The organism is Mongoliitalea lutea, assembly GCF_014652135.1.
Taxonomy (GTDB): Bacteria; Bacteroidota; Bacteroidia; order Cytophagales; family Cyclobacteriaceae; genus Mongoliitalea; species Mongoliitalea lutea.
This window is the reverse complement of the sequence record NZ_BMYF01000009.1, coordinates 115,343-173,013: the sequence shown is the minus strand read 5'-3', so window position 1 is coordinate 173,013 and position 57,671 is coordinate 115,343. Positions and strand designations below refer to the sequence as shown.

Here is a 57,671-nt window from a genome sequence, read left to right as displayed (position 1 = left end):
ATTCTACTTTAGTTGTGAAGTACATGACCGAACAATTGGGAACAGGAATTAAGACCTATACAATTGGATTTAAAGACTCAAGCGTCAATGAAACAAATTATGCACAACAAGTCGCTAATAAATTTAAAACTGACCATACCTGCATCACTTTAGAAGGAGATGCCTTAGAAGTGTTACCCTTATTGGTTAAACATTATGGAGAGCCTTTTGGAGATTTTTCAGCCATACCTACATTTTATGTAAGCGAACTAGCTTCTAAGGATGTTAAAATGGTTTTATCTGGGGATGGCGCTGATGAGGCCTTTGCTGGATACGGTCATTATCCTATATGGCTTCAAAAAATATCAAGTCATCAATCCAATGCAGTGTTTAAAAATAAAACTGTAGCTGCTTTGTATCCTTTAGCGAATAAAATATATCCCAAAAGGTATCCCAAGCTAAGCTTGCCTTTTGATGACTTAGCATATTACTTGCGTTATAGAGAAAGGATGGATAGTACTTTTCGTGAACAACTTTGGAAAAATTCTTTTAAATTTTTAATTGATTTGCCTAATGAAATAGAAAATCTATATGGTGATAGATTTAGAGATCAGAATAAATTTAACAGATCTCAATTTTTTGATATAAAAGTTTTTATGCCTGATGATATTTTAACCAAAGTTGATGTGGCAAGTATGATCAATAGTTTAGAGGTTAGAACACCAATAACAGACAAAGCAGTCTTTGAATTAGCAGCTACTATCCCGTCAGAACTTTTACTAACTCAAAAAGATGGAAATTGGCAGGGAAAAAGCCTTTTAAAAAAATTATTATCTAAAGATTTTGATTTAGATTTTATAGAGCGAAAAAAGCAAGGTTTTGAGATCCCTTTAGATAAGTGGTTGTTTGATGGATCTAATTTAGAAAAAATACAAAAAAGGTTTTATGATCCTGATGGCCTTTTAAATCGGTTGTTTGATTTGAAGATGCTTGAGAAAATATTAATTGAGAAAAAAGGGTATTATGTTTGGTTGTTACTAGTGCTAGATGAATGGTTTAGACAGAATGAGGGCTGATTCAAAAATAAATTCATTTGATTCACTTAAAGACAAACGGTTTTTATTTGTTGTTAACACGTTAAGGGGATTTGGTGGAGCAGAGCGTCAATCATTAATCTTAGCAACATATATAAAAAAAAATATCTCCTCAAATGTTTTCTTTTTAGCCTTCGAAGATGGTGGGGAGTTTCGATTACTACTTGAGGAAGCTAGAATTGAAGTGCATTGTTTTACATTTAAGCACCAAGCGTCAAAGTTTAAAAAGGCTTTTCAATATTTTAGATTAATCCAATTTGTAAAACCATTAAAGCCTGATTTTTTGATACCTTATGTGGCTGAATCCAATAAAATTGTGGCACAAATTTGGAAATATACTGGGGCAATGTTTGCTTTTTGGAATCAGCGGGAAGAAGGGAGGAAACTATTTGGAACTTCTCATGAAAAAAAAATAATCAGTAAGGTTCCTGCTATAATTTCTAATTCATTTGAGGGAAGAGATGCATTAGTTCGGGTTTATAACCTAAATCCTGATGAAATAACTGTTATAAATAATGGGATAATTCCTTACACGGATGAAATAGAAGACTACGATTGGCATTCTCACTTTAAAATTGAAAGGCATAGACCTCTAGTAAGTATGGTTGCCAATATTACCAGTCGTAAAGATCATTTCACACTATTTAAAGCATGGCAATTAGTAATTTTTCAATGTAGAACAAAACAGATGCCCTTACCATTTTTAGTTTTGGCTGGACGACTAGATGACACATATGATGATTTAAGATTGCTTGGATTTGATTTAAACTTGAGTGATTCTGTTGGTTTTACAGGCTCTATAAATCCTGTACAGTCTTTGATTAAGAATAGTTTATTTTGTGTATTTAGTTCAAATTTGGAAGGTTGTCCCAATGGTGTATTAGAGTGCATGGAACAAGGAAAGGCAGTTATTGCTACCAATATTAGTGGTGTGATGCAAGCCCTAGGTACTACTTATGCAGATATTTGTTTATCTCAACCAAATAATCATTGCGATTTGGCTGATAAAATAATGAATTTGTATCAACAACCATATTTAATAAAGGAAATTGGTATCTATAATTCCAATCGAATTACTAAGGAGTTTTCTGTTGAACAAATGGTAACTAAACATCTTCAAATAATTGAAGATAAGTTAAAAAGATTTCCTAAAGTGTGATCAGGTAATGATTCTACTTCGAAAGATTAAATCAGCTTTTTTTCATTTTAATAATTTTAGGAATAAAATATATCATAGGTATGCTTCTTTCAAGGAGAAAAAAAATGTGCATGCTTGGTTTAAAATACTTATCAAAAACAACCCAAAGGTTTTTATTGGCTCAAACATAAACAAGCCTAATGGAGTTGATTTTCACATTAGGGCTATCCATAAATATGTTCAACACGAAAGTGTACTAATGCCTGAAGATAAAATACTTCAAAAAATCACTATGGATCGATTTTTAGATATGTATCTTAAAGATTTCGAACTTAGTCAACCAGCCGTTTTACATTCCCATGTTTATCCCAAATATATAAATTGGTGTTTGACTCAAAGAAATAAAAACAAATCGATTAAATGGGTTCATACATTTCACGCTCATTATTTCGAAGATTATGCTCCTGATAGAGTTCTACTTGATTGGCAGAAAGAATTTAATCGTGTATTTGTTGATGTGGCGTCTCAAGCGGACATAAGGATTTCCGTTTCAAAATGGCAGCAATTATTTTATAAGGAAAATTTTAATATAGATACAATATATATTCCAAATGGTGTTGATGTTCAGCAGTGTGAACGAGCAAATCCAAATTATTTCAAAAATACCTACGGATTAGAAAACTTTATATTAAATGTAAGCAGACATGATCCCGTTAAAAATCCGAGGGAATTTGTGGCATTGGCGCAGGAATTACCTGACTACACTTTTGTAATTATAGGAAGTGAGTTTTCCGAAAAGCTTTTTCAAGAACACTATCAAATCAAGCCGCCTAAAAATTTAAGAATATTTGATAAGATGACACAGATGGAGGTTCAACACGCTATTGCCGCATCACGTTGCCTTGTAAGCACATCTAAAAAGGAAGGCTTGCCTACTCTGGTATTAGAAGCTATGGCTCAAGCGAAACCAGTAGTAGTATCCAATGAACCGGGTAGTATGGAAGCAATTGACAATGGTAAATATGGATATTTTTATACCTTAGGAAATATTGAAGAATTGAAAAACACTACATTAGAAGCAATAGCTGACAAGGAAATAGGAGCTAAAGCAAGGCAACGAATTCTGAAAGAGTACGATTGGCGGGTAGTAGCGGAGAAACTTGATGCTATTTATTCGTCTGCTTTGAACTTATGAAAATAACTTTTTGTGCTTATGATAAGCCAGGAAGCATTGGCGGGCCTGTAACTTGGTTACAAAATTTACTGCCTGCTTTAAAAAAGAAAGGCTTTGAAGTTTGTTGCCTTATCCTTTTCCATGAAAATGAAACAGGACCCTTATTTGAGCATTTAATTCAGCATCATATAACTTGCGAAGCAACCAAATTCAATTATTATACCGAAGATAACGTCAGGTGGATTTTGGAATGCCTAAAGAATAATCCACCACACATATTTGTACCAAACTTAGTTGTTCCTGCTTACTTTGCAGCTAAGTGGGCTAGAAAAGCAGGGGTTTTTACAGTAGGAGTATCACATTCTGATGATCCTTTTTATCATGCTATTCAAAAAGAGTTTATTGATGGAAGAAAGGACTTCAGATTAGATGGTATGGTATGCGTATCTAATGAGCTTGAAAAACAGCTAAATGCTAGTAAATTTTCTACTAATGTATTTATTAAACGAATACCCTATGGGGTTCAGATTCCTGAGAATAAATCCAATCGAACAAATAATGAGTTAAAGGTAGTTTATGTAGGGCGCTTAGCAGAAGAACAAAAGAGAATTTCTGAGGTTGCACGAGCATTTTGTAAGATGACATCACTTCTTTCTAATGTAACTGCTGAAATTTATGGGGATGGTCCAGACCGTGCCAATGTTGAAGCTGTATTAGCAGAAGAGGGTAGTGGATTACCAATTTTTTTAAAGGGAAGTGTACCTTCGGATAGCGTTCAAAAAGAATTATTAACGGCACATGTTATTGTTTTATTATCAGATTTTGAGGGCTTGCCTATAGCAATCCTTGAAGCTATGGCTTGTGGTGTTGTTCCAGTTTGCTTACGTATGAAAAGTGGCATTTCTGAACAAATACATCATGGTGAAACTGGTTTAGTTGTCAATGACAGAGAAAATGATTTTATATTGGGAATAAAAATGTTAGCGGATGATTTGCTTCTTTGGGAAAAAATGTCTTTCAATGCCAAACAGTATACTCGGGAATTTTTCACCATAGAAAAGTGTCACCAATCTTGGGAAGATTATTTTAATAGTATTAAAGTAGTTAATCCAAAGCCACTAGTTATTCCCCGAAAAATCAACTTACCAAAAGTCAATACTTATCTAGCAAGAGCAGATAGACGTAAATCTTTTCAATTGAAGGATATTTATTATAAATTAAGAATTAAACTAGGGAAATACAAAAGAATTTTATTTAAACAGTAAATTTAGTTTTTTCTTGGAGGCAGTCAAAATTTGTATTATTCAGTCAGGAACCAGTAATTTTAGTGGTTCTTTCATTAAGGCTCATGCGGAATTAATGAAAGGAGATAAAGTATTACTGCATGGTCCCTCTTATGATTGGCACTTCAAAAATAGAGCAATAAGGTTTTTTTATAGCAAGAATCCATTACTTCAAAAAATAAAAAAGGCTCTTCCACATTGGTTGTATCATAAGAGAGTTAATCTTTGGCAAAACACTTTTGAAGGAAAACTAGACGCTTTGGCTGGCTTTTTTAAAACGCATAAGGTTGATGTAGTGTTGGCCGAATTTGGATTTCAAGGTGCTGTGATTGCCCCTTATTTGGAAAAATTGGGGATACCTTTGGTAGTTCATTTTCATGGTCATGATGCACATAGAGATACCTTGTTAAACGAAAGTATAGTAAATGATTATCAATTTATGTTTAACTATGCACATAAAATAGTAAGTGTATCTCATTTTATGACAGATAAACTGCTGAGGCTTGGCGCTCCTCATGATAAAATTGTTTACAACCCTTATGGTCCGCAAGATTTTTTTTATGATATTAAACCAGCATATGGTAATATCATCCTAAATGTGGGGCGATTTACAGATATTAAAGCCCCTCAACTTACCTTATTAGCATTTAAAAATGCACTACCCCAATGCAAAGGAGCCCATCTAATAATGGTAGGTACTGGAGAGCTTTTAGAAGCTTGTATATCACTATCAAAAGCATGGCGAATCGAAGATCATGTTACTTTTACAGGAGGTATTAATCATGATCAATTAATTCCCTATTTTAAAGAGGCTTGTATGTTTGTACAGCATTCAGTTCAGCCTAGTTATGGTGATGCAGAAGGTACTCCAAATGCTATTTTAGAAGCAAGTGCGGCAAGTCTTCCAGTAGTATCCACAAAACATGCCGGAATTTCTCAGGCTGTATTGAATGAAAAAACAGGGTTTCTAGTAGATGAATATGATGTAGCAAGTATGACAAAGGCAATTGTTCGCTTGTATAATGATAAATCCTTATGTCATCAAATGGGTGACGCTGGTAAATTGCATATTCAATTAAACTATAATATCAGTCGACATATTTCAATATTGGATGAATTAATGATTTCGGCAATTAAATCAAAGAAATAGATAATAATAATGAAAACACATTTGGTATCAGGTGGCTGCGGTTTTGTCGGTCGGAACATGGTGAAGAGATTATATAACAATACACAAGATCGAATCTTGTTCATAGATAACCTTTCAGTCGGAAAACATCCTCAAGAATGGCTAAATCAACCATTAAAAAGAAAAGATGGTACATTAGAAGTTTATGGAGAAGATGAACGATTATTGTTTATTGAAGAGGATTTCAGAATTACTCTTGAAAAATTATTAAATAAGCCAGATTTTTTAAAGAAAGAGTTAGGTTTAGATGAAATCGCTTTTTCAGATGTTTATCATTTTGCTGCTATTGTAGGAGGACGTGCCATGATAGATGGTGATCCTATCCAAGTTGCACTAGATCTTTCAATTGATGCCGAGTTCTTTTATTGGGTGAGTCGGCATAAACCAGAACGTGTCCTATATCCAAGTAGTAGTGCTGCCTATCCCATCAATCTTCAGACCGAAGGTAATGCTATTCAATTAAAAGAATCTGATATAGATTTTCATCAAATGGGACAACCAGATATGACTTACGGTTGGACTAAGTTAACCGGCGAATTTTTAGCACAAATTACTGCCAAACATTATGGCGTTAGCATTACCTGTATTCGCCCTTTTTCTGGTTATGGCGAGGATCAGGATTATTCATATCCAACACCAGCCATTGCGAGGAGGGCTGTTTACAAGGAAGCACCCTTTGAAGTATGGGGAACTGGATATCAAGGACGTGATTTTGTTCATATTGATGATGTTTTGGATTGTATAGAAGTAGCCATGAATAAGATTCACGATGGTACGGCAATAAATATTGGTCAGGGTATATTAACTTCATTTCGTGATTTGATTGAGATTTTCTGCGAATTGGCTGGATATCAACCTGAAATTAAACCTTTATTAGACAAGCCTGTAGGTGTTCATAGCAGGTATTGCGACATGTCTTGGGTCAAGGAAAATCTCGGATGGGAACCAAAGATTTCTATTCGGGAAGGAATGAAAAGGGTCTATGAGGCAGTAAAGTTGCGTGAGATTGAATTAGGAAATCTTAAGCCTAGTTGATGTATGAAAATCTTATTTGCAAATTTCATTTTAAAAGGAAATCTATTTATGGAGGACCTTAAACAAGGACTTGAACAACATGCAGAAGTTATATGGGATTTTGAGGAATTTTGGAAATGCGAAAACCATTACGATATCATCCATTTACATTGGCCTGAATTTTTATCTTATGATGTTCAAAAATATGTTTGGACAACGGATCCATTCCCGAAGGAATTATATGATAAAATTGAGTCTTGTTTAAAGCATTGGAAGAAGAGTTCAACAATAGTATATACTAGACATGTTCAATATCCACATTTAAGGCATGATGATGATTACCTGAATTTATATCGTATGGTAACATCCTATTGCGATACTGTTGTTCATTTTGCTAATTTTAGTATTGAACAATTCAAATCTTGGTATCCAGAACATAAAGGTATTACCCATGTCGTAATACCACATCATAATTATGCTTCAATACCTAATAACTCAACAAGAGAAACAGCAAGAAAACATCTTAAAATCAAATCAGATGCAACAGTAATGATTGTGTTTGGTCTGATAAAAGAACATGAAAAGGAATTAATTAATAAGGCATTTTCCTTTATTCCCACAAAAAACAAGGTTTTGCTGGCTCCAAAATGGAAAATCAACAGGCGAAAAATAGGTTATATACGACTTCGAGAGTGGGTTTGGAAATTTGAAAAATGGTTGGTATCTCTTAATTCAAAAAGAATTGTTGACTTGGGATTTATTGAAGATGATGAAGCTCATTGGTATTTAAACGCAGCAGATTTTTTATTTATTCCAAGAACGAATGAGCTAAATTCAGGCAATATCACATTAGGTTGTACTTTTGGATTGGTTGTTGTTGGAAAGAAAGGGTCTGATATTGGAGAGATTTTAGATGAGACTGGTAATCCTACTTTTGAAGTTGGAAATGAAAGTAGCCTCAAGCAGGCGATTTTAAATGCAATTGAATTAAGTAAGGAAGGTCACGGAGAAATAAACAAAAAAATTGCATTTAAAGAATGGGATGTATCAAAGATTGCTGATGCGTACATAAATGTTATGAAAACTTCAATAGAGAATAAAAGAAGTTTATAAGCTTGCTTTAGATATTTATTATGTTTGATGCAGTTTTTAAAGAAGAGTTTGGGCAGGCAAAGTTAGTGTCTGTAATTATTCCTGTTTACAACAGAGAATTTTTATTACCTGAAACAATACATTCCGTGTATAATCAAACCTATAGACCCATTGAATGTATAATAGTTGATGATGGGTCGACAGATAACAGTAAAAAAATTATCCAAGAATTTCAGAGAAAGTTTAATTCTGAATTTTTTAATATTAAACTTATTGAACAATCCAATGCGGGTGCACCAGCGGCAAGAAATAATGGTATTCATCATTCAAAAGGTGAATTTATCCAATTTTTGGATTCAGATGATTTGATATATCCTGACAAACTTCAAACTCAGGTCGAATTTTTACTGAAGGAATCTTCTGTTGATGGAGTTTATGGTGATTGGCACCATGGTACTAAAGAAAGCTTTAAGCTTGTTTTTGGGGAAAAATGGGAAGACACTATTTCACAATTTTATGGAGGTCGTGTGATTCATACGTTAAGTTTTTTGTTTCGTAGATCAATGATTTCAAGGATAGGTCTTTGGGATGTCAAATTAAAGCGAAATCAAGAGGTTGACTATTTTTTACGTGCGGCTTTAGCTGGTGGAAATTTTGATTATTTGAGAATAGTAACAGGCTTATGGAGGGAACATTTTGGGGAGCGAATTATCACTAGTAATGGTGCAATTCATGCTCTTGCATTTCATCATAAATGGATAGATAAATTTCAAAAATTAGGATTATTAACCAAGGAAAGAAAAAAAACTGCAGCTTACTTTTTGTTTTGGCATGCTATGGATTTAGGTAAAGAACAAAAAGAAATAGCTATTGAAAATTTAGAAAAAGCTTATTTTTTGTTTCCTGAAATTCCTGAATTCAATACTTCAAAAATCAAATTTTTAAAAAAAATTTTAGGAATAAAATTAAGTCTAAAACTTTGGTATGAACGAGCGAAATCTAAATAAATTCATCTAAAGGTTATGTCCCAGCAATTTGTTTCGATAATTGTTACTTGCTTTAATCAGGCCCATTGTATAGAAAATACTTTAGAGAGTGTTAGGTCACAGACTTATTCTTATTGGGAATGTATAGTAGTTGATGATGGTTCTACAGACAATAGTTCAAATATTATAAAAGAGTTTGTCAATCGCGATGATAGGTTTTCTTATATTTATCAAACTAATTCAGGTGTTGCAAAAGCTAGAAATAGTGGCTTTGCGAAGGCTAAAGGAAATTTCATAAATTTCTTGGATGGGGATGATACATTTTTACCTCAAAAAATTGAACTTCAGTTAAGGGTTTTTGAAGACCATCCAAAAACAATGATTTGTATCTGTGATCATCAGCACTATCACGTGAGTACTAAAAAAATAGCCTACTACACATTTGAACCAATTGAGGAATTTCCTTTAAAACAATTTTTATACAATTGGCAAAATGGAGTGGCCTTTCCTCCTCATGCTGCTATGTATAGAAGAACATTGTGGGAATCATATGAAATCCCTTTTGCAGAAAATTATCATCATCGCAGTGAAGATTGGGTATTCAATATTATAGTTGCTCTGAAACAACAACCCTATTTTTTTTTAAATAAGATTCTTTGTACCTACCATCATGATAAAGCAAATTACACTGCGGATATTTTTAATAGTGCATCAAGTGCTATTTATGCCGCTTTTTATATCCAATCTTTTCTTCCAGAAGGAATTCAATCAGATTTTTTAGATCATACCGTAAAAAAGTCATTTAATCGATATGTAGAAAGTAAAAAGGTACAATTATTGCAAAGTTCTGGTAATTGGAGATTAGGCAATATTTTGTCAAAACCCTTTTTTGAATTACTAAGATTTTTTAAAAAGTTAACATGAATTTTTTATCACCCAATATAAATGAGCAAATTTTTACATCTCTGCAAATTGGTGATAACAGACCGCTTTGGTCTGTTGTAATTCCTACATTTAATTGTGCGGATTTTTTAAAACTAACATTAGACTCAGTACTGATCCAGGATAGAGGACCAGATGAAATGGAAATTATTGTAGTAGATGACCTGTCAACCAAGGACAATCCAGAATCTGTAGTTAAACAATATGGCAAAGGTCGTGTACAATTTTATAGACAGGGAAAAAATGTCGGAAAAAGTCAAAATTATGCAACAGGTATAAGATTGGCCAAAGGGCATTACATCCATTTATTACATGGGGATGATACAATAGCTAATAACTTTTATTCTTCAATAGAAAAGTTGTTTGAGCAAAATCCTCAAGCTTCAGCGGGATTTTGTAGGTGTAATTACATCAATGAGGAAGGGGAAATAATTGGAGAAACATCTGTGTTATTAAAAGAGTCTGGAGTTTTAACTGATTTTATTGGTGTGATTGCTGTTTGGCAATGTATTCAACCTCCTTCAATAGTGTTTAAAAGGGAAGTCTATGAGCAAATTGGAGGGTATGACAATCGTCTTCAATACATAGAAGATTGGGAGTTTTATGTAAGGTGTGCTCTTCATTTTGATTTTGCCTATACACCTGAAATACTGGCAAACTATAGGGTGTTTCCTACAAATTCATCGAGTCAGTCAATAAAAGGAGGTAAACGTGTGGCAGCAATTCGCCAAGTGATTTCTATTATTGATTCATATTTGCCAAAAGAAATAAAGAAAAGAATTGTTAACGAAAGGAAAGAAGCTGTTGCTATTTACTTACTTAATTATATACCTTTAGTCGTTTCAAAAAGAGATTTTAAGGGATTTATCAAGTTTTCAATTGCTTTTTTTGCTTTTAATAGAAAGGTTAAATTAGTTGGTCGGTATTTTAGATTTGTTATTAACTTTAAAAAATATTTAAAGGATTAGTTATATTGATAAAAAATGCTATTGAGGCCTACAATATGAAAAAAAAACTTAAAGTAAAATTTGTGGACTTCTGGCCCAATTTTAATCCCATTAATAATACTTTTCTTAAAGTAGTAGAATCTTTTTTTGAAATTGAATATGCTGATAAACCTGATGTTTTGTTTTATTCCTGCTACGGAACTGAGTTTTTGAAATATAGTTGTCCACGGATTTTTTATTCTGCCGAAAACATCCGTCCAGATTTTAGATTTTGTGATTTTGCTTTGACTTTTGATCATCTTAATGATCCTAGACATTTCAGGTGGCCTTTGTTTCGCCGTTGGTTTAACGAATCTGATTTGACGAAAAAGAAAAATATTGGTCAAATTATTAGTGAAAAGAAAGGATTTTGTTCTTTTGTTGTCAGTAATGCTCTAGAATCTGAGAAGCGTCTTAATTTTTTCCATGAACTATCTAACTACAAAGTAGTGGCATCTGGTGGACGTTATGCCAATAATGTTGGTGGTCCTGTTGCAAACAAGGCTGAATTTATTAAAAATTATTATTTCAATATAGCTTTTGAAAACGCTGAATATCCTGGTTATACTACAGAGAAAATAGCAGAACCCTGGGTGCATGGATGCATACCAATATATTGGGGAGATCCTTTGATAACAGATGATATCAATCCTAATTGTTTTATTAATGTCCGGGATTTTTCATCAACTAATGAGGTAATTGATTATATAAAATTTGTGGATTCTTCTAGTTCTTTAAAGGAAAAATATTTATCAGCTCCTTTTTTTAGAGATAATAAAATACCGGAACATCTTAAGGATGAGGTTATTGCTGCAAAGTTGAGTGAATTTATAAATATGTGTTTGGATGGACTATCAACAAAAGCAGCTAAGTATTGGCATAGACCATATTTTTACATAAGAAAAATTCGTGGAGGAAGCCGGTTAGTCAAAATTAATTTAAGATAAAATAAAGATTTTTCATTGAGTAGAAAAAAATGTCATAGTTATATTGTTATTTTGGATCACAAATAAATGTATATTTACAGCAAATTTTACAGTATGAGAACATAGAGTGCTCCTTGGAATTATAGCGTGGTGGATTACTTTTTTAAAAGAGTGTATCCTATAATGCCTGCAAAGTTTTTTCTGATTTTTCCGAAGTTAAATTTCTATAACTATGCCTTATTTTCCAAAAATAGATGGATTAAGGAGCCTTGCTATCATCATGGTTATTATTCACCATGCTGCATCAATTTTTAGCAAATACGTTGATCTTGGATACGCTGGAGTTGATTTGTTTTTTGTAATTAGTGGATTTTTAATTACCACAATTCTATTAAAATCTAAAGAAGGCTTTTCTAAAAGTTATAAAATATTTTTTGCTCGACGATCGTTAAGAATTTTTCCTCTATATTATTTTTCATTGCTCATTTTACTTCTTTTGGGACATCCCATAGTGGTTCAAGAAATTGGATACTTACTAACTTATACTTATAATTATCGATATCCCTTTGTTCGTGATGCAAATCCTATAGGTCATTTTTGGACACTCGGTGTAGAAGAACAATATTACTTATTTTGGCCATTCTTAGTTTTAGGATTGAAAAGAAAACTTCCCCTCTTAATGTTGGTGACTTTTTTGATGATTATTTTTGCGTATTTGCAGATTTACTTTCATTTAATTCCAAGTATAAGCGTGTACAATTATACTGGACTCCCTACACGAATGGGTTCACTTGGATTAGGTTCTCTTGGTGCAATGTTTTACAGTGACTCTGGGGTTTTCTTAAAAAAGCTTTTGCATGAAAAATCCATTGAGGTAATCATGGTGTTTTTATGGTTTTATGCATTAATTTTTACAGAACCTTTGTTATTGGGTTTTGGCTCTCTATTCATGGTTTTAAAAGCCGCAGAAAACAGTTTTAATTTCAAACTATTTCATTCATTTTTAGAGGATAAGCGCATGTTGTTTTTAGGTAGGATATCATATGGACTATATGTGTATCATGTAATTGTTATTTTTTATGGTACTAAGTATCTGTTTGATCCTGTGTGGAAAAGTATAGATTGGCAAAGTTTTGGGAGATTAAGCATTTTGCAATTTCATTCATGGATAATTAAGCTTCCATTGTACTCATCTATAACAATTATATTATCAGTTTTATCATTTAAGTATATTGAACAGCCGATTTCTAAATTAAAGGACATTTATTTTAAAAATTAATTTCTTTTCGTGTTAAAAAATTAGCATATTTTCTTTAAAACTATTGAGAAATGCTTGGTATTTTGTGAATTCCTTATGATCCTTAATGTTATCTAAAATCTATCTTTTTTAATGACCTAATATTTTTTTCTAAATTTTTCATTTATAATAGCTATACTTTTTTCAATTTGGGTTTTTATCAGCGTTATTGCGATTAATTAGTATTGTATGTTTGATTAATAAAATTTTAATTTTATCGTACTTAAATAAATTAAAATGTTATTTAATTCCTTAGACTTTGCAATTTTCTTACCTATAGTTTTTTTGTTATACTGGTTTTTGGTGTCAAAAAAATTAGTCTATCAAAATGGCTTGGTAGTCCTTGCAAGTTATGTGTTTTATGGTTGGTGGGATTGGCGTTTTTTATCGTTAATATTGTTTAGCACAATAATTGATTTCACCATTGGGAAAAAATTAAAAACAGAAAGTAATCCAACGATTCGAAAAATTCTATTAAGCGCAAGCATACTAATTAATATTGGTTTCTTAGGCTTCTTTAAATACTTTAATTTTTTTGTTGATAATTTTGTAACTGCATTTAGATTTTTGGGTAGCGAAATTCAACCCAACACTTTAAATATTATTCTTCCAGTTGGAATTAGTTTTTATACATTTCAAACCTTAAGCTACACCATTGATGTTTACAAGCGCAAATTAGAACCAACACAGGATTTTTTAGCCTTTGCAGCATTTGTTAGCTTTTTTCCCCAGTTAGTAGCTGGCCCTATCGAACGAGCTAGTAATTTGTTGCCTCAATTTTTGATGCACCGCAAATTCGAATATGCCAAAGCAGTAGATGGGATGCGTCAGATTTTATGGGGACTATTTAAGAAAATAGTTATTGCAGATAATTGTGCCGAGTTTGCCAATGAAATTTTCAATAATTCTTCCGATTATTCTGGGAGTTCTTTATTCGTTGGATCACTTTTTTTTGCTTTCCAGATTTATGGGGACTTTTCTGGTTATTCGGATATTGCCATAGGTACAGCAAGACTTTTTGGATTTAACTTAAAACAAAATTTTGCCTTTCCATATTTTTCAAGAGATATAGCAGAATTTTGGAGAAGGTGGCATATCAGCTTATCTACATGGTTTAGGGATTATCTCTACATACCTCTTGGAGGAAGTAAAGGAGGAATTTGGATGAAGATTAGAAATACCTTCATTATTTTTATTGTAAGTGGTTTTTGGCACGGTGCTAATTGGACTTTTATAGTTTGGGGAGTATTGAATGCATTGTATTTTCTTCCTCTTTTATTAACTAATACTAATAGGAGTAATTTAGTAGTTGTTGCACAGGGTAAGTATTTTCCTTCTTTGAAAGATGTAATGAAGATGTTTGTAACATTTATGTTGACAGTGCTTGCATGGGTTTTTTTTAGAGCCGAAAATATGGGGCATGCAATTCAGATTTTAACAGAAATTTTTTCTGGCTCATTTTTTGAAGCTCCCGATTTTCATGACGGGAGTAAGGCAATTAAGTTAATTGCACTTTTAATACTATTTATGGTAATTGAATGGATAGGGAGAGAAAATAAGTATGCTTTGGAAAATATATATAAGCTTAAACTGCCAATTCGTTGGGTTATTTATTTCATTTTAGTTTTTGCCTTATTCTATTTAACAGGCATGGCAGATTTAGACCAAGAATTTATTTATTTTCAATTTTGATGAATGAAAAAGTTTATTAAAAAAATCATTGTATTTCTATCGGTAGTGCTTTCTGTATATATGTTGATGTCTTTAAATGTCAAAAAAAGGAATGATATCCGAAACAATGATTACATGTTAGCGATGATAGACAAACATCAAAGAGTAGAAGGATTGAATTCTCCAAAATTAATATTTGCTGGAGGATCAAATCTTGCTTTTGGATTAGATAGTGAAAGAATACAAGAAGAATTGGATATTCCAGTAGTTAATTTAGGATTGCATGCTGGTTTAGGTTTAGACTTTATGTTGAAAGAATTGAAAGATCAGACAAAAGAAGATGATATTGTAGTGGTTTCTTTTGAATATTTTCTTGATAATTCTGGAGATAGAGAGTTAAAAAAGCACATCCGTAGAGGATATGCAGCTGCACAGAAATACTATCCAATTAATTTAAAAGATGAAATATTGTCAGATATTTTCAATCTTAGACTAAGGATTAAATTTCCTCTTAAAGAAGTGAAATCAGATTCTTTACCAAAATTTAGGCCTTACACTAGATCTGCTTTTAATATTTTTGGAGATCATATAGCCCATCTCGAAAAATCACATAATTCAGACTTGATGGATAGAAGTGTAATTCCATACACTTATTGGTCAGGAATAAAAAAAATTAATAAATTTTCAAATGAGTTAAAAGAAAAGGGTGTAGAATTATATTTTATGTATCCCCCTTACCCCAGTAGTGAGTATGAAGTGAATAAAGAAACAATTAGTATGTTAGATGTAGATATTTCGGCTGATTTAGAAATTGAAATCTTGAGTACTCCAGAGGATTTCGTTATGGCAGATTCATTGTTTTTTGATACCATATATCACTTAAATAAAGATGGGAGAGAGTATCGAACAGATCAAGTAATCAAGCTCTTAGAGCCCCATCTTTCAAGTGAGGAGAATTGAAAATGAAAGGTTATTGATTTTCGGTTATGAATGATGAATAATGAGTTTAAATTTGTAATTCTAAAGGTAAAAAAAGTATAATTTAAAAAAATGAAAGTCTATCATTTGTATTAACTATATCTATGTTAATGAGATGATTTTTTTGTGTCAACATGAATATACCCCTTGTTTCCGTTCTCACTACTGTATATAATCGTGAAAAGTTCCTTGCTTCTTGTATTGAAAGCGTTTTAGCCTCTAGTTTTTGTGATTGGGAAATGATTATAGTCGATGATCAGTCCTCTGATAATTCACTGAATGTTGCCTTAGCATATGCAGTAAAAGATAAAAGGATAAAAGTTTATAAAAATGAAGAAAACCTAGGTGATTATCCAAACCGGAATAAGGCAGCAAGCTATGCTAAAGGCAAATATATTAAGTACCTAGATGCAGATGATTTATTGTACCCACATGGCTTAGGAATTATGGTAGAGAATATGGAGGCTTTTCCAGAATGTGTTTTAGGTATTTCCCAAGAAGTTGTAGAAGATTACAGTCCCTATCCATTTGTTATGTCTCCAACTGAAACTTTTAAACGTGAATTTCTGCAAAGAGGAGTCTTGGGGTTAGGACCTACAGGTACTATTATAAAAAGAGATGTTTTTGAAAAGTTGGGAGGGTTTACAGGTACAAGATATATTGGTGATACTGAGCTTTGGTATAAACTTGCGATGTATTATCCTGTATTAAAAATGGTTCCAGGTCTTACATTTTGGAGGAGACATGAAGATCAGGAAATCACTAAAGGCCAGAAAAGTTTTTTTTACCTTGAGAATTCTTACAAGCACAGCATTAATACCTTAAATAACCCTGATTTTCCATTGATGGATTTAGAGAGGCAAATAGCGCTTAATAAAATTAGAAGGCGTTTTTCAAGAGATATTTTCAAGCTTGTGATTAGAAGAGAATTTCGTCTTGCAAATAAAATAAGAAATTCTGCTAACCTAAGCTGGATTGCACTTTTGAAAAATTTATATAGATCTTAAATAATTCCTATATTTTAATTACAAATTTTGTTTAACATAAGTGTTGATGGAAAAGGTTAGTGTGATTATTGCTCTTTACAATGCGGAAAAGTATATAGAAGAAACGCTTAAATCAGTAACCCATCAGACTTACAGTAATATTGAAATTGTAGTTGTTAATGATGGTTCCTCTGATAATAGTGTTGAAGTTATTGAACGGATGGCAATCCCAAATTTAACTCTCTACACAGTGCAAAATTCTGGACAATGTGCTGCTTCCAATTTTGGGATAAAAAAAGCTAGCGGAGAACTTATTAAATTTTTAGATGCAGATGATATTTTAGATCATCGGGTAATTGAAAATATGGTTTTGAAGTGGAAGGAAAATCCAAATAGATTAGTATTTGGTCCCTGGCGTTACTTTTCTAACAATCCTGAACACTCTTTAGCTTCAAATTATTTCTTTTTTAAAGATTATTCCTTCAGTTTAGATTGGTATATTGAAGTCTTAAAAACCTCTGAAGCAATGTTGGCGGGTTGGATGTGGCTTATACCCAAATCAATTCTTGAGAAATCAGACGGTTGGGATGAACGCTTACATTTAATGAATGACTTTGAGTTTTCAACTAGACTAATTTTGAATTCTGATGGTATTGGTTTTGCTACCGAAGCTATACATTTTTACAGGAAAGGTTTAACTAACGCAATGACATCAAAGATGAATGATAAAATAGCTATGTCAATATTTACAGGTGTAAATACTGCATGTGAAAACATATTGCTTGTTGAAGATTCGATCAGGACAAGAGCTGCTTTTTCTAATCAATTTCAAAAATGGGTTTATCATTTATATCCTTCCCAAAAGTCAATTGTCCGATTAATGGAATCTAAAATCAAGGAATTGGGAGGAAGTGAGTTAACTCCAGAAGGAGGTAAGATTTTTCAATTATTAATAATCATTTTACCATGGAAGTTTGTCAGGTATATTCAATGGGTTCTACATAAATCAATATGGAAACCAGTATTATCATGGAAGATGAAAAATAAAATGAAAAGTAATTTCGGTAATTAACTAATAAGTAAATTGAATACTATCATCGTCAGTCCTTCTGGAAATTTTTATGGGAGTGAACAAGTTTTGTATAATTTTTTAAATAAGACTTCTAACAAATACAGAGTTTATGTTCCCAAATCATCAGTGTTTTATTATAAACTTAAGGAATTACAAAAGCACAGAATTAGCGGATTTAAAAGTTTGCCGTGGTTATATTTCAAACTATGTTTAAAGGTATTAGCGGGTGGTTTAAAGTCCATCTATATCAATGAAGGTGGACATATTAAGTATGCAAAACTTTTAGCTAAAATAGCACCTAAGAGTTCGATTATTTTGCACATAAGGCTTTTGGAAGATTGTGAATCGAAGCGTCTAGGAGTATTACCATCAAACGTCAAGCTGATCGGGATATCGGATTTTATTTCCCATAAGTTAACTGATTATCCTCATTCCGTGATTTATGATCCCATCGATGTAAATGACCTTACTGTCTCTGAGAAAATAAATAGAAAAAAACAATTCACAGTTGGAATAGTCGGTCGAGTTTCAGAAACAAAGGGTGTAGCTTATTACGAAGCGTTTTTCAATCATATTTTTTTAGGATCATTTAAATCAACCATAGAGTTTCATTTTTTTGGTGATGTTATTTTTTCTGAAGAAGTTTCCACTAAATTTTATGAAACGTTTTCAAATAAGCATTATCCGGTTTTTTTTCGGGGGTTTGTACAGAATCAAGATGAACTATTTGGGCAGCTTGATTTGGTTTTACATTTAAATCCCAATGAACCTTTAGGAAGAGTAGGATTAGAAAGTTGGTCTCGAGGGATACCTTTTGTTTGTTTCAATTCGGGTGGTACAGGTGAAATTAATAAAAGGCTTGGCCTTGAATCTTTTTCTATTGATGTGATGGAAGGATGGGAAGATTTACTTAAAAACCGCATTGAAAAAATTATGAAAGAACTTCCATCAGAAGATATATCTCGTGCGAAAAAAGGGATAATCAGAAATTATGGGTCATCAAGATATGTGTCGGAGTTAGAGAACCATTTTAAGTACTAATGCGACTTTTGAAAGTGATTTATATTGGACAATATTCCCATGGAACAACTTCACGTATGCGTGGGGAAATATTAAAGAATCTTTTGTGTCCTGAATCCTTTAGAGTTATTGATACCCATGTGCCATTTAATAAATCAAATAGATTTTGGAGATCCATAGCGTTTAGATTTAAGTTTGGAATTGCGGTTAAAAAAATTAATGACCATGTTGTAAAGGAGTTAAGCAGTGAATTTGTTGATTTAATTTGGGTAGATAAGGCTACTTTTTTGACGGAAAATGTAATCAGACTCCTCCGAAATCATACCAAAAAATTGATTCATTTTACTCCTGATATGATGTTTTATGCCAATAAATCTCAATCATTTATCCGTAGCTTAAATTATTATGATGTGTTGGTTACGACAAAAAAGAAAGAAGTTGAAATGTATCATACATATGTCGATCCAAAGAAGGTTTACCTTGTTACCCAAGGATACGATCCATCTATTCATAGAAGCCAACAATCTTTTAATGAAAAATCAGATTCAGTAGTATTTATTGGTTTAGCAGAACCTTCAAGAGCGGAAATAATTCAATATTTGATTGGCCATAGAATTGATGTTCAATTGGCTGGATTTGGTTGGAATAGTTTTTTGAAAAGAAATAAAAATAGTCCCTATTTAGCATTTCATGGAACAGTTGTATCTGGTGAAAACTACAGTAAACTAATTAGTAGCGCTAAATTTGGACTAGGGTTGCTGTCTAAGCGGTTTCCCGAATTGCATACCACCCGTACTTTTGAGATTCCTGCGTGCGGTACTGCTTTATTAACTGAGCAAAATGAAGAAATCCGAGGGTTATTTGAAGAAAACGAAGTTATTTATTTTAATTCAAAAGAAGATTTAGTCAAACGAATTCAATACTTTTTGAAGGAAAGCAATGAATTAGAAAATTTAACTACCAATGGAATGAGCAGGGTCAAGAGTTCTGGTTATGATTACAAAAGTATTATTTCTTCAATTTTACAGTATTCTGGAATATGAATAAAGTTGCGGTAATTCACTATATGCCTTTGGAATATTATCCCCCTGTCACAAATTTTTTATGTTGTTTAGTAGCAAATCCTGTAAGAGTGAAGGTGTGGTCAACTGAAAATCAAAAAAGCAGAAATGTTTTCCAGCATCAACAAATAGAGTCAATCAACCGAAGTCCCCTTCCAAACCTGGAAGAAAGTAGCTTGATGAGGCTTCTAAAGTATGTGATTTTTAATTTTCAAGCGCTATTTGGGTTAATTAAATTCAGGCCTGATTCAATTGTATATTTTGAGAGTTATTCAGTTTTTCCAGTTTTTATTTATCAATTTTTTTTTAAAAATAAGGCAGCTATATATATACACTATCATGAATATGAATCTCCTGCTGATTATGAAAAGGGGATGAGGCTGGTGAGGTTTTATCATCACTTGGAAAAAAAAAATATTTATCCCAAAGCTAAGTGGATATCCCAGACAAATGCTGATAGGCAACGATTTTTCAAGATGGATCATCCGTTATTAAACGATAACCAACTTTTTGTAATGCCTAACTTTCCACCTCAAAACTGGTATAATCCGAAAATAGAAAGTGAAAGAAATTTTGAGAAATCTATAAACACTGTTTATGTAGGCGCCCTCTCTTTAAAAGACACATATATTGAGGAATACTGTGAATGGGTGATTTTACAAAATGGAAGAATCACCTTTGATATTTATTCCTATAACTTGCATTTAGATACTTTTGAGTATTTAAAGAGACTTAGATCACCTTTTATTAATTTTTATGATGAAGGGATTGACTATGAGTCATTACCAGTTACGTTGAGTAACTATTCCATAGGGCTGATACTCTATAAGGGCTCTACTCCAAACTATGTTTACAATGCGCCAAATAAGCTATTTGAATATCTTGCATGTGGACTTCGTGTAGTATTTCCTGACGTTATGAAAGGTATTTATCCCTATGCATCTGAGATTGTAAAACCGATAGAATTTACTAAAATACCCTCAATATCTTTTTTTCTTGAATTGGACAGAGAACCATTTTTTTTTCAAGAAAAGTATTCAGCTGAACGAGCTACTGCTCAACTAGTATCTAAACTTACAAATCATATGAAATATAATTAGCATGTGTATTTTAGAATTTTCCAAGTATCTTTAAATCAAATTCTAAAGAGTGTCAGGAATGGAATTGTGGACAATTATTGGGCTTTTAGTGGTTTTATTAACCTTTTTTGTTTTTATCAACAGTTTAGGAAAAACACTTCCCGTGTTGGAGTTTATGCTTTTAGTAGCAGGATTACAATGGATCGTAGGTCCATTTGTAGAATACAATTATCCCTCCAAACATTTTAAATATTATATGTATGTGGAAGAAAGTGTCTATATGTCTTATGTAGTTCCTGCATATTTGCTCTTTAGCGGAGTAATTTTGTTTAGATTATTTCCATATTTTAAAGCGGTTTTTCCTATTTGGAGCTTTTCAAAGTATGAAAAATACGGTTTTTTTATATTTTCAATAGGCTTTATATTTGACTTTCTTGGAGGTTTCTTACCCAATAGTTTAAACTTTTTTTCATTTATTTTATCAAATTTTAAATATGCTGGCGCTATTATACTTTATTTTTCAAATGATAGAAGAATGAAAATATTGTTTATAGCTTCGATTGGCTATTTGTTTTATAATTCTCTCAGAACGGCAATGTTTCATGATTTTATACTATGGTCAACATTTTTTTATATGTTTTGGGCATTGAAACACAAACCATCTCGAAGATTGATCCTGCTAACGTTAACATTGGCATTAGTATTTGTAGGAACCTTACAAACAGTAAAGGCAACATTTAGATCAGAGGTTTGGGGGGGGGGTACTCGGGGAACAAATTCACATTTTTTATTGAGCTCTTTGTTAATAGTTTAATTGGTGGTAATAGCATAGATCAAATTGATACATTGACCTCAGGGAAGCAAGAAAGTTTGACCACTGTGAGATTGAATCAAGGATGGATTATTAGCGCAATCATGAATCATATTCCGGAACATAGAGAGTATTTTAAGGGAGAGACTATTTCCAGTGCTATTTCTTCAACATTGCTCCCTAGGTTTCTTGCACCTGATAAAGCTAAAGCAGGTGGGAGAGATAATTTTAGGAATTTTACGGGGTTGCATATTGGGGATAATACTTCAATGGGTATCAGTATTGTGGGAGAGGCCTATGGTAATTTGGGGAAAAATAATGGTATTATTTTTATGGGTATTTGGGGGCTGTTTCTTGTGTCTATTTGGATAGTTTTGTTACGTTATAGCTTTGATAACCATCTGTTTTTTGCTGTAATTCCTATTGTTTTTTTACAAGTAGTCAAAGCTGAAACAGAGCTAGTAGTAGTATTGAACCATCTTTTTAAGTCGTTAATAGTAGTATTGATGTTCTTCTATGTTTCCAAAAATGTATTAAAATGGAAGTTAAATTTATTCACCTTTACAGAGCATAATAACACCGTAATCAATCAACATGACTAACCCTATTCATTCGTAATGAGTTTAAAGGTAAATTTTATTTTTAGGTCTAAATCCAAAGAGTTTAATAGTATTGAAGGGGTATTTGAAACAATTATCAATTCGTTTGGAACAGGAATTATTGCAAATAAACTTTATTTACCCAAGGAAGGTGCAAATTTATTTTCATTAATATCAAATTTGGCATATTGCAAATCCTTAAAAGGACAGATTAATCACATTACAGGACATGTGAATTACATCTCACTTATCCTAGGCAAGTGTACCATTTTAACAATACACGATATCCAATCTGCCACATCAGGGAATTTTCTGAAAAAAATAGTAATCAATTTTTTTTGGTTCAAACTACCTGCTCTATTGGCTAAAAGAATTACTGTAATTTCAGAGTTTACTAAAAATGAGCTTATTCAGTTATTACCAGAAGTAGAAAGTAAGGTTAGGGTAATTCATAATCCAGTAAATCCTAGATTTCAGGTGAAATCTTCCAAACCGTTTGATGAAGGTCTTCCTATTATACTTGCTTTAGGAACTAAGAAAAATAAAAATCTTGAAAGGATAGTACAAGCAATGGAAGGGATTTCTGCCACATTACTGATCATTGGAAAACTTTCTATTGAACAAATCCAACTTCTAGAGAATTCCTCAGTTTCATATGTCAATAAGTATTATTTGTCTTGGGAAGAAATTTTTAATGTTTATGAGACATGTGATTTACTTTGTTTTCCTTCCCTTTATGAGGGCTTTGGTATGCCAATTATTGAGGCTCAGGCAATGGGTAAACCAGTGATTACGTCTGATTTGGGTGCCATGGCTGAAGTCGCAGGGAATGCTGCATTTTTAGTAAATCCTTATAGTTATTTAGAAATAAGGCAAGCAATAACAAAAATAATTGCAGATGGAGAGTTTAGAGCTAAGTTAGTTACTGAAGGATTTAAAAATGTAAAAAGGTTTGATCCGAAATTCATTGCTCAAAAATACCAAGAACTTTATTTAAGTTTGACTTCTTAATTTTGACCAAAAGATGCGTGAAAAAATTTTTATTTTCTATGAATTTTTTCCACCTGCCTTTAGGAGCGGTGGGATTACCAGGTCATTAGGGAATTTAGCTCAATTTTTAAGTCGCTCATATGATGTGTATGTTTTTACATCCAATCAAGATCTTGGAGAACCAAAACCGTTGGCAGTACAACCAAATATCTGGGTTCAATGGATTCCTAATGTACGTGTGTTTTACGCAGAAAGAAATCATCAATCATATGGAGTGATAAAGTCAATCCTTCAAGAAATTAATCCACATGTTATATATATAAATGGACTGTTTACGCCTCGATTTAGCTTGTTTCCTTTAATAATTAGGAAGCGTACTTCAATAGATGCCCATTGGGTTATAGCCCCAAGGGGAATGCTTAATGAAGGAGCATTAGCAATTAAGTCCTGGAAAAAGAAAGTATATTTGAAATTACTTAAATTATTAGGGCTTTTTGATGGATTAACCTGGCATGCAACTGATTTAAGTGAGAAAAAAGGAGTATTGCGATTTGGGATAGGAGACAGGATGGTTAATGTAACATCCAATATCCCAAGTTTTGGAAAAGATGCAGTTCTGGAAATCCCTAAAAAACCTTATAAGTTAACAATGGTTTTTCTAGCATTGATTTCACCTATAAAAAATTTAGATTTGGTAATAAAGGCTTTGGAGAAAATCCCCAATCAGATGCAAGTCTCATTGGATATTTTTGGGCCAATCAAAGATGCGAATTACTGGGATTTATGTAAAAGTCTAATACGTATTTTGCCCGAGCATATTACAGTTCATTACAGAGGAGAGGTTTTGCCTGACGCTACACATGAACTTTTAGGTAATTATCATCTTTTCGTAATGCTATCGAAAGGTGAAAACTTTGGACATTCTATTTTTGAAGCATTGAATGCAGGTACACCAGTATTAATTTCCGATAAAACTCCCTGGAAAAATTTAAGAAATCAAAAGTCGGGTTTGGATTTGGCTATCGATTCAGTTGGACCAATTGTACGGGCAATAGAAGAATTTACAGTGATGGATCGAGTACAGTATCAAGACTGGAGGAAATTTGCAAAGCAAACAGCAGATGAATTTTTAAAAAATAATAACTTTGATTTTCATTATTCTAAATTGTTTACTAGTGAAAAACGAAGATGAAGGAAGTTTTATTATATAAATTTGATAATAAATGGTACCAACCTGCTGGTTTATTCAAAAAGACAGTTTGGTTTTTTGTTAATATTTTGTTTTTTTTAAATCCTATAAGCGTTTATTCGCCAATTAAAGTTTGGATTTTAATCTTATTTGGAGCAAAAGTTGGAAGAAGGGTGCTGATAAAACCAAGAGTCAATATCAAGTATCCTTGGTATCTCACTATAGGAGATGATGTATGGATAGGGGAGGGTGTTTGGATAGATAACCTCACGGCAGTTCAACTGGATTCTAACGTTTGTATCTCGCAAGGTGCCATGTTGCTTACCGGAAACCATAATTATAAATCAGAATCTTTTGATTTAATTTTGGGGTCTATAGTTATTGAAAAAGGAGTGTGGATAGGGGCAAAAAGTGTAGTCTGCCCAGGCGTTACGTGCAAAAGTCATTCCATCCTTACCGTGGGGTCAGTAGCAACAAAGAGCCTAGAGAGCTATTCCATTTACCAAGGAAATCCAGCTGTTAAAGTAAGAGAAAGAGTATTTAATCAGTAATATTTTGAAAGTCAGTATAATTACCGTCACGTACAATTCAGCCAAAACTCTTCAAGATACCATTGATTCAGTAGTAAATCAGTGCTACAAGGATATAGAATATATCATCATAGACGGTGCGTCCAAAGACGGTACTGTGGATATTATTAAGAGTAATGAACACGTGGTGTCAATGTGGATTTCAGAGCCTGATTTAGGCTTGTACGACGCTATGAATAAGGGGTTAAAATTGGCGACAGGAGATATCGTAGGTATTATTAATTCCGATGACTTTTATCATAGAACGGATGCCATAAAAAAAATTGTTGAAGGCTTTGAAGATGATCAAGTTGATTGTGTTTTTGCAGATGTTAGATTCGTAAGGCCTGATAATTTAGAGAAAACAGTAAGATATTATTCGTCTAGGAGATTTAATTTAGGGGCTTTCTCTTGGGGATATATGCCTGCACATCCTACTTTTTTTACCTTTAGAAAAAATTATGAAAAATATGGTTTTTATAAAACTGATTATGTAATAGCTGCTGATTTTGAGTTACTTGTAAGATTTTTGTACAAGCATAAGCTACACTATAAGTACTTAAAGCTAGATTTGATGAAAATGAGACTTGGTGGCGTCAGCACCAATTCATTTAAATCAACATATATTATCAATAAAGAAGATTACAGGGCTTGTAGAGAAAATGGTTTGAATACTAATTATATTCGCCTTTATTCACGTTATTTTAGGAAGTTTATGGAGTATATACCTTTTTTACATTGATGAGAACACTATTAGTTATTTGTTTCTTTTGTATTGCTTTTTTTGCAAAAGCACAAGTGCTTCATTCCAACTACCCAGTACTAGAAGAGCATCAAAGAAGGCTTTCCTTACTTGATACAAATTTTCAAGCTCCAAGTTTTAACTTAAGGCCTATTGCAAATGATTTCGGATGGTCTTTGATAGGTTTAGACAGTGGAATAAGCAGAAAGAGTTTTGATGTAAGAATTCTTCCCATCTTAAATACAGTCAGGTACAATTCCAATAGGCCGTATGGTTGGGGAGAGTATGGGATGATTCCAAATGTTGGATGGCAGTCATACACAACAACAGGTTTTTTTGCCCGTTGGAAGTTTATCAGCCTGCAGGTTAGCCCCGAGTTTCATGCAGCCCAAAACCTTTCATTTAAAGGGTATCAGGATAATTTAGGTAATGCCGTTCATGCACAAAGTTTTATACTTTGGAATTATGGTGACTATCCAGAGAGATTTGGTGATTTGCCTCAGCGCAAGTTTCACTATGGGCAATCCAAGTTTGCTTTAGGATATGGGGCTTTTGAGATGGGGGTTTCTTCCATGTCTCTTTGGTGGGGTCCAGGACAGTTTACTTCATTGACTTTTTCAAATAATGCACAAAGCTTTCCGTATCTGACCATTAATACAAGGAAGCCAGCAAAAACATTTCTAGGAAATTTTGAAGGACAATTAATATCAGGAAGAATTGACGATTCAGGACTTGCTCCGCTTCAAAATCAAGAGTTAAATGACCGCTTTTTCACACCCTTTACTGGAGATTGGAAATATGTAAATGCTATTACAATCTCTTACAACCCAAAATGGATCCCAGGACTCTATGGTGGTTTGACCAGAACTGCACAAATTTATCGCCAAAATATGAATATAAATTTTGGGGATCTGTTTCCTGTATTTGAAGGGGTGACCAAAGAACAGTTTTTTGATGAAAACAATACGACTGTTGAATTTGACTCGGATGGTAGAGATCAACAAGTAACTGCTTTTCTACGGCTATTGGTTCCTAAATTTAATATGGAGTTTTATGTGGAGTACGGCCGAAGAGATCACCCACTCAATTGGAGGGAATTGACACTTAATCCTGAGCATGCACGTGCATACCTCATGGGGTTTAATAAATTGGTATCACTAGCTTCCTCTGACGCTCAATTGCAAATAAGAGGAGAAATGGTTCAGCAACATGAATCCATCAATAGAATAATTAGATACGGTCCTAGAGGAGGGATTACTTGGCATACCCATAATGTGTCGCGAGGATTTTCCAATAACGGAAGAGCCTTGGGGACAGGAATTGGGCTTGGTTCAAATGTACAAATCTTGGAAGTTTCTAGGATTAAAAACTTAAATAAAATAGGTCTAATTTTTCAACGACTTGAAAACAATCAAACCTTATTTCATAGATCTTTTTTTGATAACTCAGAACGACAACCTTGGGTAGATTATTCCGTTGGCTTGTTGATAGACCATCAATGGAAAAATCTAATTCTATCATCAAGGTTCCAGCATATACATGCACGAAATTATCAATGGCAATTAGCACCAACTTCCACTGAATTATTTCCTGTAGGTTATCATATGAATTCCTTCCATGGACAGTTTTCTGTCATATATTTGTGGGGGAATCGTTGATGAACAATAGAAAATGAAAGTTGGAATTGTGCACTATGCACCAGTGGAAAAATATCCACCGGTTATGAATGATGTCATTGATTTAGATCATTTGAATAAACATGAATGTTTGGTTTTCACCTCTGGAACTTCAGACCCTTGGTTTTCTCCCGCCCATGCAAGAATTTTTAGAATTGGTCAAGACTTTTTCACTACTAGTGTTAGAAGGTATTGGCATTATGTTCATTTTGCATTAAATGTTTTTTTTAAACTTTTATGGTTTAAACCGTCACTCATAATCTGCTATGAGACCGTCTCCATCCTTCCCGTTTTCTTATTGAATTTGGTTTTTGGTATTAACACACGAATTCACATTCATTATCATGAATATACATCTATAAAGCAATACCGAAACTCTTCATTGTATAACAGGCTGCTTCATAAGTTGGAAAAAAAGCTATGGAAGTGTCATCATGTAACTGTTTCTCATACCAATATCGATCGTAAGCGTTTGTTTTTAGAGGACTATCGGAAGATTTTAAATGAGTCCCGTGTGCAGGTTTTCCCTAATTTACCTCCGAAACATTGGTATGAAGTTGCTCAACAATTAAAAACATCAAGAGCTATTCAAGATAAACAGGTCATAAGCTTAGTACATGTGGGGGCTACAGATTTAGATTCTATGTATGTCCAAGAACTCCTAACCTGGGTGATTTCACAAAGTGGGAAGTATGAAATAGATTTTTATATTTCCTATGCGTTTGACAATACCTTGAGTTATTTAAATAGATTGACAACTCAATATGAATTTATTAGGGTCAAGAAACCTGTTAGGTATGAACAGCTACCAGAAATTTTAACAAGTTATGATGTTGGATTGGTTTTATACAATGGAGATATTCCTAATCATATCTATAATGTGCCCAATAAGGTTTTTGAATATTTGATTTGTGGCTTGGAGGTGGTTTACAGTCAAGACCTCATTTCTACCAATTCCTTTGTGAAAGATCATTCCATCAATGGTTGTTATCCTTTGGATTTTAGCAAGATAAAATTTTTGCCTACGACCAAAAACCAAGAGTTTAATAAAAATTTATTTTTTGAAGGCTTGACTAATAACGAAAATAAAATTCAGTTTCTTTTGAATGGAAATGAGAGTTTCATTGCTAGTAAAAAGTCTAGCTAATAGGCTATTTCTTTTATTTATTATATTTGAAATAAATTTGTGAACCATTACTCTTAACTGAAAGAAGTGAATAAAATCCCATTTTTATCCATTGTCAGTCCTGTTTACAAGGCTGAAAATATAGTTTCCGAGCTTGTAAAAAGAATATGTGAAGCAATTGAGCCAATTACCTCGGATTACGAAATTATTTTGGTAGAAGACGGTAGCCCTGATAAAAGCTGGGAAGCCATTGTATATGAAAGTAGTATCAATTCCAAAATAAAGGGTGTCAGCCTGAGCCGCAACTTTGGTCAGCACTATGCAATTACAGCAGGGTTGGATCATGCAAGAGGGGAATGGGTAGTAGTAATGGACTGCGATTTACAGGATAGACCTGAGGAAATCCATTCACTCTATGAGAAAACTAAGGAAGGCTTCGATGTCGTGCTTGCTCAAAGGATTGAAAGGCAAGATAGCTTGGTGAAAAAAACATCTTCAAAAATTTTTTACCAAACATTGAGTTATCTTACAGGAGAAAAACAGGATCCCTCTGTGGCGAATTTTGGTATCTATCATAGAAGAGTAATACAGGCAGTTCAGCAATTACGCGAACCTATCCGCTACTTTCCCACGATGGTGAGGTGGACAGGATTTAAAAGTGCAAAATTAGAAGTAACCCATTCTGAGCGGTTTAGTGGCTCCACTTCCTACAACTGGAATAGATTATTTAGACTTGCTTTAGATATTATACTTGCAAATTCAGATAAACCAATCCGTATGATTGTAAAATTTGGTTTTTTTGTGACGTTCATATCGTTTTTTATCGGGGCATTGGTCATTTACAGATACCTGATGCATCAAATAACGGTGCCAGGATACACAAGTCTTTTAGTGTCGATTTGGTTTATCGGCGGAATGGTCCTTTTTGTATTAGGATTGATTGGTCTTTATATTGGTAAAATATTTGAAGGAGTCAAGCAAAGGCCTATTTATATTGTCGGAAGAACTACCAATTTAAATGATTAAATATCTAGCCTGGGACAGTGATTTTCTTTCGTTGAAAGTGGGGCAGCTGGTACACGGAAAAGGTGTGTTTAATTCCCTTGAAATCAACAGTTCATATGATTTGCTATATGTTTTTGCAGATCAAAAAATTCAATTTCCAGATCCGTTCATGAAGGATTATAGTGTTCAGCTGGTGGATGAAAAAGTAACCTATGGGAAGACATTGACTCTAGAACAAGTTACTTCTAGGCCAAACAGCAGTATTCAATCAGTTCCGATTGATTTTATTCCAGATGTGCATTTTGAGGAGTTGGCTATTCAGAGCGGCGTATATTCGAGGTTTTTTATAGATAAAAAATTCCCAAAAGATAAATTCAGAGAATTGTACAAGCAGTGGTTGCACCGCTCGATTGGTCGTGTTTTTGCTGATGAAGTATTGGTGTACCTTCACAAAGAGCAAATCGTTGGTTTTATTACCTATAAGTTCAAAAGTGATGCTTACGAAATTGGGTTAGTTGCTGTCGACCATCAATTCAGAGGGATGGGCATAGGTTCTCAACTATTGCAGGCCGTTGATTTTTTTACCAAGTCAGAAAATACGCCCATTGGAATTCGGGTAGTCACACAGGCTTCAAATACATCGGCTTGCCGTCTTTATGAAAAGGCGGGATTTCAATTAACTTTGCATCAATACATTTATCACTGCTGGAAAAATTAAACAAATGAATTTCACTCCTTTTAATAAACCATATTTATCAGGCAAGGAAACCTCCTATATACAAGAGTCTGTATTGTCAGGGAAAATCTCCGGTGATGGAATGTTTACTCACAAGTGTCATGAGTTTTTTAAAAGTCGATTTGGTTTTCAAAAATGCCTTTTGACAACTTCCTGTACAGATGCCTTAGAAATGGCAGCAATACTTATTGATATACAGCCGGGTGATGAAGTGATTATGCCCTCATATACCTTTGTTTCTACAGCTAATGCCTTTGTTCTAAGAGGCGCCAAAATTATTTTTTGTGATAGCCGCCCTGACCATCCAGGAATGGATGAAAAAAAGATTGAAGCACTAATTACTTCTCGGACAAAGGCCATCATTCCTGTGCATTATGCAGGTGTTGCTTGTGATATGTCTGTAATTATGGAATTGGCAAAGACATATGATTTGTTTGTAATTGAGGACGCTGCGCAGGCCATTGATAGTTACTACACCTTTCCGGATGGAAGTAGAAAGCCATTGGGGGGTATAGGCCATCTTTCTGCTTTTAGTTTTCATGAAACTAAGAATATTATTTCAGGAGAGGGGGGGATGTTGGTAATCAATGATGCTCGATTCAATGAACGTGCCGAAATAATACGGGAAAAGGGAACCAATCGAAGTAAGTTTTTCAGAGGAGAGGTCGATAAGTATGGATGGGTTGATCTTGGTAGCTCATTTTTGCCATCAGATATCATAGCAGCTTTTCTGTATGCCCAATTAGAAAGTATCGGTAATATTCAGGAAAGAAGGAAAAAGCTTTGGAATCAGTATTTTGCTAGACTAAGTGAAGTGAAAAATAACCGATTTACTTTGCCTGTGATTCCTTCATTTGCTGAAAATAATGCACATATGTTTTACCTCTTGTTCGAAACAGCAGAAGCCAGAACCCAAATGATTGCAAAATTAAAGGAACAAGGAATCCTGAGTGTTTTTCATTACCAAAGTTTGCATAAAAGCACTTATTATCAAGCACAACAGCCTGCAGTGTCCGGCTTACTCAATTCAGATCGCTACACAGAGGTATTGTTGAGGCTTCCTATGTTTTATGAACTTTCGGAACAAGAGGTAGATAGGATTTGTGATGTTTTGTTAAGTAATTGATGTTATTTGTACATAAGATCATTATCTCCAAATTACTTTTTATGGCTTAGATTTTTATCTTTGTAAAGTCATAAACTAAAAAATAGTGTACTACAAAGTATTTGGGTTAATATGTCAGTCAGCAATTGAGCTTCCTGCATTATTGGAGGTTCCTTATTCAGAAGCATTAGAAGTTGATTTTAGTGTCACATTGGTGAAGGATTTACCTGTTTTTAATCAATCCCCAGTAGTTATAAAACCATTTTCTCAATACAATTCCCAAGAGTTTAAATATTCTGTTCCTGAGGTTGCAGAATACTTGGTTCAAAATGGCAACAGTATTTTGATCAAGCCTTTATGTGAGGATTGGGAGAGTATTTTGTTGTTTTTTAATTCCAATGCCCTAGCAGCTTTACTCTATCAGCGAAATCTTATTCCTTTTCATGTGTCGGGAATATTAGATGCCGATGGTTGTGCATGGTTATTTGCAGCACATTCTCGAACAGGCAAGTCTACCACGGCACTAAAACTAAAGGAACTGGGTTATCGGATTTTCTGTGATGACACAGCTCTGATTGATATTCGTGAAAAAGGATGTTATGCCATTCCCTCTTATCCTTTAATTAGAGCATGGAAAAATACCTTAAACAACCAAGCCGCATATTCTCTGGATGATGCCTATCAAATCAGAGTTGATGTAGATAAGTACGGAATACCATTTCATGAAGAATATTTTACTGATCCGGTCCCTTTGGCTGGGATAGTTTTTTTGCAGATTGAAGGGGATTCTATTTCAATAGAACAGCTTTCCAAAGCTCAGGGCATGCAACACTTAGGTAATAATATTTATAGATCTCAATGGATTAATGGTATGAACAAGCAACTGGCGCAGTTCAAGCAATTAACTGGGATTTCGGCCAAAACTCAGTTTTGGATGGCAAAAAGACCTAAAGACAGAAATTCTTTTCATGAATTTGCACAAGAGATCGCTGACCAAATTCTCAAATCTGATGAGCTCTAAATTAATTTGGTTGGCTTCTTATCCTAAATCCGGGAATACTTGGTTTAGATCTTTTTTGACTGCTTATTTAAATGGAGAAGTCAATATCAACCAATTGGCTACTAATGGTATTTTTTCATCTAAAGTTGCAATCGAGGTTGTCTTGGATCTTTGTACAGATGACTTAACTACCGAAGAAGTAATTCAATTTAGAAAGCTTGCCTGGTCCCATAAAATACTTCATAGTAAAGAATCTTCATTATTTGTAAAGATTCATGATGCTTATACATTTAATCCTTGGGATGGTAAAGCAATTATCCCAACTTTTCCAGATAATCAAGCGGTCTACTTGGTGAGAAATCCATTGGACGTGGTGCTTTCCTTTGCAAATCATAATGATCAATCAATCCAACAAACAATTGATCATTTTATTTGCAATTCAAACGGAGCTTTTTTAAAGAAAAATAAATCGTTTCATCAGCTATATCAATTAATGGGTACTTGGAGTATGCATGTGGAGTCATGGCTTCGTCAAACACAAATCCCTGTCCATATAATCCGTTATGAGGACATGAAAGAAGATCCATTAGCAGTTTTTAAAGAAGCATTGAAAGTTATGGGATTAGATGCGGAAGAAGAAAAAGTTAAAAAAGCGATTGATTTGAGCTCATTTCAACGATTAAAAGAACAAGAAAAACGTGAGGGATTTTTAGAAAAAACTAAAAAATCGGTAGTTTTTTTTAATAAGGGAGAAACTGGAAGGTGGAAAAATGAATTAAATTTCGAACAAATTCAGCAAATTCTTCAAGCCAATGAACCAATGATGAAAAAATTTGGGTATTGGCAGGATGCCATTGATTTTCTAAATAAGTAAACACTACAAACAATAAACTAGCAATTATGAAAAATATTTCCTATACAGTTAACAATGAACGTATTTTATTTACGCAGTTGGATGAAGAAGGAATCATTTATGATGTAGAAAGTAATGAGTATTTAAATTTAAACCCTACCTTTTGTAGTATTTTTCTCCTTATACAAGAAGGGTTACCTTTGTTAGCGATCAAAGCTAAATTATTAGAAGAATATGATGTTGATGAACAGGTTTGTATAGATCAACTGCTAGCTTCGGTGAAAATATTAGAAGAAAAAGGGTTTATCAAAGAAAATGAGGTAGATGAAGCTTAAAAGCTTTTTCGGGGTAAGTTACAGAAGGAAATACCTATTTGCATGGGTAGTATGGTTGTCTATCCAAAAAAAAATTTATGAATGGATGAAAAGCCCAAAAGCTTCTTCAGAATTTTTGTGTCGTCATACACCGAAAAAAGCTATTATTCAGTCAAATGGTATTGATGTGGGCTTAGTCAAGGACATTGCTTTTGCGATACACCTAGGATCAAAATATATTCCTTGGGAAAATGTTTGCAGGCATCAAGCATGGCAAGCTATAAAAATCTTAAATAGCTATCATATTCCTCATGTTTATCATGTAGGCGTTAAAAAGTTCCCTCAGATAGAAGGTCATTCTTGGGTCAAAGTGGGTGACCGATTCGTGTCGGGGGCATGCAAAGAATCTGAGTATCAATTGCTATTTGTCCACTGACCATGTGGGCATGTTGTAAAATTCCAGATCTAGAGAGTGAAGTAGAATACTTTGAGTTCTTTTTTGTGTAAAACAATAGGGCTTTTAAACATATTATTCAATTAAATCGATTGTTAACATTATATTAAACCAAATACACATGAAAAAAAAATGGTCAAAACCTTTTATGAAATCTTTCCAAATAAATGGAGGAACAGAACTTCCAGGTCCTTCGGAAATAGCTAATTATTATCCAGTAGTGGGTTCTTAACAAGTTAATTATTTGTTGCCTAATCATAGAAAGTTCCTACCTAGGAACTTTTTTAGTTTCTATCATACGATACGTTCTCTCGGGTAGTCCTACACATCAAGCGTTGTTCTTTAATTTTACTATACATGAAATTTCAGTATCATCTTTTTTTACTGAAAAGTATTACACTTTTTATTAGTAATTGATCATGTTTCATTGATAGTTCTTTCAAGTTTATTCTTTTAAAGAAATAAATGTTTTCATTTATAAAAAAAAACATTTAATTACATAGTGTAGAAGTTGTAGATAAATTTTGTTATAATTATATCTTGTAAGAAAATTGGTTTGAAATATAAATTAAAATAATGAACCTTCCTTTCTGGAAAACTATTTGTTTTCATTAATAATTCCTCATATCGCTCGAGGTCTTTGATTTCTAATTTACGTTTATGTAAACCTGCTTATATTGAATAAGGTTACTTCTGATAGAAAGTTTCTGTTAAATTTAATTTCAGTCATTTTCCATGGATCAAACATAAATTTTGATAAGTTTAGCGTATAAAAGTTTGAGGAGTGTGAACATTAAAAAATCTATTTATATTTACTATTTAAATATTTTACATCTATTACTAATTAAAATTAAATCGTTATGAAAAAATCTTGGTCCAATCCAGAAATGGTTATAATTCAAATAAATACTGGTACTGATCCTGGTCTTGAATACATGGGAGGTAAAGATCCAGTATCTTAAGATTATCAATTGATCTTTCGGTGATTAAAACTTCTGGTTGCTTATATTTTGAATTACTTACGTGAAAAAAAACTCCCTTAATTTCTAGGGTAGACTTGTCCCCTAAGAATCTACCCTTCAACCTACCCTCGGATTAATCTTGATATTAAGTTGATCCAAATTTGTAGTCGACCCAAGTTACTTTTTATGGAAACTGCCAAGGATGGATCGATTTCATCTGATTCTTATTTTGTGTTCTCATTATCTTAATAGTGAAATCTTGTAAGACTTCCCTTACAGTTTTTATTTTTTTATAGGGTTTATTTTAAGGAAAAGAACTAGCTACATTTTATTTACCCAATTGGTTATTTCATTTTAAAATTTATTCATTTTCAAGCAAAAAATCTTATACTTGTTGAAAATTAACTCATATGAAAAAGCAATGGATAAAACCTGAAATTATTTTAATCGAAATTGCTGGTGGATTTGATGCTTCTGGAAAAGAAGGAGGTATTTATTATTCCCCTATCTCAAGTTCTTGACTTAGATTTTTTATATAAGAATATTAAATATAGTTTTTTATTTTCCTGTTGTAGCAATAAAATTACTTATGGGTTACACTTAAGCCTACAAATTCTAGTTCATGTTTCAGGTGAAAGTTGTAAATTTTTAAATGAAAAACCATTTTAATTAATTATGCATCATTAATTTTTTTTAAATTCATTTTTTCAGAGAAATAATTTGTTTTAAGTATCAAAAGATTTGGTCTTCTTAAATCACGGAGGTTAGTTTTGAATTTTGTTACGTTTATATTCCCCTTAAAGATTTTGACTGAAATCAAAAAAATAAAGATACTTTCTAGAGTGCCGGTTGCTTTAAACGAACTTTCTGCGGCAATTCCTGAATCCACAGCTTCTTATCTTATTTTAACCCAGAAATGCCTATATTTCAAATTAAAGCTGGTATAGCATCTAGTAATGAGTCTACAATTACTCTTGGTCTACCAGATTCCTAAGATTATCAAGTGATCTCTCAACAGTAATTGTATCTTGTGTATGATAGTTTTTTGATTTACTTACGTGAAAAAAACTCTCTTATTTTCCAAGGTAGATTTGTCCAATATGAATCTACCCTTCAACCTACCCTCGGATTAATCTTGATATTATGTTGATCCAAATTCGTGGTCGGCCCAAGTTACTTTTTAAGGAAACTGCCTGGGATGGATCGATTTCTTCTGATTCTTATTATGTGTTCTCATTATCTTAGTACTTAAATTTTGTAAGACTTCCCATACAGTTTTTACTTTTTTATAGCATAAACCTATTTAGAAAAATATTCAGAAACCCTTCATTTACCTAGGTGATCATTTAATTATCTTTAGAAATTGTTTTTAATAAAAATGCCATATTTTCGAAATAAATAAATTATTTCTTATGAAAAAGCAATGGACAAATCCTGAAATAACTATTGTACAGATTAATAGCGGACCAACTGTGCATACCCGTGAATTCTATACATATGCTGGTCCTCCCACTGGTTCCTAATTTGAAGTTTCCTATCTCACTAATAGTGAATTATTTTAATTTTATGTTTAGGGCGAGTGGATATAGTGTTACAAATATGTGTATTATATTAACATCCTTGCATCACAATTTAAAAGTCCAAAGAGGTTCAAAATACGCATCTTTTTCATGATGCAATTTCACGAAGTGTTTGCCCACATGGAAATATGGGGTTTATGAGATGCATACTTTGAAAGTTCATTCTTCTGCATCAGTACTTGGTTGTGATTCTTGTATCTTTGATACTATACCAATTTCATCCTGGTATCAGTTGATCTCACAGTGCTTCAAACTTGTGTATTAGTATGTTGGATTACTGACACACAAGAAAACTCCCTTAATTTCTAAGGTAGATTTGTCCCCTAAGAATCTACCCTTCAACCTACCCTCGGATTAATCTTGAAATTAAGTTGATCCAAATTTGCAGTGTATCCAAGTTACTTTTTAAGGAAACTGCAAGGGATGGATCGATTTCATCTGATTCTTATTATGTGTTCTCATTATCTTAGTAGTGGAATCTTGTAAGTCTTTCCATACAGTTTTTACTTTTTTATAGCATAAACCTATTTAGAGAAATATTCAGAAACCCTTCATTTACCTAGGTGTTCATTTAATTATATTAGGAAATTGTTTTTAATAAAAATGCCATACCTACAAAATAAATAAATTATTTCTTATGAAAAAGCAATGGTCAAATCCAAAAAATACTTCTATCCAGATAAACGGTGGACCCGATGTTAATAGAGCTGAAGATGTATCTTATTATGTACCTGTTGGCGGCTTCTAAAGAAAAGCTTTAATTCACTTCATCAGTGCGTCTTGCGCAAGTAATTTTAAAAGTGCTATTTTGGCAAGGGCCTTGTCTACTGAAAATCAGCTTACTCGTTTATTAAAACATAAATATAAAACCCCGAATTTGGCTTTCGCTAGCTTTTATGGGGTTTTCTTATTTATTGATACTCCCCATATTTATGACTCTAAATAACAAGCTTTATTTTTTAATGGGAGTGAATTCATATTTTTTAACTAAATTTTTTACTTATTATTTACGAAATATGCTTTTTATTTCTATTTTTGATATAAATATAATAGTTATGAAAAAACAATGGACAATGCCTAAGATGCTTTCATTTGAAATCAATGGAGGTACTATTGCAGGAAAGTATGAAGATTACCTTAATGGTTCCATCCCTGTTGGCGGAGCTTCTTAAGTGTAGACAATACAATAGTTAAATCTTCTCGTTTTCATCTGTCTTCAATATCAGTTGCTGAACTTGTTGGCTCAATCCGTAGAATATTTTCCTGTTACGAAAGTATTGTTTTCCATAGGTGATAACTATTTCTTCCCCAGCTAGGATGGGTCTTCGAGCATAAATCCTTCCTATATTGTGCAAGAAATCAAATTTTTTAGCAGCATTTGGTTCGTCTTGGTGGTTGTAAATACCTAGATAACCTAAACCAAGTAGGACCTTGCTGCCGTATTCATGTACTTCTTCAGGATTGCTTTTTATGAAAATATAATCTTTAATCACCGGATCAGAAATCAGTCTATTCCTAAGGCCAAGTTCTAACAGCAAACTTTCCTCAATAAGCTCATCTTGATCGATATCTGTGACTGCAAATATGCCGTAACCATGTATTGGAGACAGTCTAACTTGGATTTTTGCAGAGGGTCCCATCAGCCTTTCAGGCCTTTTTTTTGGTTCAAGCTCTGTAGTCGTAGGTTGGATAGAAACGTTCTCTCCAAATCGAACTGTCTGATTCACTAACGCTGGAAATTCATTTTGCAAGTCTTGCAATTTTTGTAGTAGGTGATCTGGAAATGCCATCTTTTTTCTTTAAAAGTAATGGATTTTCCTAAAACTAATGGGTTTAAACCATCATTTTTCAGTCTAAATTTTTTTTAATGGATATCTCCTTTTTCATTAATAACCACTTACGCTGCATACACGAAGCTTGTTTTAAGTCCGCTAAGGTCAGATAACTGGACAATTACTCCCTTATCAACAGTTAAAATATTCACTGATGGTATCATTGCAGATAATCTGATTTGTTATTTCATTTACTTCATTGGTATAGTTTATTTATAATTGTTCATAAAAATGTTTTAGGTTTCGCATTTCACATACAATCAAATGGAAGTTCGCTAAGAAAGCAATATCTTTGAACATAAAAAAAAGTATTCTCATGCGTAATTTTAAAGGCATTATCACACTGGATTCATTCAATTATGAATTGGTTAGGATGCCATCAGCAACATTTCAAACGGAACATTTTTCACTTTGGACGTCGGATCTATCATTGGTTAAAACTCCAGATGATCGTTGGATAGCTACCGGTTTTTGTAGGATAGACAACCGCTCTTCATTACATAGGATCCTTACTATCGACGATGGAGTGAGTGATTTACAAGTTATGATATTGGGTTTTGGAAAAATAGGTGTTGATTTTTTAACGCATGTTATAGGAGATTTTTCATGTGTGATTTACAATACTGTAGACAAGGATTGCTATTTAATAAAAGATCATATTGGAATCAAACCATTATTTTATTTCAATGATCATAAAAATCTTTACTTTGCATCTGATATCCCTTCATTGATGGGATTGTTGCCAACTAAGCCATCGCTACAAGAGATTTTTTTGGCTCGAGAGTTGAAAAAAATCAATAATCCCCTTGAAAAGACTTCTTTTGAAGGAATCAAAAGGCTAAAACCAGCACATTTTTTAGAAATTAGTCATGATGGAAAACTCTTTGAAAAAAAGTACTGGGATTTGCAAAGTATTGATTTAAGCTTTTGCAAGACGGAGGAAGATTATCTTACGTATCTGCGTGAACTTTTTTCTGAAGCGATTGCCTGTAGAATTAAAGGAAAGCAGTCGGTAGGTTCTCAACTCAGTGGAGGAATGGATTCATCAGCAATAACTGTATTGCTATCCCGATTGATGTCACGTGATGACTTGCATACTTTTTCTTTTGTTTTGAATGAGGAGACAAAAAAATATGGGGAGAAATTGGTAGATGAACAGCGGACTCAAGAAGCGATTTTGGATTATGCCAACTTGAATCGAGCCAATCATCATTTAATTGAATCGTTTCATTATCAAAATGTTTGGGAAGAACTGGGCCGAACCCTTGCTGTCGAAGGTGAAATCACTTCTCAAACTAGTATATGGCAGGATACTTTGTTTATGAATGCCGCTAAGGAAGGTGTGGAGGTAATGTTCAGTGGATTCCCAGGGGATGAGGGTGTTTCCTTTTCGGGGGGTAAATATTATTATGAATATCTCGCGAAAATAGATGTCAAAGGTCTCATTCAACATTTTTTGGATTTTAGGATGAACGCCATCAAAGGAATTTTAAACTATTTTAAGTTGAAAAAAGAAGGCTCTTTTTTTTCTGATTTCTCCGCTTTGCAGGAAATGCGCTCTGTTCTTAGGAGCACCTATCCCTTAAAGGAATCGAAAGAAGATGAAGCTTTTCCTTTTTTTTCGAGCTTTAGAGAATTTCAACGCTTTAAAATGACCCAAACCCACATTTGCTTGCGATGCGAATCAGAAGGACTATTTGCTAATACGTATGGAATCGATATGGTTTATCCTTTGGCGGATATACGACTTTTGGAAGCGGTTTACAGTTTGCCTGTCCATATGTTTAAACCCAAACCTTACAATAGGGCGGTTTTTAGAAATATATGTAAAGGTATATTGCCAGATGTAGTCCGTTTGCAGCCTAAATTTAGCGGCGCAAAAACTCTAGCTTTTGCTGATTATTGGATCAGCGATAAGTACGAGCAACTCAAGCTGTATACGTTGAAAAATTCTATGAATTTATTGGAAGAGGTTCAAAAGTTGGAAGAGCTTCCTGCTGAATCGGAACTCATGAAAAAAAAGAGAATTGTTTTTGCTAAATCAATGGACTATTTTATTGAACAGTATTTGAGTGAAAAAAACGTACATGAAGCTGCTGGGGATTAATCTATATGTAAGAGCTCTCCAGATCATTTGGTCAGTATCAAAGGTTGATTTCATGTTAATCGTGCTTCAACAGCTTTTGTTGGCCACTTTTCCTGTTGGGATTTTAATCTTGACTAAAGGTTTTTTTGATGCTGTATTGACATCTTCTCAGAACTCCATAGATGATATGTTGATCTGGTTGCTTGGTTTGGGTGGATTACAAGTCATGCAAGCAATCATTTCTCAATGGCATTCCTATCAATCGGGTATTTTTCAACAAAAGGTTTCGGATAAAGTTGCCTCAGACATTATTCAAAAATCCATTGAAATTCCATTTGCATACTTTGAAGATGCCCGTTACCATGATAGCCTTCATCTAGCTCAAAAGCAATCAGTCTACAAAATTCCTCAATTGTTTACGCAACTTCAACAAACGTTTACCCAGTTATTATCTTTAATCTTTTTATTAGGCTATTTTTTCAGTTTGCTTCAAATGTATGCTTGGTTGGTAGTCTTGATCGCTTTACCGCTTGCGGTTATCAAATGGTATAATGGGTTTGCTTTATATAAGCTTGAAAAAAAACTAGTACCCCAAGAAAGGGAGTCAACCTATTATCATCATATTTTGACTACTGAAAGTTTCGCCCACGAGGTTCGTACCTTAGATTTTGGAAAAGGACTTCTTCAAAAATTTATCGCGCTGAAAAAATTAATACTGGATCAAAAAAGCGGCTTGCAGCGGAACTTATTAAGCTATGCTGTAATCGCTGAATTGGCGGAAATCGGGGTGTTACTTTATATTTTATTCAAAATAGCCTCCAATGCATTGGATGGCTTACTTGAAATCAGTTTATTGATCGTGTATTTGCAGGGAATCCAACGCATGCAACAAAATTTGAAAGGGTTTTTAAATTCTTTTGTTCAGTTACTTCAAATGCGATTATTTTTGAAAGACCTTTTTCGTTTTTTAGGTATTCACTCGGGTTCACCTGTATTTCAAGGTAAGGAGTTATTTCCTCAGACACCTATTAAACTTTCCTTAGCTGGGGTTGACTTTATCTATCCTGAGCAAAAAAAACAAGTCTTGAGCAACATTTCAATGGAACTTCAGTCTGGTCAAGTAATTGGAATTGTGGGTGAAAATGGTTCAGGAAAATCAACGTTAGTTAAATTGTTGGCAGGGCTATACTCTGACAAGGAAAATAGGATACGATTAAATGGAAAACCTTTGGAATCGTATGAGGAAAAAAGTTATCGAAAGCATACGCTTTTTTTGTTTCAGGATTTCCAACGTTACTATTTCTCAATCGCTGATTCTATTCGTTTAGGCCTAGAGGGGGGGGAAGGAGATGATTCTAAGATTACTTCAGCCGTGCAGCAGGCTAATGCCATGGACTTTGTTTCTAAATTCCCAAAAGGGATACATGCAAAACTGGGAAGAATTTTTGGCAATGGGAATGCCTTGAGTGGTGGACAGTGGCAGAAATTGACGATTGCGAGGGCATTTTATAGAGATGCACAAATCATTGTCTTGGATGAGCCTACATCTGCCTTAGACGCTATGTCAGAAAGCGAGATTTTCAAAAATTTAATGCAGAATAGATCGGATAAGCTGATTATTCTGATTACACACCGCTTGTATAACTTAAAGCATGCAGATCGAATTTTTGTTTTTGAGGGGGGGGCAGTTGTGCAAGAAGGTAATTTTGATCACTTGATTCAAGAGGAAGGGGTATTTAAAAATCTTTATTTGAATCAAAATTTTGATTAAATTAGAATTCTTACTTGCGATTATTTATGCCAGCCACTGTGCCTACTTTTGATAGTTTATCTATTTCTCCAGAACTCCGAATATTAATTCAGGAGATTGGTATGGCTACTAAGGTGCTCACTAAGGCTGATTTTACATATTTTTCTGATATTAATCTTGATAGATTAAAAGCACTCGCTTCAATCCATAGGATAAGGCCACTTTTAAAGGCTATGCTTCAGAGAGAGGGAATTTCCCAGCTCTCTCCTCAATCTAGTCAACCAACGATCAAGAATATTTTCCGGATTAGGAAAAATTTAACCAGTATTCTTTGCTTTAAGGAAATTGCTTTAAAGTTAGAAGAACAGCAAATCCCTGTTATGCTCTTGAAAGGAAACCTTTATATTGATTTATTATACCAAAATAATCAACTTAGAGAAAGTGGTGATTTAGATATTTTAGTTCCAAAAGAGTATGTGCTGGAAGCAGTAAAAATTTTACATGAATTAAATTTCAAGATTTACTTTATCCCTGTGCATAAAGAAATCAATGAAGGGCAATATGATTTTTCTCTGGAATTTGAACGATTGAAAAAGAAATTGAATTCCCCATACTTTTGTGAAATCACCCTGATGCGAGGGAGTGAATTGGTTGATTTGCATTGGGGATTTAACCAAGCCTTGTATGCCTTTGATTATAATCCGGCAGGTGTGTTTGAACGAAGTATTGAATACAACTTTCATGGATTAGTTACTAGGATACCCTGCCCTGAGGATTTGCTTCTGAGCATGGTGTTACATCATGGAGGAAAAGAGCAGTGGGTAAGTTTACGGCATATTCAGGATTTTTTGAATATAATTCTAAAGTATCAGCAGGAATTTGATTGGGACAAACTTTTAAAAATGGCTATGAAAAGTAATCTTTTGGAACCTTTATTATCAGGATGTAAAATTTTAGATGATTTGTTTGGGATAAAAATCCCGGAAGTTTTATCTATTTCTAATGAAAATCAACAATTTACTGTAGGATTGGTAGCACTTTGGGATATTGATGATCAAAATAATTATCAAGTGATGAAAAAAAATATTTTTGGGGGATTTAAAGGAAAGAAATCAATACTGCAAAAAATCAAGTTTTTTCATTTCAATTATGTTAATTATCAAATGAGTATTTATCCTGCTCCTTTGGAGGTGAAAAAATTTTCCAATTATTTAATTTCAGGCTTAAGGAATAATATTTCATGAAGAAGCCCATCTTGATTTGGTTTACTGGATTATCAGGTAGTGGAAAATCCACTTTGGCAGCAGCTTTACAAATGGAATTACAGCAATCATCAATGGTATATCTGCTTGATGGGGATGCTTTGAGGAAGGGATTGAACAAAGATTTAGGCTTTTCAGACAAGGACAGGCATGAAAACATTCGGAGGACTGCCGAGCTGGCAAAAATTCTTTTAGATACAGGAATGACTGTATTAGCTGCCTTTATAACTCCCTTTGAATCTGATAGAGTTTTGATTCGGTCTACAGTTGGAGAAGAAAGATTTGTAGAGGTGTTTGTGGATGCTCCTTTGTCTATTTGTGAAAAAAGGGATGTGAAAGGGCTCTATGCACTTGCAAGAGCAGGGAAAATTAATCAGTTTACAGGCATAAGCTCCCCCTATGAAACGCCATCATCCCCACATATCCATCTCAAGACAGCAGAAAATTCTGTAAATGAGTGCATCCAAAAGATTCTTGCTTATTTGGAACCATAGTGCGAATTAAACAACATTTGAATTATAAGGGTGCCTTTTGTTAAAGACTTCAAAATAAGATTTTTGTAGGCTTTTGACTTAGTGTTTGTTTTTTATTTATATATTTGAATCGTAAACGAATTTTTATGAAAATTTTTCAAATTATAGCAACTGCTTTTGTTATTGGATTCCTAACGTTTCCCATACTAATTAAAGTTTTAAGGAAAATGCATATAATGGATGCTCCGGGAGGGAGAAAAATCCATAGTGGCTTTATCCCATCTATGGGAGGGATAGGTTTCATTCTTGCGACTTTTATATCCGTTGCGATTTGGTTTAGTTATGAGAATTTATTGGAAACCCGGTTTTTTCTAGCAGCATTTGGTTTGATTTTTTTTGTAGGCTTACGAGATGATTTGGTTAACCTTACAGCATGGCAGAAATTAGGAGCTCAGGTTGTCGCAGCGTATATGGTCGTAGTTATGACAGATATCCGCCTGACAGGTTTATATGGGTTCATGGGGATTTATGATATTCCTTTATGGTCAAGCTATTTATTATCTATTTTCACAATTTTATCATTAACCAATGCTTTCAATCTAATTGATGGGTTAGATGGCCTTGCAGGAAGTTTGAGTTTAATTCCTTTAGTGTTTTTGGGTTGGTGGTTTGCAAGTATGGATATGATGTCTTATTCTCTTTTTAGCTTTGCTTTAGTTGGTGGTATTTGTTCATTTTTACTATTTAACTGGCATCCCGCGAAAATATTTATGGGTGATACAGGCTCTCTTAGTATAGGCTTTGCACTAGCTGTCCTAACAGTTTACTTTATTGATACCAATGCTAATTCCCTTGGGGTGATGGGAGTAAAGTTTGCTGCACCAATAGCAACAGGAATAGCAATATTGATTGTTCCTATATATGATACAAGCCGTGTGTTTATTCGAAGAATGATGCAAGGTAAATCACCTATGTCTCCAGATAAGTCCCATGTTCATCATTTTTTAATGAGAATGGGCTTTCGCCACGATCAAGTCACATTGATCCTAATTTCTCTAAAAATATTTTTTATTGGAATTATATTTTTAGGCTCTAACTTTAGTGATTATGTTATGTTGCCAGTAGTGATTCTTACAGCGGTAATATTTGGCTTGAAACTGGATGCAATCACCTTAAAACAAGTCAAAAAAAATAATTCTAAAGCTCCTCCTATTCTTGCCAAAAGAAAAAACAAGACGAAGAGTACTACTTCAAAAACGAAAGTTTCAGCAGAGATATTGGAAGATGCGAAAATTTCAAATAACTAGCAGTTTTGAAGGAATTATCAAATAATTATAATTCGATAACTATTCAAATTACAAAAGAAAAGAATAAAATTGACCTACTTTTACCAAAATTGATGTAATAATGAGTAAATTTCTTCACTTTTATTCCTGTTCAGAGAAAAAAAAGTATATTTGTGTAAATAAATTACCCACATCGCATTTGGATAATACTTTACAATGGATTTTTTAAAGAAACTTAAAATTTTACCAAGGTGGATCATTGCTTCCTTGGATGCCCTTATTCTGTATCAATCAGCCTTTTTTGGATATTTAGTAAGGTTCAATTTTGAACTTGATGTAATCAAGGAACATGATTCGTTTGCAGGAAGCTTGGCATTTATGCTAGGTGGTGTGTTAGTCATGCTTTTTACCAGGAGTTATGAAGGTATTGTACGACATACAGGATTTAAAGATGGAACTATTATTTTTAAAACGATTGTTTTAGTCTTCTTATTGTTCTTTAGTCTCAATTTTCTAACGTTTAATGTTCTTAGCGATAGATATGTGTTGCCTACTTCGATTCTTATAATTGCTTCTTTATCATCTTTATTTCTGTTAATTTTCTACAGACTTTTAGTTAAAGAGTTATTTGTGTATCTAAAAAGCTCAGTTGCTCCCTTAGAAGTAAAAAAGGGGGTTGTTTTTGGAGCAGGGGAGGCTGGAATTATTGCTCAAGATGTAATAAAAAGAGATAGTAAAACTCATTTCGAAACGGTTGCATTTTTAGACGATGATCCGAAGAAAGAAGGAAAAATCATTGATGGTAAGAAGATATACAGAGGAATTAATATGTTGTCCAAACTTATTGAAAGTCATGGAGTAACAGAATTAATTATCGCTGTAAGGGATATTTCAATGCAAAGGAAGCGGGAGATCATTGACGAATGTCTACGGTTGAATATCCATGTTAGAATAGTACCTCCAATAAATCAATGGATAAACGGAGGTTTACAAGCAGGTGCAATACGTGAAGTCAAAATTGAGGATTTGTTAAGTAGAGAGCAAATCTCCTTGGATAATCCTAAAATAGAAGAGGATATTGTTGGGAAGGTTGTATTGGTAACTGGTGCCGCAGGATCAATTGGCTCGGAGTTGTGTAGACAAATTATTCATTATAAGCCTAAGTTGCTTATTCTTTTGGATCAGGCAGAATCTCCTTTGTATGATATTGAGCAAGAGTTGAAAGAAGCAGATGTTATTTGTGCTAAAAAAACAATTCTCGCGGATATTAGAAATAGGAAAAAGTTGAAGGCTGTTTTCAGAACCTATAGACCTGAGATTGTTTTTCATGCTGCGGCCTACAAACATGTGCCGATGATGGAAAATTATCCTGAGGAGTCGATAAAGACAAACATTTTAGGGACCAAAATTCTTGCAGATATGGCTGTTCTGCATAACGTTGAGAAATTTGTTTTTGTAAGTACAGATAAGGCTGTGAACCCTACTAATGTCATGGGAGCTACTAAAAGAGCGGCCGAAATGTATGTACAAGCCCTTAATTCCTTTTTAGAAAACAATCATAGACGATTCCATACCCGATTTATAACTACTCGTTTTGGTAATGTACTCGGGTCAAATGGTTCTGTGATTCCGCTTTTCAAGAAACAAATTCAAAAAGGTGGCCCAATAACTGTGACTCATCCAGAAATCACACGATACTTTATGACTATTCCAGAAGCATGCCAATTGGTGTTGGAAGCTGGAGTCATGGGTAACGGTGGAGAAATTTTTGTATTCGATATGGGACACCCCGTGAAAATCGTCGATTTGGCCAAAAAAATGATTCAGCTTTCAGGTAAAAAAGTAGATGAGGATATTAAAATTGTGTTTTCAGGGCTCAGAGAAGGAGAGAAACTTTTTGAAGAACTCTTGAATGACTCAGAAATTGTTAAAATTACCCATCACCCCAAAATTAAAATTGCTCAAGTTTCGCCTAGTGAATACTATAAAATTGAACGGCAATTTGAATTGTTTAATGAATTAATTGAAAAGGGGATTGAGAATGATTTGGTTTCCCATTTGAAATCAATAGTACCAGAATTTATAAGTAATGCTTCAAGGTTTGAAGTGTTGGATAGACTGAATTAATTAATCATTAAACTGCGTCATAGTCATCGATATTCCTACTGTGCAGAAGCTTAGGCACATCTCGATTGCTTTGTCCATGGCAGTGGGTAATTCATCAATTTCCTGTTGAGTCCATCTTCCCAAAACATAATCTACTTGTCTTCCTTTGGGGAAATCATCTCCTATGCCGAAGCGTAAACGCGGATAATCCTGTCCGCCACAAAGTGCTTCAATATTTTTCAGTCCATTATGACCTGCTGCTGAACCTTTGGCCCGCATGCGCAATTTCCCAAAAGGAATAGCTACATCATCCACAATCACCAAGATGTTTTCTTTAGGGATATTCAATTCCTTCATCCAATAATTAACAGCTTTTCCGCTAAGGTTCATATAAGTGGTAGGCTTGATCATGTGTATGCTTCTGCCTTTATACTTAAATTCAGTGGTAAAAGCTAAACGATTACTTTTCCAGCTTACGTCCTGTTTATCAGCCAAACGGTCAACTGTCAGGAAACCTACATTATGACGAGTCAATTCGTACTCAGGGCCAATATTTCCTAAACCGATGATGAGATATTTCATTTTTTAGACTTTTAGAAACGAGAAATGAGAAGCGAGAGACGAGAGGTGAGAAGCGAGAGACGAGAAGCGAGAGGTGAGAGACGAGACAAGAATCAAGAACCAAGACTCGTTTATCTCGTCCTGAAATTGCTTGATACTTTTTTAAGAATAATTCTCTTATCTACACGCCGCTAATATATCGCCGAACATGCCTACCACAGGTAGAGGCATACTTCAAATTATTTCGCGCTAGCATATTTCATTAAACTTCCATTCTTAATTCCTAATTTCAACTGTTCACTAAAAAACCCTACCCTTGTTGCCAAAGATAGGGTTTTGTTATAAGTTGTTCAGAATAATTATTCTGCTTTCTTACCTCTCAACGCTCTTGGGATACCGATGGTAACGATAGAAACATTAGGAGAAGTCAAGATTTCGAATCCTTCAGCAGACAATTCACCTACTTTGAAAGATTTTCCAAGATCTAGTTTGGAGATGTCCACATCAATTTTGTCAGGAAGATTGGAAGCAAGACCTTTAACAGCAAGTCTTCTAGTTTTTACTTCTAATTTACCCCCCTTTTTGGATACCAGGAGAGGTTCCAATGATATTAACAGGGATTTCAAATTTAATAGCTCTATCTTCACTGAAAGCCAAGAAATCTGCATGCAATAAGGTTTCACTTACTGGGTGAAACTGTGCATCTTTCAATACAGCTTTCATTTTAGTGCCTTCAATGTTCAAGTCAACCATGTGCACATCTGGTGTGTAAACAAGGTCTCTGAAAAGAATGGCAGGCGTGTAGAAGTGGATCTGACCTTCAATTGCCGGTCCGTAAACCACGCATGGTACATTGCCTTCTTCGCGGATCTCTTTCAAAGATGCGCTGTCGAGATTTGCTCTTTTAAACCCTATAATCTCTAATGATTTCATAATATGAATGTTATATTGTGTTTGTTGATTTGAATAGTACATCTATCCAAATCAGTTTGCAAAAGTACGCGTAAATTTTGAAAATAAAAATAATGATAGGATAGTTGTTGAAGGAATATAGACTTAATGTCCTTAAGTTAATCGATTGTTGTTAGTATGCTGCGCGCTGTTCACAGATCTAGGAGATTGAACACATTAAAACAGATTACTTATTTTAGATTTTAAAGGGTAGATTTTAGATTTATCAGGAATAAAAAAAGTCCTTTAGCACAGATTTATTATTCTAGATTTTAAACTTAGAAACAAGAAACAAAAAAACAAAAATCCCGACAACTTCCGTCACTCATTTTTTATTCAGCGCAAAAAGCACTTGATTTGCTTAGACCGTTTTTAATCGCATGGATCAAGCTCCTTTTATCATTTACAAATCCTCCGCAGGTTCGGGTAAGACCTATACACTTACGTTAGAATACCTGAAAATTGCCTTGGCTTACCCCGGTGCCTTCAAGTCCATTTTGGCTGTGACCTTTACCAATAAAGCCACCCAAGAAATGAAGTCCCGAATTTTGGAATATCTAGAGCGACTCTCGCAAGAGGTAAAGGCAGAGGAGTTTTTGGATAAGGAATTGATGAAGCACCTGAAGCTGGATGCTGTGGCTTTGCAAAAGCGAGCGCATGAAACCTTATTGGATATTTTGCATGCCTATGGATATTTTTCAGTAAGTACCATCGATGCATTTTTCCAGCGGGTGATCCGATCCTTTGCCAAGGAAATGGACTTGCAGGCAAAGTTCGATTTGGAGTTGGATCAAGAAGCGGTCTTGGAGCGCCTTGTCGATCGCTTGATGGAAAAAGTGTCTTCGGATCAAGCTTTGAAAAAGTGGTTGGTGGAATATACTACTGAACAAATTCAAAATGGAGGCAATTGGGATATCCGGGGGGGGATTCAATCTTTGGGGAAAGAAATTTTTACCGAGGGTTTCAAAGCGCATCGGCAAACCTTTCAGCAAGCCATGGATCAGGAAGACTTTATAAAACAGTTAAAAGCTGAGCTGATGCAACAGCGGGCATTGCTGATCAAAAAAGCTTTGGATGGAAAGCAAAAAGCAAATGATATCCGCGTTCAGTACGGATTGGAATGGGAGGAATTTAGTGGAGGAAACAGTGGGCAGAATTTTGTCCGAAAATTAGATTATCTGGGTGATAAGAAAAATCCTTTTCCCACTTTTACTGATAAACAAATTGACAAAGTGCATAGCATAGACGGTTGGTATACCAAGACGAGTAAGAGAAAGGATGCTATTGAAGCCGCTGCCAATGCTGGGTTACGGGAATTGATAATGGATTGTTGTTCGATTAAGATTCAATGGGATACTTATGCCACTTTGTTGAAGCAATTAAATGTATTTGGGATTTTCAGGGATTTGATATTGGAACTGAGATATCTGAAAGATGAGGAAAGTATACTGTTGATCTCAGATGTCAATGACTTCCTCAAAGAAATCACCAAAGACAACGAGGCTCCGTTTGTTTACGAGAAAATCGGAAACCAATACCGGCATTTTCTTATCGATGAATTTCAGGATACCTCCGACTTTCAGTGGGCAAGTTTCCGGCCTTTGTTGGAAAATTCCCTAGCATCGGGCCATACCAATCTCTTGGTAGGAGATGTTAAGCAATCCATTTACCGATGGAGGGGAGGGAAATTGGAGTTGTTGCTAGAGGAAGTGGAGCAACAGATTTCTCAGCAGTTGATCGAAGTGAAAAATCTGGATGTCAACTATCGGAGTCTTCCGAAGGTGATTGATTTTAATAATGCTGTGTTTGAACAGCTTCCCATTTTACTGGAGGAGTACATGTTGGAAAACGCCAAAACAGCAGCCGATCAACTCCTCCAAAAAGCCTATGCAGATGTAAAGCAGCAGGTGCCGAGTAAAAAGCGGGACTTGCCTTTTCAGGGAATGATTCAAATTCAGTTTCAGGAAAAGGCCAGTAGAAGTAGCTATGGAAATGAGGAAGAAGAGACTGAGGAGGACAATGATGCAGGTGTACTCGGCAAACTGCCACCACTGCTCATGGAGCTGCAAGATAAAGGATACCAATTGAAGGATATTGCGTTCCTCGTTCGGAAAAAGAATGAAGGGGCGGCCATCGCAGATTACCTGATGGACTTTGCCCAAACTCAGACGGAGTCTCGTTATCGATTTGATGTGCTGTCCGAAGAATCCTTATTTATTGACAAATCCATTGCGGTAAAAGCCATGGTCGCCTTACTAACGTACTTGAGAGATGGGGAGGATACCGTTGCTTTAAAGACAGCGTTTTATTATTACGCGCTTTTGAAAGAAGAGCCTTTTTCGCATGAACTCTTTGAAAAATTCAGCTTACCTGCTGAATTGCAAGGGAAGTTTAGGGAATTACAAGGCCTGCGCGGGAAATGGTTGCAGTACCCATTACTTGAATTGATCGAGCATGTGATTCAGTTTTTGGATTTGACTAGTGCTGGAAATGACTTGGCGTATATTGCTGGTTTTAAAGAAGCGGTGTTTGATTATGTCAAAAAGAATAGAGCTGATCTCAATGGTTTATTGGATTGGTGGGAACTGAACAAAACCAAGCGCACGGTTAAAATCCCCGAAGATCATGATGCCATGCGGATTTTGACCATCCATAAATCCAAAGGCTTGCAATTTAAGGTAGTCATCATGCCATACCTCGATTGGGCCATCCTTCCAACATATTCAATGGCACCCATACTTTGGGCTAAGTATGAACATAATGGCACACCAACGATTGCCCCCATCAAGCAAGAAAAAAATCTTGCAAATACCCTTTTTGCAGAACTCTACAATCAAGAGGTGAAGTTAGCCTACATGGACACCTTGAATATGCTGTATGTAGCATTTACTAGAGCGGAGGATATGTTTTGGGGTTTTGCTGATTTTGCGATCAGTAAGGAAGGCATTGTTCAAACAAGAAGAACTGGAGGGGTTTTGAGAAATCTGCTGGAGACGATGGGAAATCAAAACGTAACTGAAGGGATGGCTTGGGATGCCGAAAAGGAGTTATTTGTGTGGGGAACTATGGAAGGTATCAGTCAATCAAATGATATCAAAATCATACCTTCTCCTTTGGTCAGGTGGGAGTTTCGGGATTGGAATGAGCTTTTGAAACCCAAAGAATATGCTTGGGATTTTTCCCCACAGGGAGTCGATGATCGTTCTCAAAGACGAATTGGGGTTTTGGTGCATGAAATCTTAGAGCATTCCAATCGCTTGGAAGATGCTTTGGGATTGGTGCAAAGCTATGCCTTTGAAGGTCGCTTCACCTCGGAGGTTCAACAAGAAGTAGAGCAGCAGTTAAGGGAACTGTTTGCGCTGCCTCAATTACAGGCTTGGTTTGGAGATGGATATCAGTCCTTAGCTGAACAAGGAATTTTGATCCCCCAAGGAGGCCAAAAGCGACCGGATAGAATCTTTATCAGTGCTGAGGAGGCTTTGGTGGTGGATTTTAAAACTGGTGCGCAGAAATCCCAACACCTCGAACAGGTCCGTTCGTACATGGATTTGGTTGCCTCTATCGTTGAAAAGCCAGTGAAGGGCTATGTTTGTTATTTGGAACCTACAGAATTGATTGAAGTACTATGAACAGTTTTTTGAAAGATACCGCAGCACAAGTACTGAACTCTGGAAGAGACCTTAGCCAAGTGGTGGTTGTACTGCCTAATAGAAGGGCAGGCCTATTTTTTGTGAAGTACTTGGAGGAATTAATCGATAAGCCTACCTGGATGCCGGAGGTCAAAACTATTGAGCAGGTTTTCTCTGGTATAGCTGGACAACGGGCTGCCGATGATCTGACCTTGATATTTGAGTTGTACGACGTATATCAACAACTCCAGTCTGAGGCAGAAACCTTTGATCGCTTTTACTTTTGGGGTGAGTTGATCTTGAAAGATTTCAATGATTTGGATCAATTTCTTGCTGATGCCAAATTGGTGTACAGGAATCTATCTGAAATTAAAGCCATTGAATCGGATTTAAGTTTCTTGACCGAGGAACAGGTAGCATTAATATCCCAGTTTTGGAAATCTTTCCAAGCACAAAAACCGGAAGAAAAAGAGCGCTTTCTACGTTTTTGGCAGATTTTGGAAAAGCTATACGAGCAGTTCAATGCACAATTAGATGTATTGGGATTGGCTTATGGAGGTAAAGTATATAGAAAGGCTGTTTCCAAATTGCCCGAATTGAGTAAGCCTGAAAAACATTATGTCTTTATAGGGTTCAATGCCTTTACTTTGGCGGAGGAAAAACTGATCAAGCATTTCATTAAGAATTTTGGAGCTGAAGTCTTTTGGGATGTGGATGCATACTACATAGAGGACAAAAGACAAGAGTCAGGACTCTTCTTTCGGGACTATATCAAAGATCCTGTTTTGGGCCCAACTTTTCCAGAAGAGTTGCCAAAAACCATTGAATCCAAGTCAGCAGTTATTCATACCTATGCCATTCCTTTGAAAATCAATCAGGCTAATGTGGTAGGAAAATTATTGGAGAGAGTTTCGGCGGATGAATCTTTAGATGAGACAGTGGTGATTTTGCCAGATGAGCAACTGCTTTTTCCCTTGCTACACGTGTTGCCGGATAACGTGGACAAATTGAATGTGACCATGGGTTATCCTATTCGGAATGCTCCTGTTTATGCATTCTTGGATGCCATCTTGGATTTGCAGCGATATATCAAGGTGAAGGAAGGGAAAGTGACATTTTACCATAAACAGGTTTTGGACTTGTTGGCCTTTCCTTACTTGGCGGAAGCCAATCCTGAGTTTACCAAGGAACTTAAATCTACTATCCAAACCAACAATCTAATAGAGATATCCTTGGATCAGTTGCATGCTGGAGGAGGGCTATTCCAAGAAGTCTTCCAGAAGGTTGCATCTAATGATTTGGTAAGCTATTTGGGTAAATTGATGCAGTTGTTAGCACAGCAGTTGAAAGAGGATTCCATCCAATCAAGCTATCTTTTCCAAGCATATAAGCAATTGAACCGAATTCAAGAGGTGCTTTCGGATCATCGCTTGGGTAATTTGTCTTTGGAATTTTTCTTAAAACTATTTAGGCAACTGTTTCAGGAGGTGCGCTTGCCATTTGAAGGAGAGCCATTGCAGGGCTTGCAGGTAATGGGAGTATTGGAATCCCGTAACTTGGATTTCAGAAGAGTGATTATTTGCGATGTGAATGAGGGCAGCTTTCCTCCTGGAGGCGGGATAAATTCCATGATCCCACATAATTTGAGGAGAGCTATTGGTTTGCCTGTTCAGGAGCAAAATGATGCCATTTATGCCTACACCTTTTATCGCTTACTTCATCGAGCAGAAGAGGTGCATCTGATTTTTAGTACGGCATCCGATCAAGGCAAGAGTGGGGAAATGAGCCGTTTCTTGCAACAAATGCAAATTGAGTTGGGTGTAGCTAGACCTCAGGTGCAGCTATTGTCAGCAGATCTGAGTTCGGGCAAGGAAATTACGGTTCGAAAAGATGCTGCTATTCTCAGTAAACTGAGTGAGTATTGGAAATCAAGTCCAGCAAAAGAGTTCAACAGGTCCTTATCTGCCTCTGCTATCAATTCCTATTTGGATTGCCGACTACGTTTTTATCTGCGCTATGTGGCAGGCTTGAAAGAGCAAGAGGAAGTGGCAGCTGATGTGGATGCAGGTGTTTTTGGTACTATTCTGCATAGAGCCATTGAGTTGCTCTACCTACCAGAAGGTGACCAAGCCCCAAAATTGATCACTCCTCATGAGTTGAACCGAATTCAGCCCACAATTGCAACTGCTGTTGATAAGGCTATCCGGGAGTTTTATCATGTAGAAAAGGATGAAGACTTTGTTCCCAGTGGTCAGATGCAAATCGTACGGGAAATTTTCATCGAGTATATTCAGGGAATTGTAGCTTACGATAGTGAAGGGGGAGATTTTACTGTTTTGGGCCTGGAGCAGCAACATACCACCTATATTCCAATTGAAGTAGAGGGTAGGGGAGAGGAGGTGCGCTTATATGGCCTAATTGATCGGGTAGATGAGAAAGATGGGATAATTCGATTGCTGGACTATAAGACTGGCAAGGATGAAAAGAATTTCACAACGATTCCTTCATTGTTTGATCGGGAAGACAACAAGCGAAATAAGGCAGCCATGCAGACCATCCTATATGCCTATTTCTATCAATTCACCAATCCGTCTAATCAGCAGCCGTTGAAGCCGGGTCTTTTCAATGTCAAAGAGATTTTTAAGGATGATTTCAATCCATTCCTGATTATGGGTGAGGGCAAGCTCAAATCAGAAGTTGAGAACTACCTTGAACTTTCGGAAGAATTTGAACAAGGTTTAAGTAGCTTGCTAAGTGAATTATTTGATCCAGCTGTTCCCTTTGATCAGACGGCAGATGTTGATAAGTGCAGGTATTGTGCGTTTAAGGAGATGTGTGGGAGGTAGGGGACTTGGAGAGGCGAGAAACGAGAAGCGAGAGACGAGAAGCGAGAAGCGAGAGACGAGAAGCGAGAAGCGAGAGCCGAGAGGTTAGAAACAAGAAGCAAGAATCAAGAGAAAGCTCGCAGAATACGGGGAAAACGCAGAAAAATTTTATACCCAAAGAGAGAAATTAAGATTCAGCTGGTTAACTCCATCAATTGGCTCGGGTTTTAAACCGGGAAAACATGAGTATCCCTGGATTCATATAGGAGGGTTTAAACTCACCACCATTTGTAGATTAAAACCCATAAGTGAAAGTTGCGCAGTGGATACACGGTACACTGCTCATTATGCACTTTTCACTGTTCACTCCTCCCTCCAATGCCGGGGATTAAAATCCACGGCAATTGATGGGTGTTTTCTTTAAAAATCTGCAATAATTGCAATAATTTGATTTCAAACTTCTAATTCAAATAGTGGGTTAAAAACCCACAGGAGCATTTTTCATTCTAAATCCTAAATTCCTAATTTTCCAACTTCACACTGTTCAATGCTCACTTCATTCCTAACCCTTTCCCTATCCAAGAAAAGAGACCCGGCAGGTTTTTGAAACCTGCCGGGTCTGTCTAGCATCATGGGGCTCATTCCTCATTCCCCATTCCAAATTCCACATTTAATTACTGTTCACCCTAAAACCCTGTTTTCTGAACCTTTTTGTGGGCTTCTGGGAGGAGTTGGAGGGCTGCGGAGGCATACCATTCGATGAGCTCCATTTTGAGGACTCCAGCCTGAATTGCGGGGTTGGTATTCGTTAGGGCTTCGGCTTCTTCTTTGGTACTTACATTGAAGAGGAAAATTCCTCGTTTTTCTTTTCCATCGATAAAAGGACCTGCAAGTATCAATTTTCCATTTTCATCTAATCGGTTGATATTGGCCATATGCCCTTTTTGTATTTCAGCGCGTTGATCAGGACTGTATTCATTGACTCGATCTCCAGCTAATAAAATGGCCATGACATAGGTTTTCATCCCATAGTCGTCTGCTTGAAGCTGTTTGGCGAGGCTTTCATCATAGGAGCTTTTTTGTGCAAACGAATGACTACTTATTGCTAGAGTCATGAGTAGGATAAAATAAACGGTTTTCATATCATTGGACGATTAAAGATAAAGTATCTGCTTTTGAACGCAATTTGAGCCAAGCCTCAAGTTTCTGTAGTTCTTGGGAACTTGGTTTGGTTTTGAATTTGGCATAAGCCATCATAATTGTATCCTTTTGATTTTTATTTAAATCAGCTATTACTGATCTATTCATGGAGAAATTTTCTAAAGCGGGGTGATTGATTTTGGCTTCTTGTGCTATATCCATGACTTGCTGATAGTTTTTACCAAATTCCGATAGTTCTCTTTCCAGAAGCGCTATTCGTCTGTCTTTATCTTGAATGAGGGTTTCATTTCTTTCATAAAGATCTTTTAAAATATCCGAACGCAGCAAATTCATATCGGCATTATCCCCACTTTGCCTAATTCGTAAGTAAGTATCTCGAAGATTAAGATTCGCTAGTTTTTTCTCCAATTGAACAATCGATTCATCTGAAATCCGTTCACCGATCAAACTCACTTCTATAAAGCTGCTATCAGAGGCATAAATTAAGTTAGAGTTTAAAACCTGCGTTCTAGGAAGGTCAAATTCCACGCTGATAAACTGATTAGCAGATTTTTCCCAAATGGTCCGCTTGACAATGTTGTAGGCCAAATATACACTTGGAACAATGGTCAAAATGGTAAAGATGGTGATGTAAGTTTTTACTGTTTTTTCTCTTTTAGGATCTAGAAATTCCTTTTTGGGAAAATTCATAAACCGAACAATCAGATAAGTGGATAGGGAGATGAAAACACTGTTGATAAAGAAAAGATAGAATGCTCCAAAGAAGAAATAAAGATTGCCTGTTGCTAATCCATAGCCTGCGGTACAAAGTGGAGGCATCAACGCTGTTGCAATTGCCACTCCAGGGATAGCATTACTTTTCTCTTTTCTGGAGCCAGCGACGATTCCAGCCAATCCACCAAACAAAGCAATCAACACATCCCAAATGGTAGGTTCTGTTCGAGCAAGTAATTCAGATTGGGCATCGTTGAGTGGAGTAAAAGAAAAGTAAATCGTGCTCGTTATAATCGAAATCAGAACTGCTATGCCGAGGTTTTTAAAGGACTTTTGAAGCAGTTCAAAATCGTTGAT

At 34.8% G+C, this 57,671-nt stretch carries 46 protein-coding genes and 1 pseudogene (2 of these 47 running past the window's edge); 42 read left to right on the top strand and 5 right to left on the bottom strand.

Annotation, left to right across the window (positions count from 1 at the left end; translation table 11 throughout):
- The 34 genes from asnB to IE080_RS09000 all read left to right on the top strand — a co-directional run.
- On the top strand, positions 1–1,055 hold the 3' portion of the coding sequence (asnB, locus tag IE080_RS09165; RefSeq protein WP_189581041.1) for an asparagine synthase (glutamine-hydrolyzing). It extends 796 nt beyond the left edge of the window; 1,055 of the gene's 1,851 nt are visible here — the last part of the coding sequence; its start codon lies off the left edge, out of view; the stop codon is at positions 1,053–1,055.
- On the top strand, positions 1,027–2,232 hold the full coding sequence (locus IE080_RS09160; RefSeq protein ID WP_189581038.1) for a glycosyltransferase family 4 protein: 1,206 nt from the start codon (positions 1,027–1,029) through the stop codon (positions 2,230–2,232). The genes asnB and IE080_RS09160 overlap by 29 nt, the downstream gene beginning before the upstream one ends.
- Positions 2,233–2,239: 7 nt before the next feature.
- The gene (locus tag IE080_RS09155) at positions 2,240–3,406 is read left to right on the top strand and encodes a glycosyltransferase family 4 protein (protein WP_189581035.1); all 1,167 of its coding nucleotides are present in this window, start codon (positions 2,240–2,242) and stop codon (positions 3,404–3,406) included.
- Positions 3,403–4,650 (top strand): glycosyltransferase family 4 protein, encoded by a 1,248-nt coding sequence (locus tag IE080_RS09150; RefSeq protein ID WP_189581033.1) that lies wholly within the window; start codon positions 3,403–3,405, stop codon positions 4,648–4,650. The genes IE080_RS09155 and IE080_RS09150 overlap by 4 nt, the downstream gene beginning before the upstream one ends.
- A gap of 13 nt (positions 4,651–4,663) precedes the next feature.
- Complete coding sequence (locus IE080_RS09145) at positions 4,664–5,818, top strand: glycosyltransferase family 4 protein (protein WP_189581030.1); 1,155 nt, start codon at positions 4,664–4,666, stop codon at positions 5,816–5,818.
- Positions 5,819–5,827: 9 nt separating this feature from the next.
- Positions 5,828–6,892, top strand: a complete 1,065-nt coding sequence (locus tag IE080_RS09140) for an NAD-dependent epimerase/dehydratase family protein (RefSeq protein WP_189581027.1) — start codon at positions 5,828–5,830, stop codon at positions 6,890–6,892.
- Between the two features lie 3 nt (positions 6,893–6,895).
- Positions 6,896–7,984 (top strand): glycosyltransferase family protein, encoded by a 1,089-nt coding sequence (locus IE080_RS09135; RefSeq protein WP_189581024.1) that lies wholly within the window; start codon positions 6,896–6,898, stop codon positions 7,982–7,984.
- A gap of 20 nt (positions 7,985–8,004) precedes the next feature.
- Positions 8,005–8,970, top strand: coding sequence for a glycosyltransferase family 2 protein (locus IE080_RS09130; RefSeq protein WP_189581021.1), 966 nt, complete (start codon positions 8,005–8,007; stop codon positions 8,968–8,970).
- Positions 8,971–8,985: 15 nt separating this feature from the next.
- Positions 8,986–9,873: a glycosyltransferase family 2 protein gene (locus IE080_RS09125; protein ID WP_189581018.1), complete on the top strand. Its 888-nt coding sequence runs from the start codon at positions 8,986–8,988 to the stop codon at positions 9,871–9,873.
- Positions 9,870–10,859: a glycosyltransferase gene (locus IE080_RS09120; RefSeq protein WP_189581015.1), complete on the top strand. Its 990-nt coding sequence runs from the start codon at positions 9,870–9,872 to the stop codon at positions 10,857–10,859. Before IE080_RS09125 ends, IE080_RS09120 begins: the two co-directional genes overlap by 4 nt.
- A gap of 35 nt (positions 10,860–10,894) precedes the next feature.
- Positions 10,895–11,824, top strand: a complete 930-nt coding sequence (locus IE080_RS09115) for a glycosyltransferase family 10 domain-containing protein (RefSeq protein WP_189581012.1) — start codon at positions 10,895–10,897, stop codon at positions 11,822–11,824.
- Positions 11,825–12,035: 211 nt separating this feature from the next.
- Complete coding sequence (locus IE080_RS09110) at positions 12,036–13,082, top strand: acyltransferase family protein (protein ID WP_189581009.1); 1,047 nt, start codon at positions 12,036–12,038, stop codon at positions 13,080–13,082.
- A gap of 255 nt (positions 13,083–13,337) precedes the next feature.
- On the top strand, positions 13,338–14,792 hold the full coding sequence (locus IE080_RS09105; RefSeq protein WP_189581006.1) for an MBOAT family O-acyltransferase: 1,455 nt from the start codon (positions 13,338–13,340) through the stop codon (positions 14,790–14,792).
- A gap of 3 nt (positions 14,793–14,795) precedes the next feature.
- Entirely contained in the window at positions 14,796–15,731 is a 936-nt protein-coding gene (locus IE080_RS09100) for a hypothetical protein (RefSeq protein ID WP_189581003.1), read from the top strand.
- A gap of 152 nt (positions 15,732–15,883) precedes the next feature.
- On the top strand, positions 15,884–16,756 hold the full coding sequence (locus tag IE080_RS09095) for a glycosyltransferase family 2 protein (protein ID WP_189581000.1): 873 nt from the start codon (positions 15,884–15,886) through the stop codon (positions 16,754–16,756).
- 46 nt (positions 16,757–16,802) lie between these two features.
- Entirely contained in the window at positions 16,803–17,807 is a 1,005-nt protein-coding gene (locus tag IE080_RS09090; RefSeq protein WP_189580998.1) for a glycosyltransferase family 2 protein, read from the top strand.
- A gap of 12 nt (positions 17,808–17,819) precedes the next feature.
- The gene (locus IE080_RS09085) at positions 17,820–18,848 is read left to right on the top strand and encodes a glycosyltransferase (protein WP_189580996.1); all 1,029 of its coding nucleotides are present in this window, start codon (positions 17,820–17,822) and stop codon (positions 18,846–18,848) included.
- Positions 18,849–18,862: 14 nt separating this feature from the next.
- Positions 18,863–19,870 (top strand): CgeB family protein, encoded by a 1,008-nt coding sequence (locus tag IE080_RS09080; RefSeq protein ID WP_229800568.1) that lies wholly within the window; start codon positions 18,863–18,865, stop codon positions 19,868–19,870.
- A complete protein-coding gene (locus IE080_RS09075) occupies positions 19,867–20,988 on the top strand; it encodes a glycosyltransferase family protein (protein ID WP_189580992.1) in 1,122 nt (373 codons plus the stop codon). Before IE080_RS09080 ends, IE080_RS09075 begins: the two co-directional genes overlap by 4 nt.
- A gap of 49 nt (positions 20,989–21,037) precedes the next feature.
- Positions 21,038–21,781 carry a hypothetical protein gene (locus IE080_RS09070; RefSeq protein ID WP_189580990.1) on the top strand — a complete coding sequence of 248 codons (744 nt, stop codon included), beginning with the start codon at positions 21,038–21,040 and terminating at the stop codon, positions 21,779–21,781.
- Positions 21,782–21,882: 101 nt separating this feature from the next.
- Positions 21,883–22,380 carry a hypothetical protein gene (locus IE080_RS09065; RefSeq protein WP_189580988.1) on the top strand — a complete coding sequence of 166 codons (498 nt, stop codon included), beginning with the start codon at positions 21,883–21,885 and terminating at the stop codon, positions 22,378–22,380.
- 15 nt (positions 22,381–22,395) lie between these two features.
- Positions 22,396–23,388 carry a glycosyltransferase family 4 protein gene (locus IE080_RS09060; protein ID WP_189580986.1) on the top strand — a complete coding sequence of 331 codons (993 nt, stop codon included), beginning with the start codon at positions 22,396–22,398 and terminating at the stop codon, positions 23,386–23,388.
- A gap of 13 nt (positions 23,389–23,401) precedes the next feature.
- Positions 23,402–24,559, top strand: a complete 1,158-nt coding sequence (locus IE080_RS09055; protein ID WP_189580983.1) for a glycosyltransferase — start codon at positions 23,402–23,404, stop codon at positions 24,557–24,559.
- Positions 24,556–25,107: a WcaF family extracellular polysaccharide biosynthesis acetyltransferase gene (locus tag IE080_RS09050; RefSeq protein WP_189580980.1), complete on the top strand. Its 552-nt coding sequence runs from the start codon at positions 24,556–24,558 to the stop codon at positions 25,105–25,107. The genes IE080_RS09055 and IE080_RS09050 overlap by 4 nt, the downstream gene beginning before the upstream one ends.
- A 4-nt stretch (positions 25,108–25,111) precedes the next feature.
- The gene (locus tag IE080_RS09045; protein WP_189580977.1) at positions 25,112–25,867 is read left to right on the top strand and encodes a glycosyltransferase family 2 protein; all 756 of its coding nucleotides are present in this window, start codon (positions 25,112–25,114) and stop codon (positions 25,865–25,867) included.
- Positions 25,867–27,525: a capsule assembly Wzi family protein gene (locus IE080_RS09040; RefSeq protein WP_189580974.1), complete on the top strand. Its 1,659-nt coding sequence runs from the start codon at positions 25,867–25,869 to the stop codon at positions 27,523–27,525. Before IE080_RS09045 ends, IE080_RS09040 begins: the two co-directional genes overlap by 1 nt.
- Before the next feature lie 13 nt (positions 27,526–27,538).
- On the top strand, positions 27,539–28,690 hold the full coding sequence (locus IE080_RS09035; protein ID WP_189580973.1) for a glycosyltransferase family protein: 1,152 nt from the start codon (positions 27,539–27,541) through the stop codon (positions 28,688–28,690).
- A 66-nt stretch (positions 28,691–28,756) separates the two neighbouring features.
- Complete coding sequence (locus IE080_RS09030; protein ID WP_229800565.1) at positions 28,757–29,695, top strand: glycosyltransferase family 2 protein; 939 nt, start codon at positions 28,757–28,759, stop codon at positions 29,693–29,695.
- Positions 29,688–30,392, top strand: coding sequence for a GNAT family N-acetyltransferase (locus IE080_RS09025; RefSeq protein WP_189580971.1), 705 nt, complete (start codon positions 29,688–29,690; stop codon positions 30,390–30,392). The genes IE080_RS09030 and IE080_RS09025 overlap by 8 nt, the downstream gene beginning before the upstream one ends.
- A gap of 4 nt (positions 30,393–30,396) precedes the next feature.
- Complete coding sequence (rffA, locus tag IE080_RS09020; protein WP_189580955.1) at positions 30,397–31,536, top strand: dTDP-4-amino-4,6-dideoxygalactose transaminase; 1,140 nt, start codon at positions 30,397–30,399, stop codon at positions 31,534–31,536.
- A gap of 85 nt (positions 31,537–31,621) precedes the next feature.
- Positions 31,622–32,536, top strand: coding sequence for a hypothetical protein (locus IE080_RS09015; protein ID WP_189580952.1), 915 nt, complete (start codon positions 31,622–31,624; stop codon positions 32,534–32,536).
- On the top strand, positions 32,526–33,389 hold the full coding sequence (locus IE080_RS09010; RefSeq protein WP_189580949.1) for a sulfotransferase domain-containing protein: 864 nt from the start codon (positions 32,526–32,528) through the stop codon (positions 33,387–33,389). Before IE080_RS09015 ends, IE080_RS09010 begins: the two co-directional genes overlap by 11 nt.
- A 26-nt stretch (positions 33,390–33,415) precedes the next feature.
- A complete protein-coding gene (locus IE080_RS09005; RefSeq protein ID WP_189580946.1) occupies positions 33,416–33,703 on the top strand; it encodes a PqqD family protein in 288 nt (95 codons plus the stop codon).
- Positions 33,693–34,118 (top strand): lasso peptide biosynthesis B2 protein, encoded by a 426-nt coding sequence (locus IE080_RS09000; protein ID WP_189580943.1) that lies wholly within the window; start codon positions 33,693–33,695, stop codon positions 34,116–34,118. Before IE080_RS09005 ends, IE080_RS09000 begins: the two co-directional genes overlap by 11 nt.
- Before the next feature lie 3,750 nt (positions 34,119–37,868).
- Here the strand turns inward: IE080_RS09000 and IE080_RS08995 are convergent.
- Positions 37,869–38,468, bottom strand: coding sequence for an SET domain-containing protein-lysine N-methyltransferase (locus IE080_RS08995; protein ID WP_189580940.1), 600 nt, complete (start codon positions 38,466–38,468; stop codon positions 37,869–37,871).
- 358 nt (positions 38,469–38,826) lie between these two features.
- On the opposite strand from IE080_RS08995, the gene IE080_RS08990 reads away from it, so the two are divergent.
- The 6 genes from IE080_RS08990 to IE080_RS08965 all read left to right on the top strand — a co-directional run bounded on the left by IE080_RS08990 (position 38,827) and on the right by IE080_RS08965 (position 47,494).
- Positions 38,827–40,617: an asparagine synthase-related protein gene (locus IE080_RS08990; RefSeq protein WP_189580937.1), complete on the top strand. Its 1,791-nt coding sequence runs from the start codon at positions 38,827–38,829 to the stop codon at positions 40,615–40,617.
- On the top strand, positions 40,583–42,367 hold the full coding sequence (locus IE080_RS08985) for an ABC transporter ATP-binding protein (RefSeq protein WP_229800564.1): 1,785 nt from the start codon (positions 40,583–40,585) through the stop codon (positions 42,365–42,367). The genes IE080_RS08990 and IE080_RS08985 overlap by 35 nt, the downstream gene beginning before the upstream one ends.
- Before the next feature lie 26 nt (positions 42,368–42,393).
- On the top strand, positions 42,394–43,590 hold the full coding sequence (locus IE080_RS08980) for a nucleotidyltransferase domain-containing protein (protein WP_189580935.1): 1,197 nt from the start codon (positions 42,394–42,396) through the stop codon (positions 43,588–43,590).
- The gene (cysC, locus tag IE080_RS08975; protein ID WP_189580932.1) at positions 43,587–44,102 is read left to right on the top strand and encodes an adenylyl-sulfate kinase; all 516 of its coding nucleotides are present in this window, start codon (positions 43,587–43,589) and stop codon (positions 44,100–44,102) included. Before IE080_RS08980 ends, cysC begins: the two co-directional genes overlap by 4 nt.
- 125 nt (positions 44,103–44,227) lie before the next feature.
- On the top strand, positions 44,228–45,388 hold the full coding sequence (locus tag IE080_RS08970; protein ID WP_189580929.1) for a glycosyltransferase family 4 protein: 1,161 nt from the start codon (positions 44,228–44,230) through the stop codon (positions 45,386–45,388).
- A gap of 195 nt (positions 45,389–45,583) precedes the next feature.
- Positions 45,584–47,494 carry a polysaccharide biosynthesis protein gene (locus tag IE080_RS08965; protein ID WP_189580926.1) on the top strand — a complete coding sequence of 637 codons (1,911 nt, stop codon included), beginning with the start codon at positions 45,584–45,586 and terminating at the stop codon, positions 47,492–47,494.
- Here the strand turns inward: IE080_RS08965 and pth are convergent, their stop codons facing one another.
- Positions 47,495–48,055, bottom strand: a complete 561-nt coding sequence (gene pth, locus IE080_RS08960) for an aminoacyl-tRNA hydrolase (RefSeq protein WP_189580923.1) — start codon at positions 48,053–48,055, stop codon at positions 47,495–47,497.
- Between the two features lie 338 nt (positions 48,056–48,393).
- Positions 48,394–48,967: pseudogene (locus IE080_RS08955) on the bottom strand (50S ribosomal protein L25/general stress protein Ctc).
- 398 nt (positions 48,968–49,365) lie between these two features.
- On the opposite strand from IE080_RS08955, the gene IE080_RS08950 reads away from it, so the two are divergent.
- Both IE080_RS08950 and IE080_RS08945 read left to right on the top strand, forming a co-directional pair.
- The gene (locus IE080_RS08950) at positions 49,366–52,614 is read left to right on the top strand and encodes a UvrD-helicase domain-containing protein (protein ID WP_189580920.1); all 3,249 of its coding nucleotides are present in this window, start codon (positions 49,366–49,368) and stop codon (positions 52,612–52,614) included.
- Positions 52,611–55,460: a PD-(D/E)XK nuclease family protein gene (locus IE080_RS08945; RefSeq protein ID WP_189580917.1), complete on the top strand. Its 2,850-nt coding sequence runs from the start codon at positions 52,611–52,613 to the stop codon at positions 55,458–55,460. Before IE080_RS08950 ends, IE080_RS08945 begins: the two co-directional genes overlap by 4 nt.
- A 665-nt stretch (positions 55,461–56,125) precedes the next feature.
- On the opposite strand, the gene IE080_RS08940 is transcribed toward IE080_RS08945, so the two are convergent.
- Together IE080_RS08940 and IE080_RS08935 are read right to left on the bottom strand one after the other, a co-directional pair.
- Complete coding sequence (locus IE080_RS08940; protein WP_189580914.1) at positions 56,126–56,581, bottom strand: YciI family protein; 456 nt, start codon at positions 56,579–56,581, stop codon at positions 56,126–56,128.
- Between the two features lies 1 nt (position 56,582).
- Positions 56,583–57,671, bottom strand: the 3' portion of a protein-coding gene (locus IE080_RS08935; protein ID WP_189580911.1) for a TIGR00341 family protein. It continues 285 nt past the right edge of the window; only the last 1,089 of its 1,374 coding nucleotides appear in the window; its start codon lies beyond the right edge, outside the window; it ends in the stop codon at positions 56,583–56,585.

Coding starts and splice junctions, on each gene's coding strand:
- IE080_RS09160 (WP_189581038.1), top strand. CDS start 1,027: ATGAATGGTTTAGACAGAATGAGGGCTGATTCAAAAATAAATTCATTT.
- IE080_RS09155 (WP_189581035.1), top strand. CDS start 2,240: ATGATTCTACTTCGAAAGATTAAATCAGCTTTTTTTCATTTTAATAAT.
- IE080_RS09150 (WP_189581033.1), top strand. CDS start 3,403: ATGAAAATAACTTTTTGTGCTTATGATAAGCCAGGAAGCATTGGCGGG.
- IE080_RS09140 (WP_189581027.1), top strand. CDS start 5,828: ATGAAAACACATTTGGTATCAGGTGGCTGCGGTTTTGTCGGTCGGAAC.
- IE080_RS09135 (WP_189581024.1), top strand. CDS start 6,896: ATGAAAATCTTATTTGCAAATTTCATTTTAAAAGGAAATCTATTTATG.
- IE080_RS09130 (WP_189581021.1), top strand. CDS start 8,005: ATGTTTGATGCAGTTTTTAAAGAAGAGTTTGGGCAGGCAAAGTTAGTG.
- IE080_RS09125 (WP_189581018.1), top strand. CDS start 8,986: ATGTCCCAGCAATTTGTTTCGATAATTGTTACTTGCTTTAATCAGGCC.
- IE080_RS09120 (WP_189581015.1), top strand. CDS start 9,870: ATGAATTTTTTATCACCCAATATAAATGAGCAAATTTTTACATCTCTG.
- IE080_RS09115 (WP_189581012.1), top strand. CDS start 10,895: ATGAAAAAAAAACTTAAAGTAAAATTTGTGGACTTCTGGCCCAATTTT.
- IE080_RS09110 (WP_189581009.1), top strand. CDS start 12,036: ATGCCTTATTTTCCAAAAATAGATGGATTAAGGAGCCTTGCTATCATC.
- IE080_RS09105 (WP_189581006.1), top strand. CDS start 13,338: ATGTTATTTAATTCCTTAGACTTTGCAATTTTCTTACCTATAGTTTTT.
- IE080_RS09100 (WP_189581003.1), top strand. CDS start 14,796: ATGAAAAAGTTTATTAAAAAAATCATTGTATTTCTATCGGTAGTGCTT.
- IE080_RS09095 (WP_189581000.1), top strand. CDS start 15,884: ATGAATATACCCCTTGTTTCCGTTCTCACTACTGTATATAATCGTGAA.
- IE080_RS09090 (WP_189580998.1), top strand. CDS start 16,803: ATGGAAAAGGTTAGTGTGATTATTGCTCTTTACAATGCGGAAAAGTAT.
- IE080_RS09075 (WP_189580992.1), top strand. CDS start 19,867: ATGAATAAAGTTGCGGTAATTCACTATATGCCTTTGGAATATTATCCC.
- IE080_RS09065 (WP_189580988.1), top strand. CDS start 21,883: ATGAATCATATTCCGGAACATAGAGAGTATTTTAAGGGAGAGACTATT.
- IE080_RS09060 (WP_189580986.1), top strand. CDS start 22,396: ATGAGTTTAAAGGTAAATTTTATTTTTAGGTCTAAATCCAAAGAGTTT.
- IE080_RS09055 (WP_189580983.1), top strand. CDS start 23,402: ATGCGTGAAAAAATTTTTATTTTCTATGAATTTTTTCCACCTGCCTTT.
- IE080_RS09050 (WP_189580980.1), top strand. CDS start 24,556: ATGAAGGAAGTTTTATTATATAAATTTGATAATAAATGGTACCAACCT.
- IE080_RS09040 (WP_189580974.1), top strand. CDS start 25,867: ATGAGAACACTATTAGTTATTTGTTTCTTTTGTATTGCTTTTTTTGCA.
- IE080_RS09035 (WP_189580973.1), top strand. CDS start 27,539: ATGAAAGTTGGAATTGTGCACTATGCACCAGTGGAAAAATATCCACCG.
- IE080_RS09025 (WP_189580971.1), top strand. CDS start 29,688: ATGATTAAATATCTAGCCTGGGACAGTGATTTTCTTTCGTTGAAAGTG.
- rffA (WP_189580955.1), top strand. CDS start 30,397: ATGAATTTCACTCCTTTTAATAAACCATATTTATCAGGCAAGGAAACC.
- IE080_RS09010 (WP_189580949.1), top strand. CDS start 32,526: ATGAGCTCTAAATTAATTTGGTTGGCTTCTTATCCTAAATCCGGGAAT.
- IE080_RS09005 (WP_189580946.1), top strand. CDS start 33,416: ATGAAAAATATTTCCTATACAGTTAACAATGAACGTATTTTATTTACG.
- IE080_RS09000 (WP_189580943.1), top strand. CDS start 33,693: ATGAAGCTTAAAAGCTTTTTCGGGGTAAGTTACAGAAGGAAATACCTA.
- IE080_RS08995 (WP_189580940.1), bottom strand. CDS start 38,468: ATGGCATTTCCAGATCACCTACTACAAAAATTGCAAGACTTGCAAAAT.
- IE080_RS08990 (WP_189580937.1), top strand. CDS start 38,827: ATGCGTAATTTTAAAGGCATTATCACACTGGATTCATTCAATTATGAA.
- IE080_RS08980 (WP_189580935.1), top strand. CDS start 42,394: ATGCCAGCCACTGTGCCTACTTTTGATAGTTTATCTATTTCTCCAGAA.
- cysC (WP_189580932.1), top strand. CDS start 43,587: ATGAAGAAGCCCATCTTGATTTGGTTTACTGGATTATCAGGTAGTGGA.
- IE080_RS08970 (WP_189580929.1), top strand. CDS start 44,228: ATGAAAATTTTTCAAATTATAGCAACTGCTTTTGTTATTGGATTCCTA.
- IE080_RS08965 (WP_189580926.1), top strand. CDS start 45,584: ATGGATTTTTTAAAGAAACTTAAAATTTTACCAAGGTGGATCATTGCT.
- pth (WP_189580923.1), bottom strand. CDS start 48,055: ATGAAATATCTCATCATCGGTTTAGGAAATATTGGCCCTGAGTACGAA.
- IE080_RS08950 (WP_189580920.1), top strand. CDS start 49,366: ATGGATCAAGCTCCTTTTATCATTTACAAATCCTCCGCAGGTTCGGGT.
- IE080_RS08945 (WP_189580917.1), top strand. CDS start 52,611: ATGAACAGTTTTTTGAAAGATACCGCAGCACAAGTACTGAACTCTGGA.
- IE080_RS08940 (WP_189580914.1), bottom strand. CDS start 56,581: ATGAAAACCGTTTATTTTATCCTACTCATGACTCTAGCAATAAGTAGT.